The sequence below is a fragment of the Microbacterium sufflavum genome (assembly GCF_023091155.1).
Classification (GTDB): Bacteria; Actinomycetota; Actinomycetes; order Actinomycetales; family Microbacteriaceae; genus Microbacterium; species Microbacterium sufflavum.
In genome coordinates this window covers 1,734,944-1,790,264 of sequence record NZ_JAHWXK010000001.1, presented here as the reverse complement: position 1 = coordinate 1,790,264, position 55,321 = coordinate 1,734,944, and the positions used below count along the sequence as shown (strand labels likewise).

57 protein-coding genes and 1 tRNA gene (2 of these 58 cut by a window edge) are annotated in these 55,321 nt (G+C 71.9%); 19 read left to right on the top strand and 39 right to left on the bottom strand.

The features are described from left to right. The 3 genes from KZC56_RS17670 to KZC56_RS08715 all read right to left on the bottom strand — a co-directional run. Positions 1-30, bottom strand: partial view of an AAA family ATPase gene (locus tag KZC56_RS17670; RefSeq protein ID WP_281733199.1) — the 5' portion only. Its footprint begins 2,967 nt before the window's first position; the window shows 30 of its 2,997 coding nt (coding positions 1-30); its start codon is at positions 28-30; its stop codon lies beyond the left edge, outside the window. Further along, entirely contained in the window at positions 31-1,200 is a 1,170-nt protein-coding gene (locus KZC56_RS08720; protein WP_247638369.1) for an exonuclease SbcCD subunit D, read from the bottom strand. It abuts the gene before it with no gap. A 110-nt stretch (positions 1,201-1,310) separates the two neighbouring features. Next, positions 1,311-1,619, bottom strand: a complete 309-nt coding sequence (locus tag KZC56_RS08715; protein WP_136030613.1) for a GNAT family N-acetyltransferase — start codon at positions 1,617-1,619, stop codon at positions 1,311-1,313. 330 nt (positions 1,620-1,949) lie between these two features. On the opposite strand from KZC56_RS08715, the gene KZC56_RS08710 reads away from it, so the two are divergent. The 3 genes from KZC56_RS08710 to KZC56_RS08700 all read left to right on the top strand — a co-directional run bounded on the left by KZC56_RS08710 (position 1,950) and on the right by KZC56_RS08700 (position 3,965). Continuing rightward, a complete protein-coding gene (locus KZC56_RS08710; protein ID WP_136030611.1) occupies positions 1,950-2,657 on the top strand; it encodes a winged helix-turn-helix domain-containing protein in 708 nt (235 codons plus the stop codon). A 100-nt stretch (positions 2,658-2,757) separates the two neighbouring features. Then, a complete protein-coding gene (locus KZC56_RS08705; protein WP_136036050.1) occupies positions 2,758-3,717 on the top strand; it encodes a DNA-3-methyladenine glycosylase family protein in 960 nt (319 codons plus the stop codon). 50 nt (positions 3,718-3,767) lie between these two features. Further along, positions 3,768-3,965, top strand: a complete 198-nt coding sequence (locus KZC56_RS08700) for a hypothetical protein (RefSeq protein WP_136030607.1) — start codon at positions 3,768-3,770, stop codon at positions 3,963-3,965. Here the strand turns inward: KZC56_RS08700 and KZC56_RS08695 are convergent. From KZC56_RS08695 to KZC56_RS08680, 4 genes are read right to left on the bottom strand one after another with little or no spacing between them, the layout of a single operon-like run. Beyond that, entirely contained in the window at positions 3,962-4,717 is a 756-nt protein-coding gene (locus KZC56_RS08695) for an iron ABC transporter ATP-binding protein (protein WP_247638368.1), read from the bottom strand. The genes KZC56_RS08700 and KZC56_RS08695 overlap by 4 nt on opposite strands. Then, positions 4,714-5,757 carry an iron chelate uptake ABC transporter family permease subunit gene (locus tag KZC56_RS08690; RefSeq protein WP_247638367.1) on the bottom strand — a complete coding sequence of 348 codons (1,044 nt, stop codon included), beginning with the start codon at positions 5,755-5,757 and terminating at the stop codon, positions 4,714-4,716. The genes KZC56_RS08695 and KZC56_RS08690 overlap by 4 nt, the downstream gene beginning before the upstream one ends. Continuing rightward, entirely contained in the window at positions 5,750-6,736 is a 987-nt protein-coding gene (locus KZC56_RS08685; RefSeq protein ID WP_247638366.1) for an iron chelate uptake ABC transporter family permease subunit, read from the bottom strand. The genes KZC56_RS08690 and KZC56_RS08685 overlap by 8 nt, the downstream gene beginning before the upstream one ends. A 50-nt stretch (positions 6,737-6,786) precedes the next feature. Next, positions 6,787-7,782 (bottom strand): siderophore ABC transporter substrate-binding protein, encoded by a 996-nt coding sequence (locus KZC56_RS08680; RefSeq protein WP_247638365.1) that lies wholly within the window; start codon positions 7,780-7,782, stop codon positions 6,787-6,789. Positions 7,783-7,887: 105 nt separating this feature from the next. Between KZC56_RS08680 and KZC56_RS08675 the strand changes: the two genes are divergently transcribed. The 3 genes from KZC56_RS08675 (at position 7,888) to KZC56_RS08665 (ending at position 9,519) form a co-directional block, all read left to right on the top strand. Then, positions 7,888-8,655, top strand: a complete 768-nt coding sequence (locus KZC56_RS08675; protein WP_206251754.1) for a siderophore-interacting protein — start codon at positions 7,888-7,890, stop codon at positions 8,653-8,655. Between the two features lie 31 nt (positions 8,656-8,686). Next, positions 8,687-9,088, top strand: a complete 402-nt coding sequence (locus KZC56_RS08670) for a VOC family protein (protein ID WP_136030594.1) — start codon at positions 8,687-8,689, stop codon at positions 9,086-9,088. A 131-nt stretch (positions 9,089-9,219) separates the two neighbouring features. Then, the gene (locus tag KZC56_RS08665; protein ID WP_136036045.1) at positions 9,220-9,519 is read left to right on the top strand and encodes a hypothetical protein; all 300 of its coding nucleotides are present in this window, start codon (positions 9,220-9,222) and stop codon (positions 9,517-9,519) included. A 38-nt stretch (positions 9,520-9,557) separates the two neighbouring features. Here the strand turns inward: KZC56_RS08665 and KZC56_RS08660 are convergent, their stop codons facing one another. From KZC56_RS08660 to sigJ, 3 genes are read right to left on the bottom strand one after another with little or no spacing between them, the layout of a single operon-like run. After that, on the bottom strand, positions 9,558-11,021 hold the full coding sequence (locus tag KZC56_RS08660) for an MFS transporter (protein ID WP_136030589.1): 1,464 nt from the start codon (positions 11,019-11,021) through the stop codon (positions 9,558-9,560). A 55-nt stretch (positions 11,022-11,076) separates the two neighbouring features. After that, positions 11,077-12,417 carry a M20/M25/M40 family metallo-hydrolase gene (locus KZC56_RS08655; protein ID WP_372490571.1) on the bottom strand — a complete coding sequence of 447 codons (1,341 nt, stop codon included), beginning with the start codon at positions 12,415-12,417 and terminating at the stop codon, positions 11,077-11,079. 5 nt (positions 12,418-12,422) lie between these two features. Then, complete coding sequence (sigJ, locus tag KZC56_RS08650; RefSeq protein WP_247638363.1) at positions 12,423-13,325, bottom strand: RNA polymerase sigma factor SigJ; 903 nt, start codon at positions 13,323-13,325, stop codon at positions 12,423-12,425. Between the two features lie 124 nt (positions 13,326-13,449). Between sigJ and KZC56_RS08645 the strand changes: the two genes are divergently transcribed. Further along, entirely contained in the window at positions 13,450-14,199 is a 750-nt protein-coding gene (locus KZC56_RS08645) for an SDR family oxidoreductase (RefSeq protein ID WP_247638362.1), read from the top strand. A gap of 134 nt (positions 14,200-14,333) precedes the next feature. Further along, entirely contained in the window at positions 14,334-14,744 is a 411-nt protein-coding gene (locus tag KZC56_RS08640) for a VOC family protein (protein ID WP_206251759.1), read from the top strand. Between the two features lie 12 nt (positions 14,745-14,756). Here KZC56_RS08640 and KZC56_RS08635 read toward each other — a convergent pair whose 3' ends face one another. From KZC56_RS08635 to KZC56_RS08575, 13 genes are all read right to left on the bottom strand, one after another. Continuing rightward, positions 14,757-16,271 carry a helix-turn-helix domain-containing protein gene (locus KZC56_RS08635; protein ID WP_136031748.1) on the bottom strand — a complete coding sequence of 505 codons (1,515 nt, stop codon included), beginning with the start codon at positions 16,269-16,271 and terminating at the stop codon, positions 14,757-14,759. Next, on the bottom strand, positions 16,268-17,296 hold the full coding sequence (locus KZC56_RS08630) for an S-methyl thiohydantoin desulfurase domain-containing protein (RefSeq protein WP_136031746.1): 1,029 nt from the start codon (positions 17,294-17,296) through the stop codon (positions 16,268-16,270). The genes KZC56_RS08635 and KZC56_RS08630 overlap by 4 nt, the downstream gene beginning before the upstream one ends. Before the next feature lie 10 nt (positions 17,297-17,306). After that, positions 17,307-18,407: an S-methyl thiohydantoin desulfurase family protein gene (locus tag KZC56_RS08625; RefSeq protein ID WP_247638361.1), complete on the bottom strand. Its 1,101-nt coding sequence runs from the start codon at positions 18,405-18,407 to the stop codon at positions 17,307-17,309. Next, complete coding sequence (locus tag KZC56_RS08620; RefSeq protein WP_247638360.1) at positions 18,404-19,504, bottom strand: S-methyl thiohydantoin desulfurase family protein; 1,101 nt, start codon at positions 19,502-19,504, stop codon at positions 18,404-18,406. The genes KZC56_RS08625 and KZC56_RS08620 overlap by 4 nt, the downstream gene beginning before the upstream one ends. A gap of 1 nt (position 19,505) precedes the next feature. Continuing rightward, complete coding sequence (locus KZC56_RS08615) at positions 19,506-21,053, bottom strand: hydantoinase/oxoprolinase N-terminal domain-containing protein (RefSeq protein WP_241115047.1); 1,548 nt, start codon at positions 21,051-21,053, stop codon at positions 19,506-19,508. A 39-nt stretch (positions 21,054-21,092) separates the two neighbouring features. Next, positions 21,093-22,433 (bottom strand): purine-cytosine permease family protein, encoded by a 1,341-nt coding sequence (locus tag KZC56_RS08610; RefSeq protein WP_136031737.1) that lies wholly within the window; start codon positions 22,431-22,433, stop codon positions 21,093-21,095. Between the two features lie 118 nt (positions 22,434-22,551). Next, the gene (locus KZC56_RS08605) at positions 22,552-23,142 is read right to left on the bottom strand and encodes a TetR/AcrR family transcriptional regulator (protein ID WP_247638359.1); all 591 of its coding nucleotides are present in this window, start codon (positions 23,140-23,142) and stop codon (positions 22,552-22,554) included. A 3-nt stretch (positions 23,143-23,145) separates the two neighbouring features. Beyond that, on the bottom strand, positions 23,146-24,429 hold the full coding sequence (locus tag KZC56_RS08600) for an ABC transporter permease (protein WP_136031733.1): 1,284 nt from the start codon (positions 24,427-24,429) through the stop codon (positions 23,146-23,148). Further along, entirely contained in the window at positions 24,426-25,139 is a 714-nt protein-coding gene (locus KZC56_RS08595) for an ABC transporter ATP-binding protein (RefSeq protein WP_247638358.1), read from the bottom strand. Before KZC56_RS08595 ends, KZC56_RS08600 begins: the two co-directional genes overlap by 4 nt. Before the next feature lie 112 nt (positions 25,140-25,251). Continuing rightward, positions 25,252-26,655 (bottom strand): threonine synthase, encoded by a 1,404-nt coding sequence (gene thrC, locus KZC56_RS08590; protein ID WP_136036492.1) that lies wholly within the window; start codon positions 26,653-26,655, stop codon positions 25,252-25,254. Positions 26,656-26,745: 90 nt separating this feature from the next. Beyond that, a complete protein-coding gene (gene erm / locus KZC56_RS08585) occupies positions 26,746-27,525 on the bottom strand; it encodes a 23S ribosomal RNA methyltransferase Erm (protein WP_136031727.1) in 780 nt (259 codons plus the stop codon). A 222-nt stretch (positions 27,526-27,747) separates the two neighbouring features. After that, positions 27,748-28,350, bottom strand: a complete 603-nt coding sequence (locus KZC56_RS08580) for a response regulator transcription factor (RefSeq protein ID WP_136031725.1) — start codon at positions 28,348-28,350, stop codon at positions 27,748-27,750. After that, on the bottom strand, positions 28,347-29,564 hold the full coding sequence (locus KZC56_RS08575) for a sensor histidine kinase (RefSeq protein ID WP_247638357.1): 1,218 nt from the start codon (positions 29,562-29,564) through the stop codon (positions 28,347-28,349). Before KZC56_RS08575 ends, KZC56_RS08580 begins: the two co-directional genes overlap by 4 nt. 158 nt (positions 29,565-29,722) lie before the next feature. On the opposite strand from KZC56_RS08575, the gene KZC56_RS08570 reads away from it, so the two are divergent. The 4 genes from KZC56_RS08570 to KZC56_RS08555 all read left to right on the top strand — a co-directional run bounded on the left by KZC56_RS08570 (position 29,723) and on the right by KZC56_RS08555 (position 32,347). Next, entirely contained in the window at positions 29,723-30,274 is a 552-nt protein-coding gene (locus KZC56_RS08570) for a small multidrug efflux protein (RefSeq protein WP_136031721.1), read from the top strand. 84 nt (positions 30,275-30,358) lie between these two features. After that, positions 30,359-30,694 (top strand): ArsR/SmtB family transcription factor, encoded by a 336-nt coding sequence (locus KZC56_RS08565; RefSeq protein WP_136031719.1) that lies wholly within the window; start codon positions 30,359-30,361, stop codon positions 30,692-30,694. After that, positions 30,694-31,383 (top strand): cation efflux transmembrane domain-containing protein, encoded by a 690-nt coding sequence (locus KZC56_RS08560; protein WP_136031717.1) that lies wholly within the window; start codon positions 30,694-30,696, stop codon positions 31,381-31,383. The genes KZC56_RS08565 and KZC56_RS08560 overlap by 1 nt, the downstream gene beginning before the upstream one ends. 58 nt (positions 31,384-31,441) lie before the next feature. Further along, positions 31,442-32,347, top strand: coding sequence for an arginase family protein (locus tag KZC56_RS08555; RefSeq protein WP_136031715.1), 906 nt, complete (start codon positions 31,442-31,444; stop codon positions 32,345-32,347). 24 nt (positions 32,348-32,371) lie between these two features. Here the strand turns inward: KZC56_RS08555 and KZC56_RS08550 are convergent, their stop codons facing one another. Together KZC56_RS08550 and KZC56_RS08545 are read right to left on the bottom strand one after the other, a co-directional pair. Beyond that, positions 32,372-33,658 carry a hemolysin family protein gene (locus tag KZC56_RS08550; protein ID WP_136031713.1) on the bottom strand — a complete coding sequence of 429 codons (1,287 nt, stop codon included), beginning with the start codon at positions 33,656-33,658 and terminating at the stop codon, positions 32,372-32,374. Positions 33,659-33,752: 94 nt separating this feature from the next. After that, positions 33,753-34,766: a TerC family protein gene (locus KZC56_RS08545; RefSeq protein WP_136031711.1), complete on the bottom strand. Its 1,014-nt coding sequence runs from the start codon at positions 34,764-34,766 to the stop codon at positions 33,753-33,755. A 357-nt stretch (positions 34,767-35,123) separates the two neighbouring features. On the opposite strand from KZC56_RS08545, the gene aspS reads away from it, so the two are divergent. Beyond that, entirely contained in the window at positions 35,124-36,425 is a 1,302-nt protein-coding gene (gene aspS / locus KZC56_RS08540; protein ID WP_247638356.1) for an aspartate--tRNA(Asn) ligase, read from the top strand. A 66-nt stretch (positions 36,426-36,491) separates the two neighbouring features. Here aspS and KZC56_RS08535 read toward each other — a convergent pair whose 3' ends face one another. Both KZC56_RS08535 and KZC56_RS08530 read right to left on the bottom strand, forming a co-directional pair. Then, positions 36,492-37,142, bottom strand: coding sequence for a GntR family transcriptional regulator (locus tag KZC56_RS08535; RefSeq protein ID WP_136031707.1), 651 nt, complete (start codon positions 37,140-37,142; stop codon positions 36,492-36,494). Positions 37,143-37,296: 154 nt separating this feature from the next. Further along, on the bottom strand, positions 37,297-37,698 hold the full coding sequence (locus tag KZC56_RS08530; protein ID WP_136036779.1) for an arsenate reductase ArsC: 402 nt from the start codon (positions 37,696-37,698) through the stop codon (positions 37,297-37,299). 325 nt (positions 37,699-38,023) lie between these two features. On the opposite strand from KZC56_RS08530, the gene KZC56_RS08525 reads away from it, so the two are divergent. The 3 genes from KZC56_RS08525 to hrpB all read left to right on the top strand — a co-directional run bounded on the left by KZC56_RS08525 (position 38,024) and on the right by hrpB (position 43,057). After that, positions 38,024-38,452, top strand: coding sequence for a MarR family winged helix-turn-helix transcriptional regulator (locus KZC56_RS08525; protein ID WP_136031703.1), 429 nt, complete (start codon positions 38,024-38,026; stop codon positions 38,450-38,452). Positions 38,453-38,642: 190 nt separating this feature from the next. Then, the gene (locus KZC56_RS08520; protein ID WP_247638355.1) at positions 38,643-40,253 is read left to right on the top strand and encodes an SPFH domain-containing protein; all 1,611 of its coding nucleotides are present in this window, start codon (positions 38,643-38,645) and stop codon (positions 40,251-40,253) included. 254 nt (positions 40,254-40,507) lie between these two features. Next, positions 40,508-43,057, top strand: coding sequence for an ATP-dependent helicase HrpB (gene hrpB / locus KZC56_RS08515; RefSeq protein ID WP_247638354.1), 2,550 nt, complete (start codon positions 40,508-40,510; stop codon positions 43,055-43,057). 15 nt (positions 43,058-43,072) lie between these two features. Here the strand turns inward: hrpB and KZC56_RS08510 are convergent, their stop codons facing one another. From KZC56_RS08510 to KZC56_RS08490, 5 genes are all read right to left on the bottom strand, one after another. Beyond that, positions 43,073-43,807 (bottom strand): ABC transporter permease, encoded by a 735-nt coding sequence (locus KZC56_RS08510; protein ID WP_136028994.1) that lies wholly within the window; start codon positions 43,805-43,807, stop codon positions 43,073-43,075. Beyond that, positions 43,804-44,586 carry an ABC transporter ATP-binding protein gene (locus KZC56_RS08505; RefSeq protein ID WP_247638353.1) on the bottom strand — a complete coding sequence of 261 codons (783 nt, stop codon included), beginning with the start codon at positions 44,584-44,586 and terminating at the stop codon, positions 43,804-43,806. Before KZC56_RS08505 ends, KZC56_RS08510 begins: the two co-directional genes overlap by 4 nt. A gap of 55 nt (positions 44,587-44,641) precedes the next feature. Beyond that, entirely contained in the window at positions 44,642-45,238 is a 597-nt protein-coding gene (locus tag KZC56_RS08500; RefSeq protein ID WP_136028991.1) for a TetR/AcrR family transcriptional regulator, read from the bottom strand. Positions 45,239-45,287: 49 nt separating this feature from the next. Then, on the bottom strand, positions 45,288-46,043 hold the full coding sequence (locus KZC56_RS08495) for an AAA family ATPase (protein WP_136028989.1): 756 nt from the start codon (positions 46,041-46,043) through the stop codon (positions 45,288-45,290). 108 nt (positions 46,044-46,151) lie between these two features. Next, on the bottom strand, positions 46,152-47,648 hold the full coding sequence (locus tag KZC56_RS08490; RefSeq protein ID WP_247638352.1) for an L-serine ammonia-lyase, iron-sulfur-dependent, subunit alpha: 1,497 nt from the start codon (positions 47,646-47,648) through the stop codon (positions 46,152-46,154). Between the two features lie 148 nt (positions 47,649-47,796). On the opposite strand from KZC56_RS08490, the gene KZC56_RS08485 reads away from it, so the two are divergent. Further along, positions 47,797-48,156 (top strand): hypothetical protein, encoded by a 360-nt coding sequence (locus KZC56_RS08485; RefSeq protein WP_136045091.1) that lies wholly within the window; start codon positions 47,797-47,799, stop codon positions 48,154-48,156. Positions 48,157-48,219: 63 nt separating this feature from the next. On the opposite strand, the gene KZC56_RS08480 is transcribed toward KZC56_RS08485, so the two are convergent. Continuing rightward, on the bottom strand, positions 48,220-49,950 hold the full coding sequence (locus KZC56_RS08480; RefSeq protein ID WP_247638351.1) for an L-aspartate oxidase: 1,731 nt from the start codon (positions 49,948-49,950) through the stop codon (positions 48,220-48,222). 71 nt (positions 49,951-50,021) lie between these two features. Between KZC56_RS08480 and KZC56_RS08475 the strand changes: the two genes are divergently transcribed. Then, the gene (locus KZC56_RS08475; protein ID WP_372490570.1) at positions 50,022-50,966 is read left to right on the top strand and encodes a LysR family transcriptional regulator; all 945 of its coding nucleotides are present in this window, start codon (positions 50,022-50,024) and stop codon (positions 50,964-50,966) included. 71 nt (positions 50,967-51,037) lie between these two features. Here KZC56_RS08475 and KZC56_RS08470 read toward each other — a convergent pair. Both KZC56_RS08470 and KZC56_RS08465 read right to left on the bottom strand, forming a co-directional pair. Next, positions 51,038-51,110: transfer RNA gene (locus tag KZC56_RS08470), tRNA-Arg, on the bottom strand. A gap of 64 nt (positions 51,111-51,174) precedes the next feature. Further along, positions 51,175-51,759 (bottom strand): asparagine synthase, encoded by a 585-nt coding sequence (locus KZC56_RS08465; RefSeq protein WP_136028978.1) that lies wholly within the window; start codon positions 51,757-51,759, stop codon positions 51,175-51,177. Positions 51,760-51,892: 133 nt separating this feature from the next. On the opposite strand from KZC56_RS08465, the gene KZC56_RS08460 reads away from it, so the two are divergent. Next, entirely contained in the window at positions 51,893-52,732 is an 840-nt protein-coding gene (locus tag KZC56_RS08460) for an SDR family NAD(P)-dependent oxidoreductase (RefSeq protein WP_247638350.1), read from the top strand. A gap of 8 nt (positions 52,733-52,740) precedes the next feature. On the opposite strand, the gene KZC56_RS08455 is transcribed toward KZC56_RS08460, so the two are convergent. The 4 genes from KZC56_RS08455 to KZC56_RS08440 all read right to left on the bottom strand — a co-directional run. After that, positions 52,741-53,604 carry a hypothetical protein gene (locus KZC56_RS08455; protein ID WP_136035606.1) on the bottom strand — a complete coding sequence of 288 codons (864 nt, stop codon included), beginning with the start codon at positions 53,602-53,604 and terminating at the stop codon, positions 52,741-52,743. Then, complete coding sequence (locus KZC56_RS08450; RefSeq protein WP_136028972.1) at positions 53,601-53,846, bottom strand: hypothetical protein; 246 nt, start codon at positions 53,844-53,846, stop codon at positions 53,601-53,603. Before KZC56_RS08450 ends, KZC56_RS08455 begins: the two co-directional genes overlap by 4 nt. Positions 53,847-53,940: 94 nt before the next feature. Then, on the bottom strand, positions 53,941-54,603 hold the full coding sequence (locus KZC56_RS08445) for a GntR family transcriptional regulator (RefSeq protein WP_247638349.1): 663 nt from the start codon (positions 54,601-54,603) through the stop codon (positions 53,941-53,943). Between the two features lie 79 nt (positions 54,604-54,682). Continuing rightward, positions 54,683-55,321, bottom strand: partial view of an NADPH-dependent F420 reductase gene (locus KZC56_RS08440; protein ID WP_136028968.1) — the 3' portion only. It continues 3 nt past the right edge of the window; only the last 639 of its 642 coding nucleotides appear in the window; the start codon falls outside the window, past its right edge — the gene reads right to left on this strand; it ends in the stop codon at positions 54,683-54,685.

Here is a 55,321-nt window from a genome sequence, read left to right as displayed (position 1 = left end):
TCCCTCGACCTCCAGGCGGTGCAGACGCATCTAGACGAGAGCCTCCGCTCGGACGCGGTCGTCGAGGACCTCGCGGATCAGCTCGCGCTCGACCTCTGTCGCGCCGTGCCCGGCGCGCACGTGCTCGAGGAAGGCCCCGATCCGGTCGGCGTCGGTGACCGCGGAGCGCAGGCGCTGTGCGTACGAGTGCTCCTCCGTCTCACGCGTGGCGATCGGCTGGTGCTGCACCATGGCGCAGTGCGGGTACGCCTCGCGCAGTCGTCGCATGGGCTCGGACTGCGGCACGGCATCGGTGTACACCGCGCACACCCAGTCGTCGGCATGGGCCGTGATGTTCTCCGTGGACAGGATCTCCGCGAAGCTGCCGGTGAGCGTGACGAGACGCCGCGGCACCGGCAGCTCCCGCCACTCGACGCGGGCGAGCCCGTCGGCGTCGAGGTCCACGAGCCAGGACCCTCGGGGCTTGTGCTGCTCGCCGAAGCTGTAGTGCAGGGGCGCTCCGGCGTACCGCACGCGCTCGCTCACCTGCTGCCGCCCGTGGATGTGGCCGAGCGCCACGTAGTCGGGGCCGTCGAACACGCTCAGCGGCACGACGTCGAGGCCGCCCTGGCGCACCTCGCGCTCCAGGCCCTCGGTGGGCTCGACACCCGCGGCGAAGCAGTGGGCGATCGCGACGGAGCGCCCGTCGTGCTCCTGCATCCCCGCGCGGACGAGATGCATCGCATGGGCCATGGTCTGTGCCTGCGTGCGCAGCTGCCGCCCGTCGGCGTCACCCTCCGGCCAGTGCTGCCGCACGATGGCGGGCTCGAGGTACGGGATGCCGAAGAAGTGCACGGGGCCGTGGTCGTCGGCGATCGTGACGGGCCGCCCGATCGCGAGCGGATCGGTCAGCACATGGATGCCGTCGCGCAGCAGCCGCGACTGGAAGCCGAGTCGCGCCGCCGAGTCGTGGTTGCCGCTGGTCACGATGACCCGCGCGCCCGTGGCGTGCAGCGCCACCAGCGCGTCGCCGAGGAGCGTGTACGCCGCGGCGGACGGCGTCGCCGAATCGAAGACGTCGCCCGCGACGACCACGACGTCGACCCCCTCCTGCTCGACCTGGACGGTCAGGGCGGCGAGCACCTCGGCGAGCGCCTCCAGCGTGGAGTTGCCGTGGAAGGTCCGGCCGATGTGCCAGTCCGAGGTGTGCAGGATCCGCATACTCACACCGTACGAACGACCTCCGACATTCGGTCTGAGGCCCGCCGCGGGCAGCCGAGCCGGCCGGAGGAAGCACGACCGTGCACGTAACACGGCGTCATACTCGCGCCTCAGCGGCGGCGGAGGACTCCGGCTCGCTCGGGGTGCGCGGCGAACCACTCCGCCACGTACCAGCAGACCGCGTCGACCGTGCGGTCGCCCCGCTCCTCGATGTCGGCGACCGCCCCGTCGACCACGATTCCCGCGTAGCCATGGCCGCGGAAAGTCGGCACCGTGAAGGCGCGGGTCAGGGCGATCGTGTGGCCGTCGTCGCGATAGTCCAGCACGCTGACCAGCTTCCCGTCGCGCGTGAGGGTATACCGCGATGCGTCCTTCTCGTCGGTCAGGATGAAGCCGCCGACGGTGTGCGAGATCGTCATCCGTGCCACGTTACGCCCCTCCGCCACGCCCGGGCGTTTTGACATGCGTCGTCACGATCGGACATAATCCCCCCATGACCACCAACGCACGCCCTTTGTCCGCCCAGGAGGCGAACGGGACTGCCGGGATGATGATGCCCGGTCGCGTTGGCATGTGTTGCCGAATGTGTCGCTGAACGAACAGCCACCCCGCCTGACCTGACTCCTCGCCATCTGCGGGAGCAGCGTCTCGAGCATCCACCCTTGCTCGCTTCCCGGCTCCGCCGGTCATTCATGCAACGCATCCGAGCCCCCGTCGCTTCGGGCTCACGTCTTGAGGACTCCATCATCATGTCGAACTCCGCCCTTCTCGAGCGTCCCGCCACCACCGCCCCCGTCCGCACCGTCCACCCCGGCAGCGACTCCGCCGCCACCGCCGGTGCCGACCTCCCCGCCGTCCGCTCTCCGCGCGGCTTCGCCCTCTACGTCGGCCTCGACGAGATCAAGGCAGCGGAAGCCGGCGTCAGCCTCCCGCTCCTCGTCGACGCCCTCCGCCGCACCCTCGCCGAGCTCGCACCCGGCGCCGAGACGCACGCGACCGTCGCCCTCGCCCCGCACGGCTCGGGTGGCCGCGACCTGGACGTCGTCCGGCTCGCCCTGCAGGAGCCCGGCGCGATCGCCAGGACCAAGGCCGCAGCCGAAGAGGAGACGGTGCCGGAGGAGACCGGGGTCACCGTCGACATCTCCCGCAAGCGCGTCCTGATCGACGGCGAGTCCGCCGCCTTCACGTACAAGGAGTTCGAGCTGCTGCAGTACCTCGTGCTCCGCGAGGGCCGCACGATCGAGCGCAGCGAGCTGGTCTCCGCCCTGTGGCAGGCGCAGGACGACGAGGCCCCCGGCGAGCGCACGATCGACGTGCACGTGCGCCGGCTGCGGGCCAAGCTCGGCCGCTACGAGGACATCGTCCGGACGGTCCGCGGCATCGGCTACCGGTTCGATCGCCACGCCGACGTCGTCATCCGCTACGGCCACGGCACCCCCTCGCCCGACCGCTTCTGAGAGCACGCCCGCGCGGCTCGGCCATCGTGCCGAGCACGGCCCCCGCGGGCCGCGGCGCACGCCGGGAGCCGATGTCAGGAGCGCCGCGTAGGGTGGGCGCATGACCCTCACCGCCCCGTCAGCGCCCCCTGCGGCCGTGCCGGCGGACCTGCGGCGGGAGACCACCTACCGTCCGCCGCATCCGCTCGACCTCCGCCGCACGGTGGGGATGCTGCGCCGCGGTGGCACCGACCCGACCACCGTGTTCGACGGTCACGTCATCTGGCGCGCGGTGCGCACTCCGCAGGGCCCGTCCACGCTCGCGCTGCGCATGGCGGGGAACGCCGTGACGGCGACCGCATGGGGTCCGGGCGCCGACCACGCCCTGTCCCTCGTCCCCGCGCTCTGCGGCGCGACCGACGACCCCACCGGGTTCGACCCGTCGCACCACCCCCTCGTCGCCGAAGCCGCCCGGCGCAACCCCGGCATCCGGCTCGCCCGCACCGACGAGGTGTTCGACGCGCTCGCCTGCGCGATCCTGGAGCAGAAGGTCACCTCGATGCAGGCGTTCGGCGCGTGGCGCTACCTGGTCTCGCGCTACGGCGACCGCGCACCCGGCCCCACCCCGCGCCCGATGGCCGTCGCGCCGACCGCCGAGCAGTGGCGGCGCATCCCGTCGTGGGCGTGGCACCGCGCGGGCGTCGAACCCCCGCAGTCCAAGACGATCGTGCGCGCCGCCGAACGCGGCGACCGCATCGCGCGGGCCGTGCAGGCGGCGGAGACAGGAGCGGACCGCGACCGCGTGCTCACGAGCCTGCCCGGCGTGGGCGTGTGGACCGCGGCCGAGACGAGGATCCGCGCGCTGGGCGACCCGGATGCGGTCAGCGTGGGCGACTACCATCTCGCGCACGAGGTCGGCCACGCCCTCGCGGGTCATCGCACGGACGACGCGGGGATGATCGAGCTGCTGGAGCCGTGGTCCGGCCACCGCCAGCGCGTCATCCGGCTCATCTTCGCGAGCGGCCTGGTCGAACCGCGACGCGGACCCCGGCTCGCCCCCGAGGACCACCGTCGCCGCTGAGCCGCGATACGGCCGCACGCCCACGGGGCGCCGGGACGTATGCTGAGGCCATGTCCCGCGCCGCGCTCCGGATCACCGTCACCCTCGGCCTGCTGATCGTCGGCGTGGTCGTCGGTCTCATCTTCCAGAACGTGTGGCTCGGGGTGCTGCTCGCCGCGATCGTCTGGCTCGGGTGGTTCCTGGGCTACGAGTCGCGCCGCGGCCACAACGCCGGCGTGAACGACGAAGACCACGGCATCGAGCTCTAGTAGTACACCGCGAGGAGACCGGAGGGTCCCTCGACCACCCGCACCTCGGTGTCGAACACGCGGGTCAGCACGTCGTCGGTCATGATCTGCGCGGGCGGGCCGAACTCCACCACCCGCCCGTCCTTCATGGCGCAGATGTGGTCGGCGTAGTGACCGGCGAAGTTGATGTCGTGCAGCACGATGACGATCGTGCGCCCCAGCTCCTCGGCCGCCCGCCGCAGGTGCTTCATCATCTGCACCGCGTGCCGCATGTCGAGGTTGTTGAGGGGTTCATCGAGCAGCACGACCTCCGTGTCCTGCGCGAGCACCATCGCCACGTATGCCCGCTGTCGCTGCCCTCCGGAGAGCTCGTCGAGGTAGCGCCCCTCCAGCGCGCCGAGGTCGAGGAAGTCGATCGCCTGGCTGATGACCTCCTCGTCGTGCCGGTTCAGGCGCCCCTGGGAGTGCGGGAAGCGCCCGAACCCGACGAGCTGGCGGACGGTGAGGCGCGTGACGAAGTGGTTCTCCTGCCGCAGGATCGACACCACCTTCGCCAGGTCCTTCGACTTCGTGGACGCCACATCCAGTCCGGCGATCTCGATGGCGCCGGCGTCCATGCCGTTGAGCCGGCCGATCATCGTCAGCAGCGTGGACTTGCCCGCGCCGTTGGGTCCGATGAGGGCGGTGATGCCGCCCGCGGGGATGCGGAGGTCGACGGGTCCGATCGCGACCTCGCTGCTGTAGTCACGGCGCACGCCGTCGAGTGCGATCACAGTCTGCCCTTTCGGAGGATGACGAGGAGGAACACGGTGCCGCCGACGATCTCGATCAGGATCGACACCATGCCCTGCGCGTAGAACACGTTCTTCATCACGAAGTACGCCCCGGCGAGGATCGAGAACGCGGTGAGCACCGCGACCGGGAAGATCAGCCGATGGTCGTGCGAGTCGGCGAACTGGTAGGCGAGCGTCGCGACGAGGAACCCGAGGAACGTCATCGGACCGACCAGGGCGGTCGAGGTCGCCATGAGCACCGCGACCAGCGTCAGCACGAGGAACTGCTCGCGTCGGTGATCGATCCCGAGGGAACGGGCCGCGTCGGGACCGAGCGCGAGCACGTTGAGCCGACGCGACCGCGACCACAGCAGCAGCGAGGCTCCGGCGACCAGCGGGATCGCGAGGGGGAGGTACGCCGGGTCGGCGTTCGACACGTTGCCGAACAGGCGGGCCGCGAGCACGTCGAACTCGCTCGGCGTCAGCAACCGCTGCATGAACGTGGCGATCGCGCCCAGCCCTCCGCCGATCACGATGCCCACGAGCAGCATGATCTGGAGATTGCCGTAGCGCCCCGAGAGCAACCACCCGTAGAGGACCACGGCGAGGCCCACCATGATCACGACCTGGAGGGCGAACTGTCCCGCCCCCTGGACGGCGACCAGCCCCGCGACGCCGAACAGGTACACGGTGGTGGTCTGCACCACGCGGTAGAGCGACTCGAAGCCCATGATCGACGGCGTGATGATGCGGTTGTTCGTGACGGTCTGGAAGCTCACGGTCGCCACGGCCTGGGCCACGGCGACGACGGCCATCACGACCACGGTGGTCGCGCGGTGCTGGGCGACGCGCCAGAACCCCGGCGTGCCGACGGGCATCGGGTTGTCCCACGCCAGGAGCCCGAACGCGGATCCGGCGGCGATCACGGCGAGCACGACCAGCACCACGACGTAGCGGCGACGCGCGCGCGGCGTCGTGAAGGAACCGGCAGACCGGGTCGTCGCGTCCGGCCGGGACTCCGTCGCCGTCCGCTCAGCCACGACGACGCTGCCTCAGCAGGAGGAGCACGAACACGACCGCCCCGACGACCCCGAGGATCAGCGACACGGGCACCTCGAAGGGCATGATGATCGTGCGGCCGATGATGTCGCACACGGTGACGATCGCGATGCCCAGCAGGCAGACCCAGGGCAGGTTGCTGCGCAGGTCGTCGCCGCGCACCATCGACACGATGTTGGGCACGATCAGCCCGAGGAAGGGCAGGTTGCCGACGACGACCGTCACGACGCCGGTGGTGACCGCGATCAGCACGGTGCCGAGCAGGATCATCCGGTTGTAGTTCACCCCGACGTTCGTCGCGATCTCCTCCCCCAGTCCGGCGATGGTCAGCCGATCGGCGACGAGGAACACGATCACCCCGATGAGCGCGACGATCCACAGCATCTCGTACTGGCCGCGCATGACCGACGTGAAGCTGCCGGCGAACCACACGCCGATGATCTGCAGCGAGTTCGTGACGAGCGCGAGGTAGGTGGTGATCGCGCCGACGACCGCCCCCAGCATGATGCCGACGATGGGGACGATGAGCGAGGACTTGAGCGCCACCCGCCGCAGGAAGGCGAAGAAGACCATCGTGCCGACGAAGGCGGCCAGCACGGCCCCGGCCATGCGCAGCGGCAGGGACGGCTGCGGCACCAGCAGCATCACGGCGAGCAGGCCGAGGCCCGCCCACTCGGTGGTGCCGGTCGTGGTCGGCTCGACGAAGCGGTTCTGGGTGAGCAGCTGCATCACCAGGCCCGCCATCGCCATCGCGGCCCCGGCCAGCACGAGGGCGATCGTGCGGGGCACGCGGGTGATCTGGAACATCTGCGCGCCGTCGTCGGCACCGGCGATGTCGTAGACGCCGGTGACGAGCGAGAGCGCCAGGAGAACCGCGACGACGAGCACCCCGAGGAGCAGCTTCGGGTCGAACAGCCGCGCGGACGATCGCGACGTCGGGGCGAGGAGAGGAGAGGTCATGGGGGGATGCCGGTGGCGGCGCCCTGATCGCGGGCGCCGCCACCCGGCCCTTACTTGTCGGCGCTCTTCTCGAGCGCGTCGGCGAGGTCGTTCAGGAACGCGGTGTACGTCTGGATGCTCTCGTTCAGGTACGTGTCGGTGGGCATGTAGACGATCTGCTCGTCCTTCACCGCGGTGACGCCGGCGAGGGCCTCGGAGCTCTCCAGGATCTCGGCGGCCTGCACGTAGTCGGGCGTCTCCGCCGCGAACACCGCGTCGCGGTCGAGCACGAGGATCCAGTCGGGGTTCGAGGCCGCGATCGCCTCGACCGAGATCTCGTCGCCCTGGTGGTCATCGCTCGCGTCGTCGACCTCGAGGGCCGGCGTGAGGCCGAGGAGGTCGTAGATCGGGCCGAGCGAGCGGCCGACGGTCGGAGCGAGGTAGCCGATCTGGCCGCCCGAGGTGTTGACGGCCATGACGGTGTCGGCGTCGTCGTAGGCGGCCTTGGCCCGCTCGACCGCGGCGTCGAACTCGTCGACCAGCTTCTGCGCCTCGTCCTGCTTGCCGAAGATCTCGCCGAGGACGGTGGTCTGTCGCTTGAGTTCGGCGTCGAACGCCTCGCCGTCGCGCGGTTCGAGGTCGATGATCGTGGCATCGGGCACGAGCTCGGCGATCGCGGCGTTGTGCTGCGTGAAGCGCTGACCGCTGATGATGAGATCGGGGTCGGCCGCGACGATCGCCTCCAGGTCGGGCTCGGTGTGCAGGCCGATGTCGACGATGCCGTCGTCCTTCGCGTACGACACGGTCTCGGGCATGAGGGAGACGGCGCCGGCGGAGAGCTCGATGCCCCAGTCGGACAGGGTCTGGAAGGTGCGGTTGTCGAGGGCGACGACCGAGGCGGGCGGGGTGGCGATCTCGTGTTCGCCCGTGTTGTCCTCGACGGTCACGGTGCCGGAGGCGGCGGCGGTCTCCTCGGGTTCGGCTTCGGCGCCCGTGGCGCAGCCGGAGAGCGCGAGCAGGCCGACCAGGGCGACGCTGGTGGCGGTGAGGGTTCTGGGCACGGACATGGAGAGACTCCTGTTCTGCGGGGTGGTCGCGCACTCGAGGGCGCCGGTCGGACGGAGCGGATCGCAGGGAACCATCCGTCGTGCTTTTTAGGTTAGCCTTACTTTATGAGCGATACGAAATCCGGCTTCACGATCGAGCGTCGCGGCCTCGAGCTGCGCTTCCGCACCGTCACCCTGACCGCGCGCGAGTGGCTCGCCCCGGACTTCGTGCGCGTGCGCCTCACCGGGCCGGACCTCGCCGGATTCGACTCCCCCGGCGCCGATGACCACATGCGCCTGTTCTTCCCGGACGGCCCCGTGGAGTCGGTGGAGGAACTGCGCGCCGCGCCCAGCCGCGAGTACACGCCGCTCGCGTGGGGCGAGGACTGGCTCGACGTCGAGTTCGCGGTGCACGGCGACCAGGGCGTCGCCGCACCGTGGGCCGCCACCGCGCCCCTCGGCGCCGAGATCGGCGTGGGCGGTCCGCGCGGCGCCGCCGTCGTCACCGGCACCCCCGGCTCCTGGCTGCTCGTCGGCGACGAGACCGCGATCCCCGCGATCCGCCGTTTCGCCGCGCTGATCCCCGACGACGCCCCGGCCCGCATCGTGATCGAGACCGTGGCCGAGAGCGGCGAGCTCGACCTCGCCGCCCCGGTACCGGTGCAGTGGCTGCACCGCGGGGACGACCCGGCCGGCTCGGCGCTGATCGCGTTCCTGGAGTCGCTGTCGGGAGACGACCTCGTCGGCACCGATCCGTTCGTGTTCATCGCGGCGGAGCAGTCGATCGTCAAGCCGGGTCGCGCGCTGCTCGACCGGTGGGGCGTCGACACCGCGAAGGCCGTCGTGAAGGGGTACTGGAAGCGGGGCGAAGCCGAGTATCACGCTCCCCACTGACACCGTCCGCGATCGCTGACAGACTGGGCCGATGGCACTCCTCGATCACCTGGGCATCACCGTCGGCGACCTCGAGCGGGGGCGGGCGCAGTTCCATCCCGTCCTGACCGCGCTCGGCTACGAGTCCGGCGGGGAGGACGACCACTCCATCTCGTGGCACAACGGCGACGAGACCGAGATCATCCTCTACACGTGGGACGAGGACTCGGAGCCGCACCGGCACGGACGCATCGGGTGGCAGCACCTCGCCTTCGCGATGCCGTCGCGCGCGGAGGTCGACCGCTTCCACGCGCTCGCGCTCGACGCCGGGTGGAGCGCGGTGCGGGAGCCCAAGGAGTATCCCCGCTACTCGGAGCGCTACTACGCCTCCTTCGTGGAGGACGCCGACGGCATCCGCGTCGAGTTCATGTACAACCCGCCGAAGGACGCCTGACCGCGCCGTCGCAGGACCACTCGCGCTGCACCGATGCGCGCCGAGCACCCCGTCCCGCGGTTCTCGGAGACGTGGTCGGGCCCGGCACCAGGATGCTGGCAGGGTGGATCATCCGATGCGACGATGAGGAGATGGAATCGGTGGATGCGGCACAGATCTGGACGATGATCGGCGCGTTCACCGCTCTGATGTGCGGCACCCTGACCGTGATGTCGACGATGTTCGTCCGCGTGCTCCGCAGCGAGGTCGGCGGGCTCCGCAACGAGATGAACGGCCGCTTCGATGCGGTCGACGCCCGCTTCGCGACGGTCGACGCCCGGTTCGACGCCGTCGACGCGCGCTTCGATGCCGTGCACACCCGGATCGACGGTCTCGACCGCGACGTGCAGGCCCTGGTGAAGCGCACCTTCGGCCTCGACCGCGACGCCTGACGCGGCCGATCCGTCCGACCGCGCTGCTCGCCCGGCCGTCAGGCGACCGGTGCCGCCTCGGCCTCGACCGCGCGATCCGTGAACGCCTGCTTCGGCACGAACAGCAGGAGCACCGCAGCGGCGAGCGCGGTCGCCCCGCAGACGACCCACACCGTGACATAGCCCGCGAGCGACCCCGCCGTCCCGTCGGCGACCGCACCCGCACCACTCGCGACGCCGTGCAGGAGTGCGATGCCGAAGACGCACGAGGCGATCGCGCCGCCCACGGTCTTCACGGAGTTGGTGAGCCCGGTCGCGACGCCCGTCTGCGTCGCCGGAGCCGCCGACGCCGCCGCGGCCGGCAGCGCCGCCACCAGCGCTCCGGAGCCGAGCCCCACCACGACCATGTTCGCGATCACCTGCCCATAGGCGTCGTGGAACGGCAGGAACAGCAGGAACCCGATGCCCACCAGCACCGATGCCCCGAGGAGCGTGATCCGCGGCGACGCCCAGCGCGCCACGACCGGGAACAGCAGCGCGCCCGCGATCATCGCGACCAGGTACACCCCGATGATCAGCGACGTCGCGAAGCCGGTCGTCCCCAGCCCGTAGCCGTACACCTCGGGGTCGGTGCGCGCGAAGGTCGACAGCGGCGCCTGCGCGCCCAGCACGCTCACCCCGAACAGTCCCGCCGTGAGGAACACGGGGCCGAGCGCCGGCGACCGGAACATGCGCACGTCGATCAGCGGGTCGTCGCAGCGCAGCTCCCACCGCACGAACGGCACGACCAGCAGAAGCCCCAGCGCCACGACCGCCCACGACCACGGGTTGCCGAGGCCGCCCTCGAGGCGCAGCAGGCTGAGCCCGCCCGTGAAGCACAGCAGCGCGAGGGAGATCAGCACCAGGCCGACCGTGTCGAACACGCCGCCGGTCGGCTCGGGCGACTCCCGCACGCCGAACAGGATCACGAAGAAGCACACCACGATCAGCACGGCGGGCACGAGCAGCACGACCGTCAGCGGGAGCGCGTCGATCAGCGCACCGCCGACGAGGGCGCCGATGATCGCCCCACCCTCCAGGGCGGCGACCAGGAGGCCCGCCGCCTTCGCCGTGATCGACGAGCGTCCCTCCATGCGCCGTGACCGCGACCAGATCAGGGCGATCTCCAGCGGCAGCCACACGACGTAGAAGCCCATGAGCGACCAGGCGAGCAGGAACACCGCGAACGAGTCGGTGAACGGCAGCACGAGCGCGGCGGCCGCGGTCACGGCGGTCGAGATCAGCAGCATGCGCTTGTGGCCGAGCATGTCGCCGAGCTTCGCGAACGCCGGCACCACGAGTGCCGACAGCATCAGCTGCGACCCCTCCAGCCAGTTCACGTCGGCGTCGTGGATGCCCAGGTGGCGGGCGATGTCACTGAGCATCGGCGTGTAGTACCCCTGGAGCACGCCGCTGGTGAACTCGACGAACGCGAGGAAGCCGACGACCACGGCGAGGGTGCCCAGGGTGCGGGTGCGCGTCATCGCGTCTCCTGCTTCGAGAGGTCGGGTGCCGGGGTGGATCCCGGAGGGGGTGAGATCACCCTAGTCGTTCGAGGAGGGCGCGATGGAACCGCTCCCCCCGCTCCAGCGCCGCGATCTCCACGCTCTCGTCGACGCCGTGGATCGATGCGCGCTGCGCATTCGACATGTCCAGCGGCGCGAAGCGGTACACGGCAGGGGCGAACCGGTGGAAGTGCCGGGAGTCGGTCGCCGCCATCATCACGTACGGCACGGCGGGGACGCCGGGGTGCGAGACCTCGAGCGCCGCGGCGAGCAGGGCGAACTGCGCGTTCTCGGTCGACGACTCCGGCGACGGCTCACTGGCCTCCACCACCTCCACGGAGACGAGCGGATCGCGCACCCGTCGACGCACGCGGTACACGGTCTGCTGCGTGGTCTCGCCGAGCGCGATGCGCAGGTTCACCGTGGCCGACGCCTGCGAGGGCAGCACGTTCGCGGCGGTGCCGCCCGACTGCATGGTGGGCGCGACCGTCGTGCGCACCAGCGCCGCGGGCTCCCCGCCGAGCGTCGCGAAGAGCCGCGCGGTGAGCGGTGGCGTCGCGGCGAGCAGTCGCAGGAGGTGCCGCGCGGGTCCCGGCGTCTGCGCGCCGAGCACGCCGAGCATGCGCAGCACCGCGGTCGAGGCGCGCGGCCGGAAGGTGTCGGGGCTGAGGCGGTCGACCGCGCGGGCCACGCGGCGCACGGCCGTGAGTGCGGGTGGGGCCGAGGCGTGCCCTCCGTCGCCGCGCGCCGAGAGCCGCAGCGTCATCACGCCCTTCTCGCCGACACCGATCATCGCGGCACGCCCGGGGACGAAGGGCAGCGGTGCGTCGACGACCGCCCCGCCCTCGTCGATCACGAGCCACGGCACGATGCCGCGGTCGCGCAGCACCCGCGCGATCTCCTCGGCCGCCCGCCCGTAGGTCTCCTCGTTCCCGCCGAACGACAGGTACACGTCGCGCGGTGGACGGAAGCCGTCGGCCAGCAGGTTCTCGACGGCCTCGAGCACCACGATCAGCGGCCCCTTGTCGTCGAGCGCCCCGCGCCCGTGCACCGAGCCGTCGGCGATCACCCCCGCGAACGGCGGATGGGTCCAGGCGTCGCTCTCGTCGACCGGGACCACGTCGTAGTGCGCCATCAGCACGACGGGTCCGCCCGTCACCGCTCCCGTGCCCGCCCAGTGGAACAGCAGCCCCAGGTCGGTGTGCCGCTCGAGCGTCAGCGCCGCGTGCGTGCGCGGGTACAGCTCGGCGAGCAGCGCCGCGAACTCCTCGAACGGCGCGAGGCCGCGTTCGTCCAGCTCCGCGGAGACGGTGGGGAGGCGGATCATGCGGGCGAGGCGCTCGGCGATACCGGGACGCACGGTGGGGGTCGTCACCCTCGTCATGCTAGCGACCGCGAGGATCCCGGCCACTGCGTGAGCTTGTCGGGGTTGCGCACCGCGAAGACCTCGGCGATCCGGTCGCCGCGCACGACGAACGAGAACACCGCGTCCGCATCCCCATCGAGCGTCGCGAGCAGTGCGAGCCCGTCCGGCGCAGGCACGAGCGCGACCTCGGCCTCGGGGTTTCGGCGCGCGATGCCGAGCACGAACCGGGCCACGTGGTCGGCCCCCACCACGGGTCGCAGCGCCGCGGACTTCTTGCCTCCGGCGTCGGAGCGGAGCACCACGTCGGGGTCGAGCAGCCTCACGAGCCGGTCGAACTCACCCGTGGCCGCCGCGCCGAGGAACGCCCGCACCACCGCGTCGTGCTGAGCCCGGTCGGCGACTCCGGATCGCCCTGCCCGCACGCGTCGGCGCCCCTGCGAGGCGAGCTGCCGGACCGCGGCGGGGGTGCGTCCGACCGTCTCGGCGATCTCGGCGAACGGCACGCCGAAGACGTCGTGCAGCACGAAGGCCACACGCTCGGCGGGCGTGAGCGACTCCAGCACCACGAGCAGCGCCAGGCCGACGGATTCGTCCAGGGTGACGCGGTCGAGCGGGTCGGGGTGCGGCGGCCCGGCGAACGCGGAACCGTGCGGCACCGGCTCGGGCAGCCACGGGCCGACGTAGGTCTCGCGGCGGGCACGCGCCGATCCGAGCACGTCGAGACAGACGCGCCCGGCGACCCTCGTCAGCCACGCGGCCGGGTTGACGATCGCCGCTCGCTCCGCGGGCGACATCCGATACCAGCGCGCGTAGGTCTCCTGCACGGCGTCCTCCGCGTCGGCGACCGGGCCGAGCAGGCGGTACGCGAGGGCCAGCAGGGGTCGCCGCTCGGATTCAGGGGCTTCGAGGTCGTCCATCGTCTCCTATCCTGGCCCTGCGCGACGCACGCGGGCACGGCGGATGTCGCCGATCGCCTCACATTCGCGCGGGCTGCATCGTCGGAGAGGCAGGACCATTCCCGAGACGAAGGAGAACGCACGCATGAGAATCGCTGTCGCCGGTGGCACCGGCGTCGTGGGCAGGCACACCGTGGACGCGGTCCGGGAGGCGGGGCATGACGCGGTGGTGCTCAGCCGCTCGACCGGCGTCGATCTGGTGAGCGGGAGAGGGCTGTCCGAGGCGCTGCGCGGAGCGGACGCGGTGATCGACGTCGCGAGCATCGAGACGCTGAAGGCGAGCGCGGCGATCGAGTTCTTCACCGCGGCGACCGGCAACCTGCTGTCGGCCGCCGCCGACGCGGGCGTGCGACACGCGGTGCTCCTCTCGATCGTCGGCATCGACCGCATCCCCTACGACTACTACGCGGGCAAAGTCGCGCAGGAGAAGATCGTGGAGGCGTCACCCGTGCCGTGGACGATCCAGCGCGCCACCCAGTTCCACGAGTTCGCCGCGCAGATGTTCGCCCGCGCGACGCTCGGCCCGCTCCACGTGGCACCCCGGGCCCGCACGCAGCCGGTGGCCGCCCGCGAGGTCGGCGAGCGTCTCGCAGCTCTCGCCGTCGGGGACCCGCGGGGTCGCGTGGCGGACTTCGCCGGGCCGCGAGAGGAACAGCTGGCCGACATGATCCGGGCATTCGCGCGACACCAGGGCTACCGCGGCTGGGTTCCGGCGCTGAGCGTGCCCGGCCCGCAGATGACGGGGATGCGGGAGGGCAAGGCGCTTCCGCGACCCGACGCCGACCTCGGCCGGCAGACGTTCGCGGAGTGGCTCGCGGAGACCGCGCACCCCTGACCCTCCCTCCGGCACCGCACCTCCGGGACGGGTGTCGGCGCGGTCGTACCCCTGCCCTTGCGACGGCGCGCGACGGAGCGGAGACTGAGGCGCGGCGGGGATCCTCAGCAGTCCGAACACGACCAGGAGCAGTCATGCCCAACCTCAACCCGTACCTGTCGTTCCGCACCGAGGCCCGGGAGGCGATGGAGTTCTACCGGAGCGTCCTCGGCGGTGAGCTCGACATCAGCGTCTTCGGCGAGTTCCCCGGCATGGTGCAGAGCCCGGAGCAGCAGGACCTCGTGATGCACGCGCAGCTCACCACCCCGGACGGGCTCGTGCTGATGGCCTCGGACACCCCCGACGGCATGACCTACGAGAAGCCGCAGGGCATCTCCGTGTCGCTGAGCGGCAACACCCAGGAGGTCACGCAGCGCGTGTGGGAGGCGCTCTCCGAGGGCGCGACCATCACGATGCCGCTGGATGTGCCGCCGTGGGGCGGGACGTTCGGCATGCTCGTCGACCGGTTCGGCATCGCCTGGATGCTGCACGGCGACCCGGAGTAGGCAGCGGCGGGGTCAGCGCGGCAGCACGGCCCGGCACGCCAGGTGCAGCGCGAGCCGGGCCTCCGGATCGCTCATGTCGATCCCGAGCAGCTCCTGCACCCGGCGGATGCGCACCATGACGGTGTTGCGGTGCAGGCCGAGGGCGGCCGCGGTCGCGGCGATCCCCGACTCGTGGTCCAGGTAGGCCGACAGCGTCGTGAGCAGCTCGCCGCCCCCGTCCGCGAGCGGCGCCAGGAGCGACTGCGCCGCCGGCACGAACGTGTCGTTCCCGGTCCAGGCGAGCAGCAGCTGCTCCAGACCGAGACTGTCCACCCGCACGAACCAGCCCGTGGCGGAGCGGTCGGCCGCGATGCGTGCCGCGTCGCCCGCCTCGTCGAGCGTGGCGGCCAGCCCCTCCGGGCCGCTCTGCAGCGAGCCGACACCGGTCGCCACCGCGAAGTCGCGCAGCGCGCCGAGGTGCACGTCGCGCAGCGCCCCGACCGCGCGCTCCACCCGGTCGGGCCCCGGAGCCTCGGCGAACGACAGCCAGCCGCTGACGCCGCGCCCCGCGGTGGTGGCGTGCGCCTCGGCGTCGATGGCGCTGAGGGCCGGGCTGATCGAGCGCAGCAGCGCGAGCGGGTCGAGCCGGCCGCGCGCGACCGTGCGGAAACCGAGGTGATGCCCGCCGGTGCGCCACCCGCGCTCCGCCATCCGCCGCTCCACGTCGGTGTCGGCCGTGCCGCGCAGCTCCACGAAGTCGCGCAGCAGCCCCGACGATGCGGCGACGTCGTTGACCGCGGCGATCTCGTCGATCAGGATCCGCGCGGCGACGGCCGGCATCGCCACCTCGGCGGCGACGATGAGCGACTGCAGCTGCGCCTCGCCGAGACCGCGACCGAACAGCACGAGCCGCAGTCCGGAACGGCCGGGACTGTCCACGCGCACCGAGGCCGCAGCGTCGCCGTCGGCCCGGGCGGCATCGGTCCACGCGTCGAAGCGGATCCGGTGGCGGAGTGCATCGGCCAGGTGTCCCCCGGCTTCGCGCAGAACCCCCGCGCCGTCGATGAGCGCGACGCCGAGGCCGAGGTTCGCCGCGAGGTGCCCGAGCAGGTCGCCGAGGTCGTCCGCCGCGTACTCGAACGACTGCGCGACCTTGCGCACGCGGGTGAGCGTGAGGGCGTCACGCGCCTCGATCAGCATCCAGCAGGCCCGGGCGAGCTGCACCGGCCGCTCGACGTCGAGCAGGGTGAGCCCGAGCCTGGCCGCGAGCCGGACGGCGCCGCGGTCGACGTCGGCCGCGCCGGGCAGCGCGAGTCCGGTGAAGCCGCGGTCGCGCACCCGGCGCAGCATCGCATCCTGCTGCCAGGTCGCGCGCGGCGCGGCGGCCGTGAGGATCGCGAGGCCGCCGCGGCTCTGCGCCGGGAGGTCGGCCTCCTCCGCCTCCACCGACACCGCGTCCCACTCGGCGTCGGCGGGCCCGGCGACGAGGCGCACAGCGCCGTTCTCGCCCTGCGCGAGCAGTGCGGTGAGGGGAAGCGCGGCGCTCATGCCGCGTCCAGCCCGTCGAGACCGTAGGCCGACGGCACGATGCGGGCGCGGCGCTCGGGGCGCTCGCTCCACCAGTCGGGCGCGGGCAGGGCGAGCACGACGACGTGCCGCGCCAGGCTGAGGTCGGTGACCTCGAGGATCTCGCGGGACACGGCGTCCAGCACCACGATCACCTCGGGGGCCGCGGCGACCAGCAGCCCGTCGCTGAGCACCGCGAGCGTCTCCGACCGCGCGACCACCCGGTGCACGGTACCGCCGATGCCCGCGACCTCGATGGCGCTGACGTGCGGGTCGGTCACGGACGGCGCGACCGACAGGATCCGGCCCTCGGCGAGCAGCTCGCCGCCCAGGGCCTCCGCCAGCAGCGGCGGCGCGAGCCGGGCGTGCGCGAGGAACGCCCGCCCCAGGTCGAGCGCCCGAGCCAGGTGCCCCTCGATCGCGTGCTCCCGCAGGTCGCCCACCGTGAAGCCGGCGAGCACCGCGCAGCCCACTCCCCCGGCCTGGATGATGGCCGACCGCACCACCCGCTCCGCGTCGATCGCCCTGGTCGCCTCGACCAGGGCGACTCCGTCCGCGCCGGTCTCGCACGCGAACACGAGCCCGGGCACGCGATCGACGAACAGCGACATCTGGTCGAGACCGGGCACCGCGCGACCCGTGCAGTCGGCGTCGACCACGGTGTGCGTCTTCGCGAGGGTGAGGGGCGCCAGCCCGTTCATCCCCCCGCCCTCGAGCGAGCAGACCGCCGGCACGGGGTGTCCGAGCCAGCGCTCGACCGCCCGCAGCAGTGCACCGAACGGCTCTGCGCCCGGCATCCGTTCGCTCAGAAGCATGGTGGAGCCGACGAACGCGACACCGAGGCACGGGGTCGCGGGGTCGAGCGCCGACACCGGCGTGACGTCGATCGGCCCGTGGTCGGCGGCGCCCAGCATGAGCTCGAGCATTGTGGTCGAGCCACCGCCGCCGGAGCCGAGGAGCGCGTAGCCGCGGGCGAGCGCCGCCACGTCGTCCCGCTCCAGCCTCATGCCGTCCAGCCTAGGACGCGGGGGTCCCCTCGACCGGGCGGAACGGCTCCGTCAGGCCGAACGCCGTGGGACCGAACGCGGCCAGCGCCTCGGGCGTGCGCATCATGTCGGGCGTGGAGATGCCGAGCACGCGCACCCGCTGCCCGTAGCGCAGCCCCTCGGTCGTGATCGGTTCCGCGGTCTCGTGATCGACCACGCAGATGAGGTCGGGCACGATCGCCAGCAGCTCCCCACCGCGGTAGGCCGTGAGGTTCTCGTTCTGGAACGCGATCTCGACCGCGTCGCCCTCGGCCCCCAGTGGAGCGATGACGGCCCGGCCCTTCGCGAAGCCCTCCGTCGTCCGCCGCTCGACGTCCACGACCTTCCCGACGCCCAGTTCCCGCACGTGCGGGTAGAGGGTGGTCGCGAGGGTGTCGGCGATCGCCTCGAACGGGGACCGGTGCTCCTCGCGGGCCAGGCGGATGGCGCGGCCGAGCGCGAGCGCCATCGAGATGGTCCGTGGCACGGCCGTGCGCCGCACGTCGGCGCCGGTCATGGCGTACTCGGCGATGTGGCCGACGCCGCCCAGCCGGATCGTGATGCCGCGGGCGAGCCACTCCATCTGCCGGTCGTCGTCGCCCGTGTCGATCACGACCTTCTCGCCCCGCTCCCCGGCGAGCGCGAGCGGCGAGCCGTGCACGCCGTACACCGCGAAGGTCTCCATCGACAGCTCGGGGAACGCTCGTCCCATGCCGTCCGCGTCCACCACGGGCAGCCCGGTCTCGGCCGCGACGATCAGCGGGATCATGGAGTTGATGCCGCCGCACTCGATGGGCATGGTCGCATCGGCCGTCCGCCCCAGGTGCTCCTCGAGCGTGCGCAGCGCCAGCGTGGGCTCGGTGCCAGCGGGGATCTTCTCCACCATCACCGTCGGGGCGCCCATCTGCGCGGTGGGGATCACGAAGAGGTCGTCCGCCAGCTCGTCCGGGTCGAGGATCGTGATGCTGCCGTCGCCGAGCACCCGTTCCACGAGCATCTTCCCGATGTACGGGTCGCCGCCCCCGCCCGTGCCGAGCAGCGTCGCGCCTCGGGCGAGGTCGGGGAGGTCGGCCGCGGTGAGCTGCCAGCTCATGCGGCCGCCCCCGTCGAGGCGTCGGCGGCGGAGACGGTGCCGTCGAAGCGGTGTGCTGCGAGGTCGTAGCCGAAGTAGCCAGGGCCGACCATCGCGAGGGCCTCCGCGGAGTGCCAGCGCTCGTCGGCGGGGGCCGCGATCACGCGCACGCGCTGGCCGTAGCGCAGCCCCTCGGTGGTGATCGGCTCGCCCGACTCGCCGTCGAGCACCATGATGAGGTCGGGTGTGGTCGCGAGGACCGCGCCGTCGGCCTCGGCGACCAGGTGCTCGTTCTGGAACCGGAGGGTGAGCGTGGTGCCGCCGTCGCCGTCGATGCGGGCGCGCCCGCGGGCGAACCCGGTGGTGGTGGCGCGGTTGACGTCGACGACCTTGCCGTCGAACAGCTCGCGCCCGCCGAGCAGTTCCACGACCGCCGCGACCGGGTCGGTCTTCTCGTCGCGCGCGGCGGCGATGCTCCGGCCGATCTCGATGCAGCGCGACAGCGACCCCGCCACGAGGGACTCTCGCGCGGCGGTGCCCGACATCGAGAAGCCCGAGATCATGACGGAGCAGCCCATCTCGACGCACGCGACCCTGGCGATGCGCTCGGTCCAGGAGTTGTCGGCCGTCTGCAGCACCCCGGTGTTGCCCTTCTCGTCGCTGAAGGCGAGGGGCGACGCGGTCACGCCGTACAGCGTCGGCAGCACCATCTGCAGCTCCGGGAACGCGCGCCCCATGCCGTCGGCGTCGACCAGCGGCAGGCCGAGCGCGGCGGCCGCGGCGATCGGGATCGTGGAGTTGACGCCGCCGACCTCGGCGCACGCGATGTGCGTGACCGGGCGGCCGAGGTGGATGCCCAGCGCCTTCACGGGCTCGATGACCTCGGCCAGACTCGGCAGCTTCTCGACCATGACGGTGGGCGCGCCCATCATCGCGACGAACAGCACCAGGGCGTCGTCGGGCACCTCGTCGAGGGCGACCACGGTGACGTCGCCGCTCGCGAGGGCCTGCCGGGCGAGGAGCGCGCCGATGTACGGGTCGCCGCCGCCACCCGTGCCGAGCACGGCAGCCCCGCGCGCGAGTCCGTCGATGTGGGCGGGGGTGATCGTCCAGCTCATGTCAGACCCCCATGTCGAGGTCGCCGACGGCCTTGACGCGGATGCGCGTGGCGTTGCCGGGAAGGTACGGGATGGGCACCTCGTCGAAGTCGATGATCGACACGGTGGACGGCTTGGCTCCCGCGGCGATGGCCTTGTCCACGGCCTCGGCCCGCACCTCGGCGAGGGTCTCCTCGCGGCGGCCCGGCTCGATCGCGTACACCTTGTCGATCTCGCCGCCGACCTGGGCGATCGAGGCGCCGATGGCGTTGGCGACCGCGTAGTTCTCCGGGCGGTGCACGGTGCCGAACAGCGGCAGCTCGTCGGGCAGCAGGATGGAGCCGCCGCCGACCGCGACGACCGCGATCGGCTCGGGCGAGGTGCGCATGCGGTCCACGGCCTCGGACACCCGCTCGGCGATGCGGTCGAGCACGCGCTGCACGAAGGCGGGGTCGAGGTGGGCCACGCGGCTCGGGTCGCCCACCTGTGCCCGGCCGGCCGCGACCGCGATGTCGGTCGCGGTGAGGGTGGAGCCGCCGAACACCAGCGCCTCGGTCGTCAGCTTGTACCCGACCGATGCGGGGCCGACCTCCGCGGTCTCCTCGTCGACGATGCTGCCGCCGCCGATGCCGAGGGAGAGCACGTCGGGCATCCGGAAGTTGGTGCGGATGCCCGCGACCTTCACCTCGTTCGCGGTCTCGCGCGGGAAGCCGTTGATGAGCAGTCCGATGTCGGCCGTCGTGCCGCCGACGTCGATCACGGCGCAGTCGTCGAGGCCGCTCGTGGCGGCGGCACCGCGCATCGAGTTCGTGGGGCCGGAGGCGAAGGTCGCGACCGGGTAGCGGCGCACGTAGTCCTCGTCCATGAGCGTGCCGTCGTTCTGGCTCAGGAAGATGGGCGCTTCGATGCCCTGCGCGCGCACGGCCGAGGTGAGCCCGTCGACGATCTCGGACGCGAGCTCGCGCAGCGCCGCGTTGATGATGGTCGCGTTCTCCCGCTCCAGCAGCCCGATGCGTCCGATCTCGTGCGACAGTGAGATCGCCGCATCCGCCCCGAGCACGTCGGCCACGATCTCGGCTGCCCGCACCTCGAGGTCGTGGTTGACCGGGCTGAACACCGAGGAGATCGCGACCGAGCGGATGCCGTGGGCCTTCATGTCCTCGGCGTGCGCACGGATCTCCTCCGGGTCGAGCGGCGAGATGGGTCGCCCGTCGAACTCGTATCCGCCGTGGGCGAGGTAGCTGCGCGCCTGCGTGGCCTCCACCAGCACCTCCGGCCAGTCGATCAGCGGCGGCAGCGCGCGCGTGGCGGGGAGCCCCAGCCGGAGCGCCGCGACCGGCGCGAGCCGGCTGGCCTGCACGAGCGCGTTGATGAAGTGCGTCGTGCCGATCATGACCGCATCGATGTCTGCACCCTCGAAGGAGTGGCCGGCGCGCAGGTCCTCGATGGCCTGCACGATCCCGCGGGTCACGTCGGGGGTCGTGGAGTGCTTCACCCCCGCCAGGGTGCGGGTGCCGTCCATGAGGACGGCGTCGGTGTTGGTGCCGCCGACGTCGATGCCGATGTGCATGATGCTCGCTTTCGTGTGGGGTGGTTCTGTCGCGGTCGCTCAGACCGCCGCGGGGGCGCTGTCGACGGGGCTCGCCTGGCGCGTGGTGGCGACGCCGACGCCGCGCACCCAGCCGAGCTTGCCGACGACGATGTACAGCACCATCGACAGGAAGAGGCTGAGCAGCGACGGAATGCCCCAGGTGACGAAGTACCCGACGAGGGACGAGACCAGCCAGACGACGATGGTCGCGGGGACGATGCGCGGAGCGGTGGCTGGAAGCGTGCCCTGCTCGCGGGTCGCGTCGAGCTCGGGACGCCAGCGCCGCACCACGTAGTACTCGGCGACCATGATGCCGGCGATGGGCGGGAACGCGACGCTGAGCACGATCAGGAACTCGGTGAACTGCCCGAGGATGCCGACCGCGGCGAGCACCGAGCCGACGACGCCGAGCACGATCGTGGTGGTCACGCGGTGCAGGTTCTTGCCGAACGCGGTGGAGATGAAGTTCACCAGGCCGAGGGTGGAGGAGTACAGGTTCCAGTCGTTGATCTTCAGCGTGCCGGTCAGCACGATGAACAGGCCGATGAAGCCCACCGACGAGGTGACGATCGCGACGATGTCGCCGGTGGCGGCGGCGTGCGCGAGGAGCACGCCGGCCAGGCCGATCACGAACTCGCCGAGCGAGACGCCCAGCACGGTCTGCTTGACGACGTCGGCGCGCGAGCGGTTGAAGCGGGTCATGTCGCCGGTGATGATGGCGCCGACGATGAGGCCGCCCGCGACGATGCCGGTGCCCGCCCACACGCTCATGGTGGGGCCGGGGGCCGGACCGGTCAGCAGTTCACCGATGTCGTGGCGGCTCAGCTCGGAGATGACCGACCATCCCACCAGGATCAGGAACAGCGGCACCGTGATGTTCGCGAGCCACTGCATGCCGACGAAGCCGAAGGCCACGATCGCGGTCACCGCGAGGCCGAAGATGAGGCTCCACGCCCACACCGGCAGGGCGCCGGGCATGAGGGCGTCGAGCGACTGCGCCGAGATCGCCGACTGGATACCGAACCAGCCGATCAGGCTGATGCCGATCGCGAGGCCGACCAGCGAGGCGCCGATCTCGCCGAAGCCGGTCCAGCGGGCGAGGAGGGCGGTGTTCAGGCCTTCGCGCTGGCCGATGAAACCGACCACGCACATGATCACCTCGAGGATGATCGAGCCGAACAGGAAGGCGAGGACGGCCTCGCCGAACGTCATGCTGTAGCCGAGGGTCGCGCCGAGGAGGAACTGCGAGAGGGCCGAGACCTGTCCGAATCGCTGCACTGCGATTCCGAACCAGGGCTTGCGGGCCTCCGGTGTGACTCGGGAGAGCGCGAAGTCGTCTGCGTGCGCCGTGCGTGCCATGAGGATCCTTCGGGAGGAGGGGGGAACGGGTTGCCGCCACCGTAGCCACCGCGCCTCACCGCCCGACATGTGCGATCCGCACGAACATCGCCCGTCGCTGTGCACTCTGCACGCGACGTCAGAGCAGGCGGTCCCAGATCCACCGGAGATCGTCGAGGCCGGGCTCCGCCTCGCCCGCCCGCCCGGCTTGCAGTACGAGCGTGCTCGCGATGCGGGTGAGCACGGACGCGGCGGCGTCGATGCGCTCCGCCGCCTGGTCGGGGCCGACGGCACCCAGCTTGAGGCGGATGACCTCGTTGACCTCGCGCGCCAACGGCAGCAGCCGACCCGCCTGGCGCTCGGCGAGGGCCGGCGAAGCGGCGAGGACGCGCATGCGAGCTGCCGCGAGGTCCTCCTGCCCGTCGGGGGACGCCGGCAGCTCGACCAGACCCAGAGCGCCGCTGAGCACGCCCACCGTCGCATCGCTGAGGTACTCGCGCACCCGCTGCTCGTTGAGCCGGGGCAGCGCGCTGCCGAGGAGCGCGTCCTCTTTGGTCGGGAAATGATTGAAGAACGTGCGCTGCTTGACGCCGGCCGCCGCGCAGATCTCGTCGACCGTCAGTGCGGCCGGCCCCTTCTCCAGGGCCAGCCGCACCGCCGCGGTCTCGATCGCGCGCGCCGTCGCCCGTCCGCGGGCGTTGCTGCTGTGCGGGGTTGCGGGCGCGGGCATGCTCTATTCGTATCGCAGCGCGTCGATGGGTGACTTCAGCGACGCGCGTCGCGCCGGTAGCGTGCCCGCCAGGAATGCGATGACGACGATGAGCGCGACGACGCCCAGCATCCCCTGCGGCTGGAAGAGCAGCAGGTCAAGACCGGCGAGACCCGAGAGCGGCCCCTGGGCGAGAGCCGCATTGAGCGGCAGTCCCACCAGCACGGCCACGACGACGCCGAGCACGCTGCCGAGCACGCCGATGATCGCCGCCTCGATGCTGAAGAGCGCGAACACCCGTCCGTTGCTCATCCCCATGGCCTTCATGAGCCCGATCTCGCGCGTGCGCTCCTGCACGCTCATCAGCAGCGTGTTGATGATGCCGAAAGCGGCCGCGAGCAGAGCGATCACGGCGAACGCGTTGAGCACACCGGTGATGCCGCCGATGACCGTCTGCACGATGCCGAGCTGGTCCTGGATCGTCTGCGCGGTCATCCCCGCGTCAGCGACCCGGTCCTTCAGGTCGCGCACGTCGTCGGCGCTGGCGTTCGGGTCGAAGGAGGCCACCGCGACCTGGAAGCGCTCCGGCGCCGACGACCCGGCGCGCTGCTCCGCCGCGATCGCGTCGACCAGGGCGGCGTTGGCCCCGGCGCCGGCGTTGAGCAGGCTCGTGTTCGAGACGCCCACGACGGTCGCCTCGATGGTGTGGGGGCCGCCGAGCACGTCGGTGAACCCCAATTCGACCCGTGCACCGACCGCGTCGCCGGGGTCGGCCCAGCCGAGCGGCTCGACGTCGTCGAGCGGGAGGGTGATCTGGTTCTCGGTGGCCTCGGCATCCAGCTGCGAGCCGGCGACGAGGTCCGCCCGCGCGATCGACGAGGTGGGCGCGATCGCGAACTCGTACTTCTGCGACCCCGGTCCCTGGATCCAGTCGACCGCGACGGCCGAGACGGGCGACACGTCACGCAGTCCGTCGATACCCTCGAGCGCGGAGATGTCCTGCGGCGTCAGCGCTCCCCCGCCGGTGAGTGGATTGGCAGGACCCCCGGAGGCCGTGGAGGTCGCGGGATCGTACGGCTGGGGCCCGGCGTCGGTCGCCGTCCCCGTCCCCGCCGAGATGAGCAGCACGTCGTCGGCGCCGAGCGACGCCACCTGCTTCGCGACGTAGTCGGAGACACCGGCGCCCAGTGCGGTCGTGAGGGTGAGCGTGAACGCTCCGACGAACAGCGCCAGCACGGTCAGCGTGGTGCGCAGCTTGCTGCGGAACGTGTGCGACGCGGCGGTGCGCACCAGGTCGAGCGCGTTCATGCCGCCACCCCCGTCGCATCCTCCAGGCGCCCGTCGCGCACCACGACCCGGCGGTCGCATCGTGCGGCGAGGTCGTCGTCGTGCGTGACGATGACGAGGGTGATTCCGTGGTCGCGCTGGAGCGCGAAGAGCTCATCTTCGACGACGGCGCCGGTCGCGCTGTCGAGGTTTCCCGTCGGCTCGTCGGCGAAGATGACCTCGGGCTCGGACACGAGCGCCCGAGCCAGCACGACGCGCTGCTTCTGCCCGCCGGACAGGTCGTTCGCACGGCCCCGCGCCTTGTCCTCCAGGCCGAAGCGGCGCAGGGCCTCAATGCCGCGGCGTCGCCTCTCGGCGGCGGGGATCCCCGCGATCGTGAGCGGGAGGATGACGTTGTCGAGCACCGAGGCACCGGGGGTGACGAAGAACTGCTGGAAGACGAAGCCGAAGCGGCGGTTGCGGATCCGGTTCACCGCCCGCGGCGACAGCGTCGCCGCATCGGCGCCGTCCACCCGCACCTCTCCGGCGTCGGGGCGGTCCAGGAGAGCGAGGAGGTGCATCAGCGTGGACTTGCCCGACCCGCTCTTGCCGACGATGGCCAGGGACTCGCCCCGCCGCACCCGCAACGACACGTCGTCGAGAGCCAGGAATCTGCTCTCGCCCTTCCCGTAGGACTTGGACAGATGACGCGCCTCGATGGCCGTCGGGACGGAGTCCGCACTTTCATTCATGCAGATACAGTAACAACTCTTGGCAGTTACTGCCTGATAAGTTCCCCTGGAAGGACGAAGACCCCCGACCGCGCCGGCGGTCGGGGGTCTTTCGCGATGAAGGGCCTCGGTGTCAGTGCAGGGCGTTCTCCGCGATGAACGCGCGCAGGGCCTGCTCGTCGTCGGCCATCTCCGTCACGTGCTGGGGGGCGTCGAGCATCGCGCGCAGCTCGGGCGAGTAGCCGAGCTCGACGCCGATCGCCTCGTGGATGGTCTCCGCGAACTTCTCCGGCTTGGCGGTCTCCAGCACGAGCATCGGAACGCCCGGCTCCACATACTCGCGGGCGACCTTGACGCCGTCGGCGGTGTGCGGGTCGATCACTTCGCCCGAGGCCTCGTACACGGCGCGGATGGTGGCCAGCCGGTCCTCATGGGTCGAGGTGCCGCTGACGATGCCGAACTCCTCCGCGAACCGCTCCTGCTCCGCCGAGAAGTCGACGTAGCCCTGCGCCTCCAGGTCGTCCCACGCGCCGACCACCCGCGCCGGGTCGCGGTCGACCAGCTCGAAGATGAAGCGCTCCAGGTTCGACGCCTTCGAGATGTCCATCGAGGGGCTCGAGGTGGCGAGGGTCTGCGCGGCGCTGCGCGGCCGGTAGACGCCCGTGCGGAAGAACTCGTCGAGCACGTTGTTCTCGTTCGCGGCCAGCACGAGGCGGCGGATCGGCAGGCCCATCTGCTTCGCGAAGAAGCCCGACAGGATGTTGCCGAAGTTGCCCGAGGGCACGGTGAACGACACCTCGGCCCAGCCGCCCGCGTCGGTGGCCCGCAGCCACGCCCAGAAGTAGTAGACGGTCTGCGCGGTGATGCGCGCGAGGTTGATGGAGTTGACGGCGCCGAGGTGCTGGGTGCGCTTGAAGTCGAGGTCGCCGGCGAGCTTCTTGACCAGGTTCTGGCAGTCGTCGAACACGCCCTCCACCGCGATGTTGTGCACGTTGGCGTCGTCGAGCGAGAACATCTGCGCCCGCTGGAACGCGCTCATGCGGCCCTGCGGCGACAGCATGAACACCGACACCCGCTCCTTGCCGCGGAGGGCGTGCTCGGCCGCCGACCCGGTGTCGCCCGAGGTCGCGCCGAGGATGTTCAGCACCGATCCCTGACGCTCCAGGGTGTACTCGAGCACCTGCCCGAGGAACTGCATCGCCATGTCCTTGAAAGCCAGCGTCGGCCCCTCGGAGAGACCGACCAGCGTGAGGTCGTCGTCGATGCGGCGCAGCGGCACCACCCCGTCGGGGAAGTCGGCGTAGGCGGCGGCCGTCATGCGCGCCAGATCCTCGCGGGGGATGTCGGTCGCGAACAGCCCCAGCACCTCGGTCGCGAGCTGCGGGTACGTGAGTGCGCGCCAGCGCTCCAGGGTCTCACCGTCGACCTCGGGCATGACCTCGGGAACCGCCAGGCCTCCGTCGGGCGCGAGCCCTTCGAGCAGGGTTTCGCTGAAGGACTGCGGCTGCATGCCGCCACGGGTGGAGATGAACGGCACGGTGGCTCCTCGGCTCGGGACTCGGCGCCTCCATTCTCGCAGGCCGCGAAGACGCCGCCGGACGCGTGACGGAGGGGGCGCCACCACCCCTCATGGCCTCCGCCCCGCCTCGCGCCACAGCCCCGCCCACTGCTCCGGGCCCAGATCACGGGGGAGGCGGCGGTCCTGCGCTCGCACCGAGGCGACGGCCCGGCGCGCCTGGGGCATCGACAGGCCGCCTGCGGAGGCCACGATCGCGGGGAGCGAGCTCCCGCGCCCGGTGAACATGCGCCGAACGAAGGCCTCGTACGCGCGGCGATCCGTCGCGGGCACGAGCGGCGACCCGCGCCGGGCGATCGTCAGCAGCCCCCCGTCGACGCTCGGCTGCGGCCGGAAGCCCCACGCCGGAACACGGCCCTCCAGGGCGAACACGAACCACGGCGCGGACTGTGCGGTCATCAGGGTCCCGCCGCCGACTCCGGCGCGTTTCCGAGCGACCTCCCACTGGGTCAGCAGTACCGCGTGTCGCCATCGCCCCGTCGCCAGCAGACGACGGAGGATCGGCGTGGTCAGGTGGAAGGGGACGTTGCCCACCACCACCTCGGCGTCGAACGGGTGACGTGTCGCATCCGCGGCCTCGACGCGTACCTGCGGGAGGTCGGATCGAAGCCGACGTACGCGGTGCTCGTCCACGTCGATCGCGGTGAGGGGACGACCGAGGCGGGCGAGGGGACGCGTCAGGGCACCGTCACCGGCGCCGAGCTCGAGGATGGGGCCGGACGTGCGCTCGACCAGCGAGAGGATGTGGTCGAGCGTCGGGGCGTGATGGAGGAAGTTCTGGCCGAGTTCGTGGCGGCCGCCGTGGATCGAACGAGGACGGTTGCGAGGCATGGGTGCGCTCCGGGAAGAGGATCGGAGCACCTCGGCGAGGGACGCGCGAGCGGAGTCGGCGAAAAGAGCCCGTCCCGAGGTGCGATGACATCTCTGTGGACGGCGCGCGGAGGCGTGCGGAGAGCGAGCGCGCCGTCAGGCGCGGCGGTCGCGGAACACGAGAGTGCGCCCCATCACGGGCGCGGCGCATATTGTTCCCATGCGAGCCAGCATATCGGCCGCTCAGATCCAGCCGCGCTCCTCCGCGAGCAGCACCGCCTGCTGACGTGTGGCCACCGACAGCTTGCCGAGGATCACCGAGATGTGGTTCCGCACCGTTCCGGGTGCGAGCGAGAGCGCCCTGGCGATCTGCCCTGTCGTCTCACCCCGCCGCCCGGCCCGCAGCACGTCCAGCTCGCGGTCGGTCAGCGGCGAGCGCTCGTCGCTCAGCGCATCCGCCGCGATCTCCGGGTCGACGTAGCGCGCTCCCGCGGCGACCCGCCGGATCACCGCCGCGACCTCGTCCGCCCCGCGCGACTTCGGCAGGAACCCCGACACCCCGGAGGCCAGTGCACGCCGCAGCACGCCCGGTCGCGCGTGACGGGTGACCACCACGCACCGGGTCGCGATCTCCCGGCCGAGCCGCTCCGCGACCTGCACCCCGTCGAGCCCCGGCATCTCCAGGTCGAGCAGGCACACGTCCGGTCGCAGCCGCAGCGCCTCCGCCACGGCCTGTTCCCCGTCGGCGCACTCCGCGACGACCTCGATGTCGTCCTCCAGCCGCAGCAGCGCGGCGAGTGCCGACCGGATCATCCCCTCGTCGTCCGCCAGCAGCACCCGGATCATCGCGCGCCCTCCCCCGCGGACGGCACGGTCACCACGACCACGAACTCATCCGCGTCGCCGCGCACGTCGAGCGTGCCGCCCGCGTCCGCGATCCGCCGCCGTACACCCTCCAGCCCCGAGCCGCCGTGCCCGTCCTCCACGTCGCCCGCGCCCCCGTCCCCGTCCGGGACCCCGTTGGCGATCTCGTACCGCCACCCGTCGCGCGTGCGCTCGAGCACCAGCCGCGCGCGCTCTCCACCGCCGTGGCGCAGCACGTTCGTGGTCGTCTCCCGGATCACCGGGCCGAGGTCGGCCGCGGGCGCCGCATTCGCGTCGGTCGCGATGCGCGCCTCGACGTCCAGCCCTGCCGCGCCCAGCAGGTCGCGCGCGTTCGCCAGCTCATCGCCCAGCGGGACCGACCGGAACCGCGTCGCGAGGTCCCTGGTCCCCTGGCGCGCCTCGTCCACGCTCACCCGCGCCGCGCGCAGCTGCTCCATTCCGGCGGGCGCGTCCACGGGCAGCAGCCGCTCCGCGAGCTCCAGCTGCAGCGCGATCACCTGCAGGTGATGCCCCTGCAGGTCATGGACGTCGGTGGCGACCCGCAGCCGCTCCTGGGTCGCGGCGAGCCGGGCCTCCGAGGCTCGAGCCCGGTCGAGCGTCACCAGCACGTCCCACCACCACAGCGAGCTGACGGTCATCCCCGGCAGCATCGCCGCGTACACGATCGGCAGCCACCACGGGATGCCCACCCCGAAGCCGTCGGCGGCGGTGTCGATCACCGCGAGCCCCACCAGCACGACGGTCGCCGCGACGACCACCCGCACGCGGACACCGCGCGGCCACCGCAGCAGCACGAAGAACTGCACGATCGGCATGCCCGCCAGCTCCCAGCTGCCCACGAGGAGCCCGGCCGTGCCCCCGTAGGCCACCGCCACCGCGAACGGCAGCACCAGGCGCCGCCACTCCACCCCCGGACCGGCCTCCAGCCGGTGGCGGTAGTCCAGCAGCAGCAGCAGCGTCGACGCGCACCACACCACGCCGCCCAGCCCCACCACGAGCAGCACGCCGCCGCGCAGGTCGACCGCGGCCGCGATGCCCGTCCATGCCCCGACGAGCATGAGCTCGATGAACAGCACCGCGGTCACCGTGTACCACCAGGTGGCGGTGATGCCACGGGCGAGCTGCCGGGAGCCGGGCGCTGGTTCGACGGTGGAGGCCGGGGGGATGCGGGTCACGCTCCCCACGATAGGGCCGTGACAGATGTCACGGGATCGGCGGGTGAAGCGCCCGGAGAGAGGTGACGCCGCGGCACTGTCACAGCCGTCCCGCCTCCGGTGGACTGGGGTCATGGCGACGGAGAGCCCGTCCGCCGAAACTCCCGGAGGCCCCTCCCATGAACCTCGTCGAGACGTTCCAGAACCTCGTCGCCCAGGTCCCCGACCTGGTGCAGCCCCTCATCGTCGCTCTCGCCGGCGCGGTGCCGTTCATCGAGGGCGAGGGTGCCGCGGGCATCGGGATCATCGGCGGCATCCCCCCGGTGGTGGCGGCCGTCGCGGCGATGGTGGGCAACTTCGTGTGCGTGGCCGTCCTGGTGCTCGCGAGCTCGGGGGCGCGGCGCGCGATCGTCGACCGGTCGAGGGCGCGGCAGGCCGCACTCGCGGGCGGCGGGAGCAGCCTGGAGGATGACGTAGCACCCGCGCCCGCGGCCGAGCAGGGGCGCGGCTCCGCACGGCGCGAGAAGTTCCAGCGGGCGTTCGAGCGCTACGGCGTCCCCGGCGTGAGCCTGCTGGGACCGCTGCTGCTGCCCACGCACTTCACCGCGACCATGCTCGCGGCGTCGGGCGTGGGCAAGGGACGGATCCTCGTGTGGCAGGCGGTCGCGATCATCGGCTGGACCACCGTGGTGGCCGTGATCGTCGGCGGCGCGGTGTACGCGATCCGCTGAGATCGCGGCGGGAGGGGCGGTCGCATCCGTTGCCCCTCCCGCTTCACTCTTTTCTGAATTCACTTCTTTCTGTACTGTTCAGGGGTGACCACTGCGCTCGCCTCGACTCCGCACACCGCCGCCGTCGCCCGCCTCGGGCACGCGCTGTCCGACACGACGCGCGCCGGGATCCTGCTCGCCCTCCGGTCGTCGCCGCGGTACCCGGCCGAGCTCGCGGAGGCGCTCGGCGTCTCGCGGCAGGCGATGTCGAACCATCTCGCGTGCCTGCGCGGCTGCGGACTCGTCGAGAGCACGGCCGACGGGCGACGCAGCCTCTACCGCCTGTCGGACCGCCACCTCGCTCCCGCGCTCGACATGCTGATGCGGGTCACCCTGATCGTCGACCCGGACTGCTGCGACGGCGAGGGGTGCACCTGCTGATGGCGGCCGTGGTCGCCGAGCCCCGCCGGCAGACGCTGCACCGCCGCATCCGCGTGATCGTGGGCGTCACGATCGGCTACAACGTGATCGAGGCCATCATCGCCGTCGCCGCGGGCTCCGTGGCCTCCTCCGCCGCACTGATCGGGTTCGGGCTCGACTCCACGATCGAGGTGCTCTCGGCGGCGGCGGTCGCCTGGCAGTTCACGCGGCCCGATCCCGAGCGCTGGGAGAAGCCGACGCTGCGGGTCATCGGGGTCGCGTTCTTCGCGCTCGCGCTGTACGTGACGGCGAGTTCCGTCCTGGCCCTGATCGCGCAGGAGCGGCCGGAGCACAGCACGGTCGGGATCGTGCTGACCGCGGTGAGCGTGGTCGTGATGCCGTTCCTCTCCCTCGCCGAGCGCCGGGCGGGGCGCGAGCTGGGGTCGGCCACCGCGGTCGCGGACTCGATGCAGACGCTGATCTGCACGTATCTGTCCGCCGCCGTGCTCGTCGGACTCGTGGCGAACTCGCTGCTGGGGTGGTGGTGGGCCGACGCGGTCGCGGGGCTCGTCATCGCGGGCTTCGCCGTCCGCGAGGGGATCGAGGCCTGGCGCGGTGACGCGTGCGCGACCTCGGTCGGCATGCTCCTCGAGGAGCACGACCACGACCACGACCACGACCACGAGCACGACCACGACCACGAGCGCTGAATCCGCTCCCCTCGCGCGGGCGGAGCGAATGTCGGTCGCCCCCGCCAGAGTGGACCGCATGATCACTCTTCTGTCCGCTCCCAGCAACCTCGGCCTCCGTCCGCCCGAGCCCGGGAGCGTGCCCGGCTCGGCGAAAGCGCCGGAGGCGTTGCGCGAGGCGGGGCTCTACGAGCGGTTCGCCGCCCGGGGCGCGACCGACTCCGGCGTCGTCCTCCCCGGCCGGTACGTGGCCGACGACGACGTGCGTCCGGCCGGTCGGGTCCGCAACGAGGCCGCGTTCGTCGACCACTCGCTGCGCCTGGCCGCGCGCATCGGCGACGCGATCGACGCGGGGCAGGCACCCCTGGTGATCGGCGGCGACTGCGGCATCCTCGTCGGCGCCGGGATCGCTCTGAAGAGACGCGGCGGAGCGGGACTCGTGCACATCGACGGCCACACCGATTTCCGCCACCCCGGCAACAGCGAGGAGTGCGCGGCCGTCGCCGGCGAGGCCCTGGCGGCGGCGATCGGCCTGCACTGGCCGGCCATCGCCGACATCGACGGCCTGTCCCCCTACTTCCCGGCGGGGCGCACCGCCCACGTCGGACACCGCGACGACGACGAGGAGCAGGAGGAGGTTCGCGGCCTCCTGGCACGCGTGACCCCCGCCGCCGAGGTCTCCGCGCGCGGAGCCCAGGCCGTCGCGTCCGAGTCCGCCGCAGCGGCGGGCGAGGGGTACTGGCTCCAGCTCGACGTCGACGTGCTCGACCCCACGGTGATGCCCGCGGTGGACAGCCCCGATCCCGGCGGCCTCTCCCCCGACGAGCTGACGGCGCTGCTGCGGGGCCTCGCTCCGCGGGCGATCGGTGCGAGCATCACCGTGTTCGATCCCGACCTCGACCCCGACGGCCGCTATGCGCGGCTGCTGGTCGAGGTTCTGAGCGAGGGCCTGAGCGAGCTCGGCAGCGCGGTGCGTCCGGCCTGACCATGCCGGCCGGACGCCCCGCGCTCAGTGCTCCGCGGCGGGCTCCGGCTCGGCGTGCAGCGTCACCCGCACCCGGGCGATCCGGCGCCGATCCACCTCTGCCACCTGGATGGTCGCGCCGGGCACCTCGACCGTGTCGCCGACCACCGCGAGGCGTCCGAGCTGTTCCGTGACGAATCCGGCGATGGTGTCCGACGATCCGCGCGGCATGGCCAGCCCGGTGGCCTCCTCGAAGTCCTGCAGGTTGAGGCGTCCGTCGAGCCCGTCGTCGGCCGAGATGAACACCTCGGCGTCGTACTCGTCGAAGATCTCGCCCACAACCTCCTCCACCAGGTCCTCGAGCGTCACGAGCCCGTCCGTGCCGCCGTACTCGTCGACGACGACCGCGATGTGGTGGCCCTCCGCGCGCATGCGGGTCAGCGTCGGCAGCACCCGGGCGGTCGAGGGGATGTAGGGGATCTGGCGCACGAGGGCCGCCAGCGGTCGCTCCGGGTCGTCGGCCGCGGCCTCGAACAGGTCGCGCACGTGCACGAACCCGGTGATGTCGTCGATCGAGGTGTCCGACACCGGGTAGCGCGAGAACGGCAGCTCCCGCACCTGCTGCATGGCAGCGCCCACGGTGGCGGCCTGGTCGAGCGCCACCACCTCGGGTCGCGGTCGCATGACCTCGCTCACCTGGCGGCCGCGCAGCGACAGCACGTCGTCGAGGATGCGGCGCTCGTCGTCGGGCAGCCCCTGGTGCGTCGCGACGATGTCGCGCACCTCCTCGTCGGTCAGCTCGTCGCTGGTCTTGTGCGGGTCGCCGCCGAGCAGGCGCACGAGGGCGTTCGTCGACACGGACAGCAGCCAGATCACCGGTCGCATGACGGTCGCGAAGCCGTTCAGGGCCGGGGCGACGGCATACGCGAACTGGGCGTTGCGCTGGATCGCGAGACGCTTCGGCACGAGCTCGCCGAGCACGAGCGACAGGTACGCGATCACGAGGGTGAGCACGAGGGTGGCGACCGTGAGCGCCACGGCGGGGGCGAGTCCCCAGCTCTCGAACAGGGGCGCGAGCGACGGAGCGATCGAGGTGGCGCCGTAGGCGGCAGACGCGAAGCCCGCCACGGTCACGCCGATCTGCACCGCCGAGAGGAAGGTGTTGGGGTTGCGGGCCAGCCCGGCGACCTTGGCGCCGCGCTTCCCGCGCTGGCCGATCGCGTTGATCTGGCTCTCTCGCAGCGTGACCAGCGCCATCTCGGTCGCCGCGAAGACGCCGCCGATCAGCACGAACACGAGGACGAGGGCGATGTTCAGGAGCAGGTCGCCCATCAGCGGGCTTCCTTTCCGGGTGCGGGGTGAGCGCCCGGGATGAACCGGGCGCCCGTACTGTCAGAGTCCGAAGAGTCAGAACAGCGCTGCGCGCTCAAGAGTGCTCCTTGTCGATGGGGGTGGTGCCGGTCGTGGGGGGAAGAGAAGCGGTCTTGCGGGTCTTGAGCAGACTCGCGACGGTGGCGACGGCGATGGTCGCGGCGATGAAGAGCAGCGAGAACCAGATCGGGATCTCGGGCGCCCACAGCATCGGCTCGCCGTTGTTGATGAAGGGGACCTCGTTGACGTGCAGCGCGTGCAGCACCAGCTTCACGCCGATGAACGCGAGGATCACGGCGAGGCCCTGGGCCAAGTAGACCAGGCGCTCCAGCAGTCCGCCGATGAGGAAGTACAGCTGGCGCAGCCCCATGAGGGCGAACGCGTTGGCGGTGAACACGATGTACGCCTGATCGGTGAGACCGTAGATCGCGGGGATCGAGTCGACGGCGAACACGAGGTCGATGAACCCGATCGCGATGATGGTCAGCAGCATCGGGGTGACGAAGCGCTTCCCGTTCTTGACGACGGTCAGCCGGTCGTTGTTGTACTCCTCGCTGACGGGGAGGTGACGGCGCACGAAGGTCATGAAGCGGCCGTTCGCGGGGTTGCTCTCGTGGTTGCTGAACGCCTGCCGGTAGGCGAGGAAGAGCAGGAGCGCGCCGAACACGTAGAAGATCCAGGAGAAGTTCTCGATCAGCGTCGCGCCGACCGCGATGAAGATGCCGCGCAGGATCAGGGCGATCACGATGCCGATCATCAGCACCTTCTGCTGGTAGATCTTCGGCACGGCGAACCCGGTCATGACGATCAGGAACACGAAGAGATTGTCGATCGACAGGGCCTTCTCGGTGAGGTACCCGGCGAAGTACTCGCCGCCGTACGTCCACCCGGAGACCATGCCGATGCCCACGCCGAAGAGCAGCGCCAGGCTGATGTAGAAGATGGACCAGCGGGCGGATTCACCGATGGTCGGCTCGTGCGGCGTGCGCACGTGGGCGAAGAACTCGTACACGAAGAACGCGATCGTGACCGCGATCGTGATGACCCAGATGAGAGGGGTGACGTCCAAGGGATACTCCAGATTCGGCGTGGCAGAACAGCGCCAAAGTCTTCTCCATCCCGAATCGGGACCGGTGGGCCGGGATGCGATGCATCCGTAATGACGACCAGACCGTGTCGGAGTACTCCCCTTGGAGGTCCCAGAGTACGAGACGCCCATATCGGAATGCTGTGGATCTGCCGAGAACCCGGTCCCCTAGACTGGCGGTGGCGACTGCGGGGCGTGACGACCCCCGGCCTCGACGGCAAGCGGTCCCCGCGCGTCCGGCGTACCGACGAGAGGCCGGTGTCTCACCGGCGAAGGTGTGGTGGCACCGCGATCTAGCCCCCGCCCGCACCTCCAGGGCTTCCACAACCTGGAGGAAGAATGAGATCACCCGACCCCGGTCGCACGCTCGCGACCGAACTGTCCCGCACCGCGCCGGGCCGGAGCGTCACGCTCCTCGGCCACGTGCACCGCCGCCGCCAGCTCGCCTCCGTCGCCTTCCTGATCCTGCGCGACCGCTCCGGGCTGGCGCAGGTCGTGCTGCGGCCGAGCGAGCTGCCCGACGGCGGCCTGCCGCCCGAGGAGACCGTCGTCCGCGTCACCGGCACCGTATCCGCGAACCCGCAGGCGCCCGGTGGCGTCGAGGTCGCCTCGCCTCGGATCGAGCTGCTGTCCGAGCCCGCAGCGACCCCCGTGGTGGACCTGTGGCGGCCGACCCTCGACGCGACGCTGCACACGCTGCTCGACCACGCGCCGGTGCTGTGGCGCCACCCCGCCCGCCGGGCGACCTGGGAACTGGCGGCCGCGAGCCTGCGGGCCTTTCGCCGCACGCTCGACGCCGCCGGCTTCACCGAGGTCCACACGCCGAAGATCGTGGCGACCGCGACGGAGTCGGGCGCGAACGTGTTCCCCGTGGACTACTTCGGCCGTCCGGCGTATCTGGCGCAGAGCCCGCAGTTCTACAAGCAGCAGCTCGTCGGGGTGTTCGAGCGCGTGTACGAGGTGGGGCCGGTGTTCCGCGCAGAGCCCCATGACACCGTGCGGCACCTGGCCGAGTACGTGTCGCTCGATGTGGAGTTCGGCTTCGTCCGCGACCACCGCGACGTGCTGTCGCTCCTGGGGGAGGTGCTGCGAGGAATGCTCGACGGGATCCGCACGGAGGCGGCCGCGGCCGTGGCGCAGCTCCGGGTGCCGCTGCCGACGATCCCCGAGGAGATCCCGGTCATCCACTTCCGCGACGCGCTGCGCCTGGTGGGGGCGCCCGACGACGAGCCCGACCTGGCACCGGCGCACGAGCGAGCGCTCGGCGAGTGGGCCATGGCCGAGTTCGGCAGCGACGTGCTCGCGGTCGAGGGGTACCCGATGGCCAAGCGTCCGTTCTACACGCACCCGCAACCCGACGACGAGCGCTGGAGCAACAGCTTCGACCTGCTCTTCCGGGGGCTGGAGCTGGTGACGGGCGGGCAGCGGCGGCACCGTCACTCCGAACTGGTCGCCGCGATCGAGGCCGGGGGCGAATCGCCCGACGCTTACCGCGGCTACCTCGAGGCGTTCGCGCACGGGATGCCGCCGCACGGCGGGTTCGCGATCGGCCTGGAGCGCTGGATCGCGCGACTCGTCGACGCGCCCAACGTCCGCGAGGTCACGCTGTTCCCGCGCGACCTGCACCGCCTGACGCCGTAGCGCGAGAGCGCCGGACACGACGAGGGCGGCCGCACCGCGCGGCCGCCCTCGTTCGGTGTCCTCGTCCTACTCGGCCGTCGTGCCGGCGAGGCCCTCGGCCTCCGCGCGGTCGATGATGGAGGGCAGCACCTCGTCGAACAGCGTGACGAGCACGGCACGGATCTTGACGGCGTCGCGCTCCTCGAGGGCGTCACGGATCGAGGCGACCACGTCGCCCACCGCCGCCCAGTCGAACACGTCTTTGGAGTGCTGGCTGAAGCGGCGGATCTGAGGACCGAGCCGCTCGATCACCGTCGCCCGCGCCGCGTTGCCCTCGATGCGAGCGAACCCGGTCGCGGCACCGCGCAGTGCGGCGCCGAACCCGATGACGTCTCGGGAATTGACCGCCGTCGCCATGTCGTCCGCGAGCTCGACCAGATACGACACGTCGTCGTCCTGGATCACCGGCAGCACGTGACGCACCGAGCCGATCCAGATGTCGCCGAACAGGTCGACCGCATTGCGGACCCGGTTGAGATCGATGGGGGCGACCCGCGTGTAGCGGTTGCGCTGCATCTCGACGAGCCCGTTGTCGGCCAGGCGGTCGAGCGCATGACGGATCGGTGTCTTGGAGGTGCCGAGGCGTTCCGCGAGTTCGTAGTCGCGCAGTCGCTCCCCCGGGGGCAGCTCTCCGCTGATGATGGCGTCCTGCAGCCGCACGAACGCCTCGTCGCTCATCGACCGACGCTCGAGCGGACCACCTGAGAGTGTCACGCGTTCCTCCAGTTGGGGAGTATTGGAGAGTGAAGTTCTACGTTTCAGCAATATATCCCACTTCGGGGGAAAGGGCGAGGAACGCCCACGCCCACGGACGGTGAGCCCGGAGCTCGGCTCAGATCAGCTCTCCCACGAGCGCCTCGATCCGCGTGCGGATGTCATCGCGGATCGGTCGCACCGCCTCGATCCCCTGCCCTGCCGGATCCTCGAGCGTCCAGTCCTCGTAGCGCTTTCCGGGGAAGATGGGGCACGCGTCGCCGCATCCCATCGTGATCACGACGTCCGACGCCTTGACGGCGTCCACGGTGAGCACCTTCGGCTGCTCGGCGGTGATGTCGATCCCGACCTCGGCCATGGCCTCCACTGCGACGGGATTGATGCGGTCCGCGGGCAGCGACCCCGCGGACCTCACCTCGATGCGGTCACCGGCGAGCTCGCGGAGGAACCCCGCGGCCATCTGCGAGCGCCCGGCGTTGTGCACGCAGACGAAGAGGACGGAGGGGGTGGTGGCGGTCATGGCGCTCCTGGGTGGATGGGTCAACGGGTGGCTGAGACCGCGAGGTGGACGTGACTCCATATTGATGACTATCGATATAAAGAGCAAGCCGCGAGCGCCCCGCGGCGGGTTCCGGCCGACTCGGTCGGATCGGCCCCGCGCGTCGCGCAAAGATTCCGTGATCAAACCGTTGCATTCGTTACCTCGTCGTTATACAGTGATCGCACGGTGAATGTTTGCTGTGGCATCCACCGCATGTGATTGCAGGACACTCTTGGTGCAAGGGACAAGGGCCGGTCGGGAGCCTCTCCGACCGGCCCTTTACTGTGGCCGCTACGCTGTGAGGATGACCGATCGCAAGCTCGCCCTGGAGGCCTGGGAGAGCCTGTTCCGCGCGCAGCACGAGCTGTTCACGGACATGATGGCCGACTTCGATCACAACGAGCTCGCGCAGGCCGAATACGACGTGCTCCTCACCGTCACCCGCTCCCCCGACATGACGGCGCGACTGCGCGACATCACCGCGAACATGCTGATCAGCCAGCCCAGCGTCTCCCGCCTCGTCGATCGCATGGTCGCCCGCGGGCTCGTCGCCAAGTGCCCCGACCCGGATGACGGCCGCGGCGCACTGATCCGCGCGACCGACGCCGGCGCCCGGGCCTTCCGTTCCCTCGCCACGGTGCACGGCCGCTCCATCGCGTCACGCATGTCCCGGCTCGACGACGACGAGCTGCGCCAGCTGCGCGACCTCGCGGAGAAGCTCCGCAACCGCTGACCGCGACCGCGTGAACGGGGCATGAGCCCTTCTCCCCACCCCGCCTCTGCCGCATCTTCTCCCCGATGTGTCGGCGATCACCCCCGCGCAGAGCGGGCCCTCCGGGGTTTCTGGCAGGGTGGAACCGAGTCCCGGCACACCGCGCGGGCCCGTCAGACCGCCCCCTCGGGGGGACCAAGGGAGGTCATCCATGGAGATCGCCGGAATCGTCGGCATCCTCATCATCATCGGTATCGCCGTCGTCGCAGCGGTCATCCTGCTGCTGATCCTGCTGCTGTTCGCCCGCAGCTGGATCAAGGTGGCCAGGGCCGATGAGGCGCTCGTCATCTCGGGCCGCAAGCAGAAGGTGCAGCGCGCGGTGATCGCCGCCGACGGCACGAGCCGCTCGGAGCTGTCGGAGTCGCCGGTCACGGTGATCGTCAACGGCAAGTCCCTCGTCAACCCGATCACGCAGCGCCACGAGATCATCTCCCTGCGCTCCCGTCAGGTCTCGCTCAACGCGGAGGCGCAGTCGCTCGACAACGTCACCCTCAACGTCGACGGCGTCGCGATCGTGAAGATCGGCTCCGACCCGCTGCTCGTGCGGCGTGCCGCGGAGCGCTTCGCGTCGCAGGACAAGGCGATCGAGCAGTTCACCACCGAGCAGCTCGAGGGTGCGCTGCGCGGCATCGTCGCGACACTCTCGGTCGTCGAGCTCATGCGGGAACGGAAGAAGTTCTCCGACCAGATCGCGGCCGACGTCTCGCAGGAGCTCGCGGAGCAGGGCCTCATCCTCGACTCCTTCCAGATCAAGGGCATCACCGACAAGGTCGGCTACATCCAGTCGCTCGGGGCGCCGGAGATCCAGGCGAAGCGACAGGCCGCCGAGATCTCGCAGACCAACGCCGACCGCGCGATCAACCAGAAGAACATCGCCAACCAGGAGGCGAACCTCGTCGAGCAGACGGCGCTCGACACCAACACCGCCAACGCGAACGCCGGCATCGGACGAGCGCGTGCCGAGGCGGAGCAGGCCGAACAGCTCGCCCGCGCGCAGGCCGAGCAGGCCGTGCTGCAGCAGCAGGCGGAGAACAAGCAGGCTCAGCTCGACGCCGACGTGAAGCGCGTGGCCGACGCCCAGCGCTACGAGGCCGAGACGCGCGCGCAGGCCGAGCTCTACACGCGTGAGCGCGCCGCCGAGGCCGCCGCGATCGAGCAGGTCAAGCAGGCCGAGGCCCGCACGCGCATCGCCGAGCAGCAGGCGCAGGCCGACAAGGCCCGGGCCGACGGTGAGGCCGCGGCCGCCATCGCGAAGGCCACGGGTGACGCCGATGCGCTGCGGGCACAGGCCGAAGCCGAGGCCGAGGCCCGCCGCCTGCGCGCGAACGCCGAGGCCGAGGCCATCCGTGCCGAGGGTGAGGCGCGCGCGGCCGCCGTCGAGGCCGAGGCCAAGGCCATCGCCTCCAACCAGGACGCCTTCCTGTCGCAGCGCGTGCTGGAGGTGCTGCCGTCGATCATGGCCGAGTTCGCCAAGGGCTACGCCGCGATCGGCAACGTCTCGATCGTGGGCGGCTCCGGCGACGATGGGGCCTCCCAGGTCGTCGGCGCCGACAGCGCGAAGGCTCTGCGCTCGGTGTTCGACAGCGTGCACTCCGCGACCGGGCTCGACCTCGCCGGGATCATCCAGGGCCAGGCCGTCGGTCGCGGCATCGGTGCCGGCGTCGCGGAGGCGGGTGCCCCCGCCGCGCCCACGTCGGCGCCGCGTACGCCCGCCCCGACCACGCCGCCGCCCCCCGCGCCCCCGGCAGCCGCCACGGAGTAGGCGCGACAGGACAGTGACGTGAGCGCGACAGCCACCGCGGAGTGAGCGCGATTGCCACCGCGGAGTGAGCGATTGCCACCACGGAGTAAGCGCGACAGGACAGCGGATGCCGCGGCCCACCGGGTCGCGGCATCCGCTGTCTGCGTCCGGCGACGTACACGACTCCTCGATTCCTGAGCCTCGGGTGGGCTGAGGGCCCGATCGGAGGCCGGCGGCGCAGGAGGGGACACGTCGTGAACCGGCAGACTGGGGCGATGACGTCCGCCGCCTTCGACCTCGCCGCGATCGGCGCTGGGCTCTCGTTCGCGGCCGCCCTCCCCGACGTCGCTGCGGCCCTCGACGTCGACCATGCGGTCGTGGTGAGCGCTCCGCCCGGCACCGGCAAGACCACACTCGTCCCGCCCCTGCTCGCCTCTCGCGTTCCCGGCCGCGTGATCGTGACACAACCCCGCCGCGTGGCGGCACGCGCAGCGGCCCGACGACTCGCGCAGCTCGACGGCTCCACCCTGGGCGAGCGCGTGGGATTCACCGTGCGCGGCGAGCGCTCCGTCGGACCGTCGACCCGGGTCGAGTTCGTCACGGCCGGGGTGCTGCTGCGGCGGCTGCTCGACGACCCGGGCCTCGACGGCGTTGACGCCGTGATCATCGACGAGGTGCACGAGCGAGCTCTCGAGACCGACCTGCTGATCGGGCTGCTGTCGGAGGTGCGGCAGCTGCGCGACGACCTGACGCTCGTCGCGATGTCCGCGACCCTCGACGCCGCCCGCATCGCCGGCGTCATCGGCACAGACGAGCGTCCGGCTGCCGTCGTCGAGCACGCGGTGCCCGCCTTTCCGCTCACCGAGCGCTGGGCGCCGAGCCCCGGCCCGCGGCTCGACGAGCGCGGGGTGACGTGGGGGTTCCTGGATCACGTCGCCCGCACCACCGTCTCCGCCGCGCGCGACCTGACCCGCGACGATCCGACCGCCGACGTGCTGGTCTTCGCACCGGGAGCTCGCGAGGTGGCGGAGATCGCCCGCCGCGTCCGTGACGCCGACGGGTCGTACGACGTGCGCGAGCTGCACGGTCAGCTCCCCGCCGCCGCGCAGGACGCCGTGATCCGCGGGAGGCGCGCCTCCGAGCCGCCGCGCATCATCGTCACGACGTCGCTCGCCGAATCGTCGCTCACCGTGCCGGGGGTGCGCCTGGTGGTGGACAGCTGCCTGGCGCGACAGCCGCAGCGCGACGCCGCCCGCGGGATGACAGGACTCGTCACGACCGCCGCACCCCGCTCCTCGTGCGTGCAGCGCGCCGGCCGCGCCACGCGTCAGGGACCGGGCATCGTGGTGCGCTGCGTCGACGAACGCACCTACGCCGCGGCACCCGCCCGCCCCGCCCCCGAGATCGCGGTGGCCGATCTGACGGATGCCGCACTGCTGCTCGCGTGCTGGGGTGCGCCCGGCGGCGCGGGACTGCGCCTGATCGACCCACCGCCGGCCGACAGCCTGGCGGACGCCCTGACGGTGCTGGGCGCACTCGGCGCGATCGACGACGAAGGACGCGCCACCGTCGAGGGCCGTGACCTGGCGCGGATCCCGACCGACCCGCGGCTCGCCCGCGCGCTCCGCGACGGCAGTCCGCTCGTGGGTGCGGCGCTGGCGGCCGAGGTCGTCGCCCTGCTGAGCGGCGACGTGCGCATCGCCGATGCCGACGCGGCGCAGGCGCTCGTCGCTCTCCGCAGCGGACGCACTCCCGACGCCCGGTGGCGCACCGACGCGGATCGCCTCCGACGACTGGTCCCCGCGACGCCGGGCGTCCGCTCCGGTCTCGACGGCACGGGTCTCGTGATCGCCCTCGCCTTCCCCGAGCGGATCGCGCAGCGAGTCGAGCGCACGGCCGACGGGGCGACGTTCCTGCTCGCGTCCGGCACCAGGGCGGGGATGCGCGGACCGCTCGCGGCGTCGGAGTGGATCGCGGTCGCCGACGTCACGCGCGCCGCGGGGCGTGCGGCGGCAGGGTCGGGAGCGATCATCCGTGCCGCTGCGGCGCTGTCCGAGGCGCAGATGGAGCGGGCCGCACAGCACCTGATGACCGACCGGGTCGAGGCCGCGTTCACGAACGGACGCGTGCAGGCCAGGCGCGAGCGCCGCATCGGCGCGATCCTGCGAGCTTCGGTGCCGGTGCGTGCCTCCGCCGACGAGGGCAGAGATGCCGTTCGCCGGGCGCTGCAACGCGACGGGCTCGGCGTGTTCGCGTGGTCGGAGGCGGCCGACACCCTGCGTCGTCGTCTGTCGCTGGTGCGGCGCGAGCTCGGCGACCCGTGGCCCGACGTGTCGGATGCCGGCCTGCTCGCGACCCTCGACGCGTGGCTCGGGCCCGAGCTCGACGCCCTCGCCGCCGGCACTCCGGCGGCACGGATCGACCTGGCCTCGCCGTTGCGCCGGCTGCTCCTCTGGCCCGAGGCGTCGCGCCTCGATGCCCTCGTCCCCGAGCGGCTCGAGGTGCCCAGCGGCTCGCGCGTGCGGATCGGCTATCCCGACGCGGACGACACGTCCGCGCGCCCCGTTGTGGCTGTGAAGCTGCAGGAGTGCTTCGGCTGGGCCGAGACTCCCCGACTCGTCGACGACCGCGTGCCCGTGCTGTTCCACCTGCTGTCCCCCGCCGGGCGTCCGCTCGCGGTCACCGACGATCTCGCGTCGTTCTGGTCGGGGCCGTACGCGCAGGTGCGCGCCGAGATGCGCGGACGCTACCCCAAGCACCCCTGGCCGGAGGACCCGTGGTCGGCCGCCCCCACCCGACACACGAAGAACCGCACGCCGCGCTGAGCGGAGGCCGCCTGGTCAGGCCGTGCGACGCCGCAGCGTGAGCGACGCGAGCACGAGCGCTCCGACGCAGAACGCGACCACCACGAGCAGCGGGCGGTACACGTCCCACCCGCCGTCGCCCGCGGCGACCGCGTTGATCGTGTCGATCGCGTAGCTGAGCGGCAGCCAGTCCGAGATCGTGTGCAGAACGTCGGGCATCTGGTCGCGCGGCATGAACAGCCCGCCGAGGATGATCTGCGGGAACACCAGCACCGGCATGAACTGCACCGCCTGGAACTCCGTCTGCGCGAACGCACTCGCGAGCAGCCCGAGCGCGGTGCCGAGCAGGGCGTCGACCACCGCGACCAGGCCCAGCTGCCACAGCTCGCCCTCCACGTCGAGCCCGCACACCCCCACCGCGAACGACACCGTGATCACCGCCTGCAGCAGTGCCATGAGCCCGAAGGCCAGGGCATACCCGAGGATGAAGTCGGCCTTGCCGAGCGGGGTGGTCATGAGCCGTTCGAGGGTGCCGGAGCGGCGCTCGCGCAGCGTGGTGATCGAGGTGATGAGGAACATCACGATGAACGGGAACAGTGCCAGGATCGCCCCGCCGAACTGGTCGAACACGCCCTCCTGCTCCGCGAACAGCCAGGCGAACAGTCCGACCAGCAGGCTGGGGGCGACGAGCATCAGCGCGATCGAGCGAGGGTCGTGCCGCAGCTGCGTCAGCACGCGGGCCGCGGTCGCGAACATGCGGCGGCCGTTCATTCCCCCTGCTCCTCTCCGTGCTCCCGGGCACCGCGTCGGGATCGGCGCGTGATGTGCTCTGCCGCACGGTCCCGTTCGATCAGCGTGAGGAAGGCCGCCTCCGGATCCGCGGCGCCCGTGTCGGCCAGCAGCGACGCGGGCGTCGTGTCGGCGATGATCCGCCCGTCGCGCATCAGCAGCAGCCGATCGCAGCGCAGCGCCTCGTCCATCACGTGGCTGGAGACGATCAGGGTCACGCCGCGGTCGGCCAGGCCGCGGAACAGGGTCCACAGGTCGGCGCGCAGCACGGGGTCGAGGCCGACGGTCGGCTCGTCCAGCACGATCAGCTCCGGCGCGCCGACGAGGGCCATCGCGAGGGAGACGCGCGTGGACTGCCCGCCGCTGAGCGACTCGACCAGCTGGCCCGCCTGGCCCCGCAACCCGACCTCGTCGATCACGCGCTCCACATCGCCCCGGGGAGCCCCGAGCAGCGCGGCGACGTAGACGAGGTTCTGCCGCACCGTGAGGTCGCCGTACACCGCCGCACCCTGGGTGCCGTAGGCCACCCGGTTCCGGAGCTGTCGCGATCCGCCCGGCTCGCCCAGCACGGTCACGTCGCCCGATTCGACGCGCTGGACCCCCACGATCGAGCGCATGAGGGTGGTCTTGCCGCAGCCGGAGGGACCCAGCAGTCCGGTGACCTGTCCGCGCGGGATGGTGAGGTCGACGCCGTCGAACACCCGCACCTTTCCCCGTCGCACCCGGAGCTGCGCGATCGCGACCGCCGCGTTATTCATCATGCGATGAATTATGCGCCCGCTGTGCCCCCACGGTCAACGGCGAGGAGCCGCGGTCTCAGTCGAACAGGTACCGCTGCACCGTGGGACCGACGCGGTGCACGAGGTCGCCGATGTCCGCCGCCGCGAGGGGCCCGAGCGCCAGCACGTAGCGCGTCACGATCAGTCCCGCGATCTGCGAGGCCACCAGCGTCGCGCGCAGCTCCGCATCGGGAACGGCCAGCAGCTTCGCGATGCGCCCGATCAGCTCGCGCGCCAGGAAGCCCGCGAGCAGCGGCGAGGTGACGCGGCTGCCGAGCGCCGTGCGGATCAGCATGACACCGCGGCGCCGCACCTCGGGGCGCTCGAACGCCTCCAGCACGTAGCGCACCAGCCGCTCGCCCACCTCGTCCCGCGGCCCCGCGACGATGCCGGGCACGTCGATGTCGGGTCGCAGCGGTATCCCGACCGCCTCCGCGAAGAGGTCGGCCTTGGTGCCGAAGTAGTGGTGCACGAGTGCCGAGTCCACCCCGGCGCGCCCCGCGATCGAGCGGACCGTCGAGCCGTCGTACCCCTGCTCGCCGAACTCGTCGACCGCGGCCGCCAGGATGCGCTCGCGCGAGTCCGTCCCCCCGCGCGGGCGACCGCGTCGGCGGGGTGCGGTGTGCTCGGTCATGCCCGCCAGCCTACGACCCGCACGACGGCGGCCTCCCGCCGGACGCGGCTCAGTCCAGCAGGTGTCGCAGGTACCGGCCGGGCTCGCCGAGGAACGAGCGCCAGTGCCGCACGAGCTCCAGGTCTTCCCAGGCCGCCGGGCGCAGACCCCACTCCCCCACCTCCAGGATCGTCGCTCCCGGAAGAGCGGCGAGGACCGGGGAGTGCGTCGCGCACAGCACCTGGCCTCCCTCGTCGGCGATGCGCCGCAGCACGGCCATCAGCGACAGCGTCGACGTGAACGACAGCGCGGCCTCCGGCTCGTCGAGGCAGTAGAACCCGGGATCGTCGAACCGGCTCTCGAGCACGGCCAGGAACGACTCGCCGTGACTCATCTCGTGGAACGACACCTCGGCGCCGCTCGTCGACGGGTTCTCCTCCAGGTAGGTGTAGAAGGAGTGCATCGTCTCGGCGCGGAGGAAGAAGCCCCAGCGATCGGCGCCGATACCGCGCTGCAGCCGCAACCAGCTCGACAGCTCGGACTCGGTCGCCCTGGTGCGGTGTCGCGCCTGCCGCGAGCCGCCCTCGGGCGACAGGCCGTACGCGATCGCGATGCCCTCCACCAGGGTGGACTTGCCGCTGCCGTTCTCACCGACGAGGAAGGTCACACCGGGGTCGAGGTCGATGCCCTCCCGCAGCACTTGCGCCACCGCGGGAATGCTCGTGGGCCAGCGGCCATCGATGGGCGGGGCATCCGAGGACGCCCGGACCGAGACGACCGGCTGCTGCCTTCGCCGTGTGGACGTCGGCTCCCAGAACGAGTCCATCCGCACCCTCCCGCTCTCCGGCCCCGCCACGAGGGTATCCGCCGGGTCCGACAGGCCGCGCGTCGACGTCCGCTCCGAGGCTATCCGTCGGCTCCGACACCCGCCCGCTCAGCACTCGATGACGTTGACCGCGAGACCGCCCTCGCTCGTCTCCTTGTACTTGGTCGACATGTCCGCCCCCGTCTGCCGCATGGTCTCGACCACGGCATCGAGCGAGACGTAGTGGCTGCCGTCACCGCGCAGGGCGAGGCGGGCCGCGGTCACCGCGGTCGAGGCGGCGATCGCGTTCCGTTCGATGCACGGGATCTGCACCAGCCCGCCGATCGGGTCGCACGTGAGGCCGAGGTGGTGCTCCATGGCGATCTCGGCCGCGTTCTCGATCTGCCGGTTCGTGCCGCCCATCACGGCCGTGAGCCCGCCGGCGGCCATCGCGCACGCGGAGCCGACCTCGGCCTGGCACCCGCCCTCCGCGCCGGAGATGGAGGCATTGGCCTTGAACAGCGAGCCGAGCGCGGTCGCGGTGAGCAGGAAGCGACGGATGCCGCGGCGGCGGTTGGCCTCGGCGACCGCCGGGTCTTCGCGTTCCTCGGCCGCGGTGACCGGTGGCGGCGTGCCCTCGAAGCCCAGCAGTGCGCTGCCGACGAGCTCGCCGTACGGGGTGACGGCGTTGCCGGCGCCGAGGCCGGAGTCCGCCAGGAACCGCCACCAGTACATCGCCACGGCCGGAAGGATCCCCGCGGCGCCGTTCGTCGGTGCCGTCACGACGCGGCCGCCCGCCGCGTTCTCCTCGTTCACCGCGAGCGCGAACGCCCCGAGCCACTCGCCCGGGAGCTCGCGGTGCCCCTCGGCCTCGACCGCCTCGAGCTGGCCGCGGATCGTGCCCGCCCGTCGCTTGACCTTGAGGATCCCCGGCAGCACACCGTCGGCGTGCAGCCCCGCATCGACGCACCCCGACATCGCATCCCAGATGGCGTCGAGCCCGGCCGCCACCTCCGCTTCGCTGCGCAGCGCCATCTCGTTGCGGCGCGCGACCTCCGCGATCGACAGGCCCTCCTCGTCGCACAGCGCCAGGAGCGACGCGGCATCGGCGTACGGGTAGGGGAACGCGCCCGTCGAGATCTTCGCCGCTTCGCCGTCGCGCCGGATGAACCCGCCGCCGATGGAGTAGTAGGTGTCCTCGGCCACCACGGCGCCGTCCGCGGCGGTGGCGGTCAGGGTCATGGCGTTGGGGTGACCGGGCAGACGCGTGCGCGGCGCGAACACGATGTCGTCCTTCGCGAACGCCACGTCGTGGACCCTGCCGAGGCGCAGGGCGGCGCCGTCGGGGAACTCCTGCCACGCGGCCCGCACGGCGGCCGGGTCGCACGTCTCGGGGCGGAGGCCGCGGAGCCCGGCGACCACCGCGTCGGGCGTGCCGTGGCCGATGCCGGTCGCGCCCAGGGAGCCGTACAGCGTGCAGCCGACGCGGGTGACGCGGCCCAGCTCGCCCGACGCCGTGAGCCGCTGCGCGAAGTCGACGGCCGCGCGCATGGGGCCGACGGTGTGCGAGCTCGACGGCCCCACTCCGATGGAGAACAGGTCGAAGGCCGAGACGTACGCAGTCACCCCTCCAGGCTACGCCGGGTTCCGGCATCTCGGTTCATCGTGGTTAACCCGAGCGCGTCGGGGACCCGGCCGCCCGCCCGTCAAGCCCCTTCAGCTCGGCCGCTCGGCGGGGCACGCTGGAGGCACGACAGCGCAGGAAGGGACGATCATGACCACCAGCACTCCCGAACCCGAAGCCCCCGAGCCGGAGTCCACGGACGAGCTCTCGGCCGAGGCGCAGACGCCCACCCCGACCCCGGCGTCGGAGGGCCAGACCACGCACGCCCCCACCGCCGACGCGGACGAGGGCGAGGCGAGCACTCCGCCGGAGGCCGAGTCGCCGGAGGACGCCGACCCGTCCGAGGTGCCGAGCACGGAGGAGCTCGAAGAGCCGAGCACCGAGAAGGCCCCGGGCCAGGAGCCGAAGGCACCGGAGCGGAAGGGCGACCCCGAACCCGACCACGAGGCGGTCGGCATCGGCGTGATCGGACAGCCCCAGGTCGGCGAGAACGACCCCTCGGGGCAGTGACGCCCCCGTCGCTCCTCCCTGGATCGCTCTGACGAACAACGGGAGGAGCGACGGGCCAGAGGGTTACTCCACGAGCTTCCCGGCGGTGTCGACGTCGCGCATCAGCTCGGCGATCTCGGCGGGGACGGGCGGGATCTCCTCGCGGGTGACGCCGGTCGCGGGCGACCACACCAGGTTGACCTGCAGCGTCGGATCGGTGTCGGGGTAGTCGCTGCGGTTGTGGCAGCCACGCGTCTCGCGCCGTTCCCGCGCCGCCTCCAGCGTGGCACGGGCGGCGAGCGCGGAGGCCTTCAGATCGAACGCGTGGGCGAGGTCCTGGAACCCGGCGATGTCCGGGTGGATGCCGATGTCCTCCATGCGCCCTTCGATCAGGTCGAGATCGGCGAGCCCGGCCCGCAGCCCCTCCTCCGAGCGCACCACTCCGGCGTACTCGGTCATGAGGTTGCGGATCGCGCGCTGCAGGGCGCGCACGTTCTCGCGCCCCTCGGCCGCGAGCAGGTCGTCGATCTCGGCGCGGGCCGCCGCGACCGCCCCCGCCGACCGCCGCTGGGCGTCGAGCCCCGCGGCGTGCGCCATCGCCGCCTGACCGACGATCCGCCCGTACACGAGCAGCTCGATCAGCGAGTTGCCGCCCAGCCGGTTCGCACCGTGCAGCCCGCTCGACGCCTCGCCGATCGCGTAGAGGCCCTCGACATCGGTGCCGTGGTCCTCGGACCGCACCCAGACGCCGCCCATCGAATAGTGCGCGGTGGGGGCGATCTCGATCGGGTCGGTCGTGATGTCGAGCATCTGCAGCTCCATCATCGTCTGGTAGACGCGCGGCAGCCGGGTCATGATCGTCTCGCGCGGCAGGTGCGACACGTCGAGCCACACGCCGCCGTTCTCGGTGCCGCGCCCCTCCTGGATCTCGGTGTACGCGGCGAGCGCGACGCGGTCGCGCGTGGAGAGCTCCTTCCGCTCGGGGTCGTAGCGCTCCATGAATCGCTCGCCGAGCGCGTTGCGCAGGATGCCGCCCTCGCCGCGCGCCGCCTCCGAGATGAGCGTCCCTGCCGCGTTCTCCGGCTCGATGATGCCGGAGGGGTGGAACTGCACGAGCTCGGGATCGCGCAGTCGCGCGCCCGCGTCGACGGCGAGCCGGAAGGAGTCGCCCGTGTTCTCGTCGCGTCGGGAGGAGGTGCGCCGCCAGATGCGGTTGTGGCCTCCGGCCGCGAGGATCACGGCGTCGGCGTGGATGAGATAGCGGGTGCCGTCGGCCTGGTCGAAGCCGTACGCGCCGAACACGACGTTGTCGCGCACGAGCAGGCGGGTGATGTAGACGTTGTCGAGGATCGGGACGTCGAGCTGCTCGGCCCTGCGGACCAGGGTGCGCTGGATCTCGAGCCCCGTGTAGTCGCCCGAGAACGCGGTGCGACGGTAGGTGTGCGCGCCGAAGAACCGCTGGGAGATGCGACCGTCGTCCTCGCGGGCGAAGTCCATGCCCCAGCGCTCGAGGTCGCGGATGCCGCGCTCGGCGCCGCGCGTCACCACCTCGACGGTGTGCGGGTTGGCCAGGAGGTAGCTCTCCTTGATGGTGTCGGCGGCGTGCTGCTGCCAGCTGTCGTCGGCGTCCATCGTGCCGAGGGCCGCGTTGATGCCGCCCGCCGCGAGGGAGGTGTGGGCGTCCTGACGGGGGCGTTTGCCCACGGCGAGCACGTCGACGCCGTGTTCGGCGACCTCGATCGCCGCCCGCAGGCCGGAGCCGCCGGTGCCGATCACGAGGACCGTGGTGGAGATCTGTCGTTCGGGTGCAGTCATGATCTCGACGCTAGTTAGGACAACCTAATAACTCCAATGCATAGTTCGAGTGGAAACCATACGGGTAGGCTATGGCCATGAACCTCGAGCAACTCCGCGGGTTCGTCGAAGTCGCCCGCCTCGGACACTTCACCCGCGCCTCCGAGCACCTGCACCTGGCCCAACCGTCGCTGAGCCGACAGATCTCCACGCTCGAACGCGAGCTCGGCGCCGAGCTGTTCCACCGCGCCCGTGGCCACATCGCGCTGACGGCGGCCGGGGAGACACTGCTCCCCCGCGCCCAGCGCATGCTCGCCGAAGCCGACGCCATCCGCGACGAGATGGGCGAACTCGCGGGGCTCCGGCGCGGCCGTGTGCGGCTCGGGGCACCGCCCACGCTGTGCATCAGCCTCGTCGCCGAAGCCCTCAGCTCGTTCCACGACTCCTACCCCGAGGTCGACCTGCACCTGATCGAGGGCGGCTCCCGCCTCCTGGTCGAGCAGCTCGCGGTCGGCGCCGTCGACATGGCCCTCATCACCCAGTCCGACGGTCCGCCGCCGGCCGGGGTCAGCCTCACCCGCACACCGTTGCTCGCGGAGGAACTGGTCGTGGTCTCCTCGGCCGCACGCCCGCCGGTCGCCCGCACCCCCGCGATCCCGCTCAGCCACCTGGCGACCCTGCCGCTCATCGCCTTCGACGAGAGCTACGAGCTGCGGGCCACGACCGATGCCGCCTTCCGCGCCGCCGACCTCACCCCGAACCTGGTGCTGGAGGGCGGCGAGATGGACTCCGTGCTGCGCTTCGTCGAACGAGGGCTCGGCGTCGCCGTGGTGCCCGCGATGGTCCTGTTCGACCGGCCGACGCTGCGGTCCGTGCGGCTCGCCCACCCCGCCATGACCCGCACCGTCAGCCTGGCCCACCGGTCCGACGTCAGCCCCGCCGTCGCGGTCGCCGCCATGCGGCAGGTCATCCTGACCACGGCGTCCGACGTCGCCCGCCGCGACCCCGCGATCACGAGCCTGCTCGACACGGACTGAGACATCCGGCCGGGATGCAGAAACGGCCCCCGCCGAAGCGGAGGCCGTATCGTCACTGTCTCAACACAGTGTGCGCCCGAAGGGACTCGAACCCCTAACCTTCTGATCCGTAGTCAGATGCTCTATCCATTGAGCTACGGGCGCCCAGCCCGCTCAGCGGGCCGTAGAACAGCCTACAACAGTCGCGAGACGAAAGCGAAACGAGGGGTCAGTCGCCCTTCGCCGCCGCCTTCTCCTGCTTCTTGCGGCGCTTCTCCTTCGCCCGCTGCGCCGACGACAGCGCCTGCAGGTCCACCAGGCGCAGCGCCTGCATCCGGGCCTCGCGCATCCGCGCGTAGTCGGGGTCCTGCTCCGGTCGCATGCCCTCCACGCGCAGCCGCCGGTCGAGGTTGTGGCGGACGTCGGCCCATGCCGCGGCCCTCGCCTCCTCGACGATCGCCTCGAGCTGCTGCCGGTCGTCCATCATCTCCCGCAGCCGCTGGGCCACCCCGGTCGACTGCTTCGCGCGGCGACGGAGGTTGCGCACATCGCGGTCGCGGTAGTCGTGCGTGCCGACCGGATCGGAGTGCCGCCCCCTGGCCCGCTTGCGCAGCGCCGTGACGGTGGCCGCCGCCTCCTCCGACTCCTCGGCCATCGCGCGCAGGGCCTCGCGCGCGTCGTCGACGTAGCGGTCGAGATCGAACACGCCGCCCTCTGCGATGGTGCCGATGAGGATGTGGTTCTTCACGGCGAGGCGCGCGGCGGCCGTCGCGATCGCGACGCCTTCGGCGATGGCATCCGCAGTCCGTCCCACCGGCACCTCCTCTCCACGAGCGTACCGGTATCGATGCGGCCCGGTCTCGGCCAGAATGGTTCGGCATCCAGCATCTCGCAGGCGTCCGACATCGGTCGGCGACCGCCCGGATCGCACGCGCAGGGAGGCGGCGATGAAGCATCTCGACCTGGTCGGCAGCACCACCGTCATCACGGGCGCCGCGAACGGCATGGGGGCCGAGATCGCGAGGCTGCTCGCTCCCCGCGGCGTGCACCTGGCCCTCCTCGACCACGACCGTGCCGCGCTCGACGCCCTCGCGACCGAGCTGGCCGGCACCACCGTCACGACGCACGTGGTCGACCTCCGCGACGACGACGCGGTCTTCGCGACCGCCGCGCAGATCGCCGCCGTGCATCCGCGGATCACCGCCCTGATCACGTGCGCCGGCTCGTCCATGCTCGGCGACCTCGACCAGCTGACCATGGAGGAGATGCGCTGGCTGACCGACGTGAACCTCTGGGGCACGGTGTCGATCACCAAGGCCCTGCTGCCGTCGCTCCGTGCCGCGCCGGCCGCCCACATCACGCACCTGGCGAGCGTGTACGCCCTGGCCGCTCCCGCCGGCCGCATCCCGTACGCGCTGAGCAAGTTCGCCGTCCGCGGCTTCTCCGAGGCGCTGCGCCACGAGCTCGAGGGCACGACCGTCTCGGTCGGCGCGGTCTACCCGGCGGGCGTGCGCACCGGCATCATCCTGCACGGGCGGTACGCCGCCGCGATCGACCCCGCGGTCGCCGCCCGCGCCGCCGCCGCGCAGGCCGCGATGTACCACACCGACCCCGCCGACGCGGCTGCGCGCATCGTCCGCGCCACCGAGCGCCGAGCCGCCCGCACGATGGTCGGACGGGAGGCACGACTGATCGACGCGCTCGTGCGGCTCGCCCCGACCGCCTACTGGCGGGCCCTGCGCCGGCCGCTGCGTGCCGCGATCGACACCAGGACCCCGGTCGACTGAGCGGAGCCTCAGCGCACCGCGCCCACCCAGATGCCCGACGCCCAGGCCTGCTGTTCCCCGTTGCAGCCGACCGATCCGGGGAAGCCGCGCACCACGGCCATGCAGTTGGCGAGGAACTCCGGATCGTTGCCGAACAGCGCCCCGTAGGAGCCCGACGAGGTGAGGGCGCCCCACACGCGGAACTGATAGATGTGCGCCAGCTCGTGCGCCATCGCCCAGTTCAGGCGGCCGGTGCTCCAGCCCGCGATGTCGGCGCGGTACTTGATGTACCCGTTGCTGTTCGCGCACGCGGGGGCGTTGCCGCCGGCGCACGACGACGACTCGTACAGCCCCACGCCGCCACCGCCCACGCGGTCGAGGGCGGCGCGCACGCGCGCGTAGCCGTCCGGCCCGCTCGTGCTCCAGGCGGGGCCGCCCGGGCCCGGGTTCTGCGACGCCTGCCACGACGCGACCTCGGTGCCGATCTTGGCCGTGATCGCATGGATCGTGGCCGTGGCCGCGACCACCGTGGCGGGGTCGTCGTCTTCGGCGAGCACGGTCTGCTGCACCGACAGCGCCGAAGCGCGATGCGTGGCCGTGTCGACCTTGCCGTCGGCGCCCTGCAGGGCGGTGTTCAGCGCCGCGAGCTCGGTGAGGAACGCCGGGCGCACCTCCAGCACCGCTGCCCGATCGGACGTCGTCTGCTCGGCGCCTTCGATCGAGGCGGCCAGATAGTCGGTGCGCTGGGTGGCATCGCGGTACTGCCCGGTGAGGGCGCGCAGTTCGGCGATCGCGTCGAGCCGCTCGTGCTCCAGTGCGTCGGCGCGGGCGAGCACGCCGACGGCGAGCAGCACGGCGGCAGACAGGGTGACCGCGAGCACGCGCCGGATCACTTCAGGAACCCCGTGGTGTCGGCGATCTTCGCATCCTGCTCCGCGATCTGGGCGCGCAGGGCCGTGAGCTGCGCGGCCAGCTCCAGGTTGTCTCCGCGCGACGCCTCCAGCGCATCCTCCACGCGCGCGATCTCCGCCTTCACCGCGGCGACGGAGGCGGCGCGCTCCTGATCGGCGACGACCACGAGCGCGGCACCGCCCAGCAGCAGCAGGCCCCCGATGACGACAGCAAGACGGCGCATCCCGCTCCCCAGACAGCGACAGTGACCGGACCGGTTCCGACCGCACCAATATACAGCCGCGGTCCCGCGCTTCGTGGGCCGGTCGCGCGACGGATCAGAGTGCGACGTCGGCGCGGAACAGCCGCCGCTCGGCGGCCGCATGCCCGCTGGCCAGGTGCGCGGGCAGAAGCGTGCGCAGCCGTTCGACGTCGCGCGCGGCGACGGCTTCCAGGATCACCCGGTGCTCCTCGGCCATCGCGACCAGGTCGTCGTGCTGCCCGAACAGCCAGCGCAGCCGGGTGAGGAACACCGCGATGAGCTCGCCGAGCATCTCGTTCCCGGCCAGGTCCACCGCGACCTCGTGGAACTCGGCGGCCGTGCGGCGCGCGGTCTCCGCGTCACCGTCTCGGGCCGCCGCCGCCTCCCGCTCATACGTGTGACGCAGCCGGGCGAGGCCGACCTCGTCGTGACGCTCCGCCGCGAACACGAAGATGAGGGTCTCGATGGCCTCTCGCACCTCGGCGAACGCGCGGATGTCGTCGTGCGTGAACTCCCGCACCACCGCCCACGAACGCGGTCGAGCGGTCACGACGCCCTCCGCGACCAGGGTACGGATGGCCTCGCGGACGGGAAGCCGCGAGACGTGCAGCTCGGCCGCGATGTCGCGTTCCACGAGCCGGGCGCCGGGGGGTCGCCGGCCCAGCACGATGTCGTCGCGCAGGATCCTCGTGACCCTGACCGACTCGAGCTCGCCGCCCGCCCCCATAGCCCCCGCCATCCGGGCATTGTCCCACCCCGGCCGGGGTTCCTCAACTTTTGGTATCCCAGCCGGGGTGGACGGACTCGCCCGCGGCGACTCAGGGCAGGCGGTTCGCCTTCGCCAGGTTCGCCGTCAGCTCCTCGGCGTTCTGGCGCGTGACGTACGCGGGACGGTCGCGCTCGACCCGCCACGACTCGCTCAGCGGGCCGATGTTCACGGTGTCGAAGCCCGCCTGGTCGTAGAACCGGGTCACGAACGCCACCGCCTCGGCGTCGTCACCCGCGGTCGCCAGCGCGCGACGGTCCGGGGTGCCGGCCGGGGTGCCGCCGGTCGTGATGTCGCTCGCGTAGATGTGGTTGAACGCCTTGGCGATCTTCGAGGTCGGCAGCTGCTGCTGCAGCAGCTCGGACGTGGTCGTCTCGCCCCGGTCGAGAGCCTCGATGTGACCGTCACGCTCGAAGTAGTAGTTGTTGGTGTCGAGCACGATCTTGCCCGCCAGCTGCTCGGTCGGCAGCTGGTCGATCGCGTGCAGCGGCACGGTCACCACCGCCACGTCGGCGGCCGCCGCCGCCTCCTCCGCGGTCGCCGCCCGCGCCTTCGGCCCCAGCTCCGCGACGAGGTCGGCCAGCGTCTCCGGGCCGCGCGAGTTCGCGATCACCACGTCGTAGCCGTTCGCCACCGCGACGCGCGCGACCTGGCTGCCGATGTTGCCTGCACCGATGATTCCGAGAGTAGT

Bases quoted from the DNA above. Each gene is read 5' to 3' on its own strand.
- KZC56_RS08720 (WP_247638369.1), bottom strand. From the start codon at position 1,200: ATGCGGATCCTGCACACCTCGGACTGGCACATCGGCCGGACCTTCCAC.
- KZC56_RS08715 (WP_136030613.1), bottom strand. From the start codon at position 1,619: ATGACGATCTCGCACACCGTCGGCGGCTTCATCCTGACCGACGAGAAG.
- KZC56_RS08710 (WP_136030611.1), top strand. From the start codon at position 1,950: ATGTCGAACTCCGCCCTTCTCGAGCGTCCCGCCACCACCGCCCCCGTC.
- KZC56_RS08705 (WP_136036050.1), top strand. From the start codon at position 2,758: ATGACCCTCACCGCCCCGTCAGCGCCCCCTGCGGCCGTGCCGGCGGAC.
- KZC56_RS08700 (WP_136030607.1), top strand. From the start codon at position 3,768: ATGTCCCGCGCCGCGCTCCGGATCACCGTCACCCTCGGCCTGCTGATC.
- KZC56_RS08685 (WP_247638366.1), bottom strand. From the start codon at position 6,736: ATGACCTCTCCTCTCCTCGCCCCGACGTCGCGATCGTCCGCGCGGCTG.
- KZC56_RS08680 (WP_247638365.1), bottom strand. From the start codon at position 7,782: ATGTCCGTGCCCAGAACCCTCACCGCCACCAGCGTCGCCCTGGTCGGC.
- KZC56_RS08675 (WP_206251754.1), top strand. From the start codon at position 7,888: ATGAGCGATACGAAATCCGGCTTCACGATCGAGCGTCGCGGCCTCGAG.
- KZC56_RS08670 (WP_136030594.1), top strand. From the start codon at position 8,687: ATGGCACTCCTCGATCACCTGGGCATCACCGTCGGCGACCTCGAGCGG.
- KZC56_RS08665 (WP_136036045.1), top strand. From the start codon at position 9,220: ATGGAATCGGTGGATGCGGCACAGATCTGGACGATGATCGGCGCGTTC.
- KZC56_RS08660 (WP_136030589.1), bottom strand. From the start codon at position 11,021: ATGACGCGCACCCGCACCCTGGGCACCCTCGCCGTGGTCGTCGGCTTC.
- sigJ (WP_247638363.1), bottom strand. From the start codon at position 13,325: ATGGACGACCTCGAAGCCCCTGAATCCGAGCGGCGACCCCTGCTGGCC.
- KZC56_RS08645 (WP_247638362.1), top strand. From the start codon at position 13,450: ATGAGAATCGCTGTCGCCGGTGGCACCGGCGTCGTGGGCAGGCACACC.
- KZC56_RS08640 (WP_206251759.1), top strand. From the start codon at position 14,334: ATGCCCAACCTCAACCCGTACCTGTCGTTCCGCACCGAGGCCCGGGAG.
- KZC56_RS08635 (WP_136031748.1), bottom strand. From the start codon at position 16,271: ATGAGCGCCGCGCTTCCCCTCACCGCACTGCTCGCGCAGGGCGAGAAC.
- KZC56_RS08630 (WP_136031746.1), bottom strand. From the start codon at position 17,296: ATGAGGCTGGAGCGGGACGACGTGGCGGCGCTCGCCCGCGGCTACGCG.
- KZC56_RS08625 (WP_247638361.1), bottom strand. From the start codon at position 18,407: ATGAGCTGGCAGCTCACCGCGGCCGACCTCCCCGACCTCGCCCGAGGC.
- KZC56_RS08620 (WP_247638360.1), bottom strand. From the start codon at position 19,504: ATGAGCTGGACGATCACCCCCGCCCACATCGACGGACTCGCGCGCGGG.
- KZC56_RS08615 (WP_241115047.1), bottom strand. From the start codon at position 21,053: ATGCACATCGGCATCGACGTCGGCGGCACCAACACCGACGCCGTCCTC.
- KZC56_RS08610 (WP_136031737.1), bottom strand. From the start codon at position 22,433: ATGGCACGCACGGCGCACGCAGACGACTTCGCGCTCTCCCGAGTCACA.
- KZC56_RS08605 (WP_247638359.1), bottom strand. From the start codon at position 23,142: ATGCCCGCGCCCGCAACCCCGCACAGCAGCAACGCCCGCGGACGGGCG.
- KZC56_RS08600 (WP_136031733.1), bottom strand. From the start codon at position 24,429: ATGAACGCGCTCGACCTGGTGCGCACCGCCGCGTCGCACACGTTCCGC.
- KZC56_RS08595 (WP_247638358.1), bottom strand. From the start codon at position 25,139: ATGAATGAAAGTGCGGACTCCGTCCCGACGGCCATCGAGGCGCGTCAT.
- erm (WP_136031727.1), bottom strand. From the start codon at position 27,525: ATGCCTCGCAACCGTCCTCGTTCGATCCACGGCGGCCGCCACGAACTC.
- KZC56_RS08580 (WP_136031725.1), bottom strand. From the start codon at position 28,350: ATGATCCGGGTGCTGCTGGCGGACGACGAGGGGATGATCCGGTCGGCA.
- KZC56_RS08570 (WP_136031721.1), top strand. From the start codon at position 29,723: ATGAACCTCGTCGAGACGTTCCAGAACCTCGTCGCCCAGGTCCCCGAC.
- KZC56_RS08560 (WP_136031717.1), top strand. From the start codon at position 30,694: ATGGCGGCCGTGGTCGCCGAGCCCCGCCGGCAGACGCTGCACCGCCGC.
- KZC56_RS08555 (WP_136031715.1), top strand. From the start codon at position 31,442: ATGATCACTCTTCTGTCCGCTCCCAGCAACCTCGGCCTCCGTCCGCCC.
- KZC56_RS08550 (WP_136031713.1), bottom strand. From the start codon at position 33,658: ATGGGCGACCTGCTCCTGAACATCGCCCTCGTCCTCGTGTTCGTGCTG.
- aspS (WP_247638356.1), top strand. From the start codon at position 35,124: ATGAGATCACCCGACCCCGGTCGCACGCTCGCGACCGAACTGTCCCGC.
- KZC56_RS08535 (WP_136031707.1), bottom strand. From the start codon at position 37,142: ATGAGCGACGAGGCGTTCGTGCGGCTGCAGGACGCCATCATCAGCGGA.
- KZC56_RS08530 (WP_136036779.1), bottom strand. From the start codon at position 37,698: ATGACCGCCACCACCCCCTCCGTCCTCTTCGTCTGCGTGCACAACGCC.
- KZC56_RS08525 (WP_136031703.1), top strand. From the start codon at position 38,024: ATGACCGATCGCAAGCTCGCCCTGGAGGCCTGGGAGAGCCTGTTCCGC.
- KZC56_RS08520 (WP_247638355.1), top strand. From the start codon at position 38,643: ATGGAGATCGCCGGAATCGTCGGCATCCTCATCATCATCGGTATCGCC.
- hrpB (WP_247638354.1), top strand. From the start codon at position 40,508: ATGACGTCCGCCGCCTTCGACCTCGCCGCGATCGGCGCTGGGCTCTCG.
- KZC56_RS08510 (WP_136028994.1), bottom strand. From the start codon at position 43,807: ATGAACGGCCGCCGCATGTTCGCGACCGCGGCCCGCGTGCTGACGCAG.
- KZC56_RS08505 (WP_247638353.1), bottom strand. From the start codon at position 44,586: ATGATGAATAACGCGGCGGTCGCGATCGCGCAGCTCCGGGTGCGACGG.
- KZC56_RS08500 (WP_136028991.1), bottom strand. From the start codon at position 45,238: ATGACCGAGCACACCGCACCCCGCCGACGCGGTCGCCCGCGCGGGGGG.
- KZC56_RS08495 (WP_136028989.1), bottom strand. From the start codon at position 46,043: ATGGACTCGTTCTGGGAGCCGACGTCCACACGGCGAAGGCAGCAGCCG.
- KZC56_RS08485 (WP_136045091.1), top strand. From the start codon at position 47,797: ATGACCACCAGCACTCCCGAACCCGAAGCCCCCGAGCCGGAGTCCACG.
- KZC56_RS08480 (WP_247638351.1), bottom strand. From the start codon at position 49,950: ATGACTGCACCCGAACGACAGATCTCCACCACGGTCCTCGTGATCGGC.
- KZC56_RS08475 (WP_372490570.1), top strand. From the start codon at position 50,022: ATGGCCATGAACCTCGAGCAACTCCGCGGGTTCGTCGAAGTCGCCCGC.
- KZC56_RS08460 (WP_247638350.1), top strand. From the start codon at position 51,893: ATGAAGCATCTCGACCTGGTCGGCAGCACCACCGTCATCACGGGCGCC.
- KZC56_RS08450 (WP_136028972.1), bottom strand. From the start codon at position 53,846: ATGCGCCGTCTTGCTGTCGTCATCGGGGGCCTGCTGCTGCTGGGCGGT.
- KZC56_RS08445 (WP_247638349.1), bottom strand. From the start codon at position 54,603: ATGGCGGGGGCTATGGGGGCGGGCGGCGAGCTCGAGTCGGTCAGGGTC.